General features: G+C 73.0%; 43 protein-coding genes and 1 pseudogene. 16 read left to right on the top strand and 28 right to left on the bottom strand.

The genetic code is table 11. The features are described from left to right. From B2P18_RS11400 to B2P18_RS11420, 5 genes and pseudogenes are all read right to left on the bottom strand, one after another. Window positions 1-821: pseudogene (locus B2P18_RS11400) on the bottom strand (RNA polymerase sigma factor); the annotation flags it as partial. A 276-nt stretch (window positions 822-1097) separates the two neighbouring features. After that, a complete protein-coding gene (locus B2P18_RS11405; RefSeq protein ID WP_029211455.1) occupies window positions 1098-1493 on the bottom strand; it encodes a universal stress protein in 396 nt (131 codons plus the stop codon). Window positions 1494-1538: 45 nt separating this feature from the next. After that, window positions 1539-2879, bottom strand: coding sequence for a DUF4192 domain-containing protein (locus tag B2P18_RS11410; protein ID WP_286959549.1), 1341 nt, complete (start codon window positions 2877-2879; stop codon window positions 1539-1541). A 107-nt stretch (window positions 2880-2986) separates the two neighbouring features. Continuing rightward, the gene (locus B2P18_RS11415) at window positions 2987-3394 is read right to left on the bottom strand and encodes a YkvA family protein (protein ID WP_029211457.1); all 408 of its coding nucleotides are present in this window, start codon (window positions 3392-3394) and stop codon (window positions 2987-2989) included. A 95-nt stretch (window positions 3395-3489) separates the two neighbouring features. Next, entirely contained in the window at window positions 3490-4197 is a 708-nt protein-coding gene (locus B2P18_RS11420; RefSeq protein WP_286959552.1) for an EcsC family protein, read from the bottom strand. A 72-nt stretch (window positions 4198-4269) separates the two neighbouring features. Between B2P18_RS11420 and B2P18_RS11425 the strand changes: the two genes are divergently transcribed. Beyond that, window positions 4270-4722 (top strand): SufE family protein, encoded by a 453-nt coding sequence (locus B2P18_RS11425; protein WP_286959554.1) that lies wholly within the window; start codon window positions 4270-4272, stop codon window positions 4720-4722. Between the two features lie 2 nt (window positions 4723-4724). Further along, window positions 4725-6449 carry a DNA polymerase gene (locus tag B2P18_RS11430; RefSeq protein WP_029211460.1) on the top strand — a complete coding sequence of 575 codons (1725 nt, stop codon included), beginning with the start codon at window positions 4725-4727 and terminating at the stop codon, window positions 6447-6449. Between the two features lie 15 nt (window positions 6450-6464). Here B2P18_RS11430 and B2P18_RS11435 read toward each other — a convergent pair whose 3' ends face one another. Next, window positions 6465-7379: a PAC2 family protein gene (locus B2P18_RS11435; RefSeq protein ID WP_029211461.1), complete on the bottom strand. Its 915-nt coding sequence runs from the start codon at window positions 7377-7379 to the stop codon at window positions 6465-6467. 133 nt (window positions 7380-7512) lie between these two features. Next, window positions 7513-8781: a S1C family serine protease gene (locus tag B2P18_RS11440; RefSeq protein ID WP_286959565.1), complete on the bottom strand. Its 1269-nt coding sequence runs from the start codon at window positions 8779-8781 to the stop codon at window positions 7513-7515. A 184-nt stretch (window positions 8782-8965) separates the two neighbouring features. On the opposite strand from B2P18_RS11440, the gene B2P18_RS11445 reads away from it, so the two are divergent. Both B2P18_RS11445 and B2P18_RS11450 read left to right on the top strand, forming a co-directional pair. Further along, entirely contained in the window at window positions 8966-10069 is a 1104-nt protein-coding gene (locus tag B2P18_RS11445) for a hypothetical protein (protein WP_286959571.1), read from the top strand. Next, entirely contained in the window at window positions 10066-12819 is a 2754-nt protein-coding gene (locus tag B2P18_RS11450) for a multicopper oxidase domain-containing protein (RefSeq protein ID WP_286959576.1), read from the top strand. Before B2P18_RS11445 ends, B2P18_RS11450 begins: the two co-directional genes overlap by 4 nt. 36 nt (window positions 12820-12855) lie before the next feature. Here the strand turns inward: B2P18_RS11450 and B2P18_RS11455 are convergent, their stop codons facing one another. Continuing rightward, window positions 12856-15249: a glycoside hydrolase family 3 N-terminal domain-containing protein gene (locus B2P18_RS11455; RefSeq protein WP_286959578.1), complete on the bottom strand. Its 2394-nt coding sequence runs from the start codon at window positions 15247-15249 to the stop codon at window positions 12856-12858. Between the two features lie 531 nt (window positions 15250-15780). Between B2P18_RS11455 and B2P18_RS11460 the strand changes: the two genes are divergently transcribed. After that, complete coding sequence (locus tag B2P18_RS11460; RefSeq protein ID WP_286959583.1) at window positions 15781-16851, top strand: DUF222 domain-containing protein; 1071 nt, start codon at window positions 15781-15783, stop codon at window positions 16849-16851. Beyond that, a complete protein-coding gene (locus B2P18_RS11465; protein WP_286959587.1) occupies window positions 16851-17081 on the top strand; it encodes an HNH endonuclease signature motif containing protein in 231 nt (76 codons plus the stop codon). Before B2P18_RS11460 ends, B2P18_RS11465 begins: the two co-directional genes overlap by 1 nt. A gap of 81 nt (window positions 17082-17162) precedes the next feature. Here the strand turns inward: B2P18_RS11465 and hrpA are convergent, their stop codons facing one another. From hrpA to B2P18_RS11485, 4 genes are all read right to left on the bottom strand, one after another. Then, entirely contained in the window at window positions 17163-21128 is a 3966-nt protein-coding gene (gene hrpA / locus B2P18_RS11470) for an ATP-dependent RNA helicase HrpA (RefSeq protein ID WP_286959589.1), read from the bottom strand. Window positions 21129-21196: 68 nt separating this feature from the next. Then, a complete protein-coding gene (locus tag B2P18_RS11475; protein ID WP_029212269.1) occupies window positions 21197-21544 on the bottom strand; it encodes a DUF2249 domain-containing protein in 348 nt (115 codons plus the stop codon). A 49-nt stretch (window positions 21545-21593) separates the two neighbouring features. Beyond that, complete coding sequence (locus B2P18_RS11480) at window positions 21594-23597, bottom strand: DUF6541 family protein (RefSeq protein WP_286959593.1); 2004 nt, start codon at window positions 23595-23597, stop codon at window positions 21594-21596. A gap of 5 nt (window positions 23598-23602) precedes the next feature. Then, window positions 23603-24280, bottom strand: coding sequence for a hemerythrin domain-containing protein (locus B2P18_RS11485; protein WP_239264662.1), 678 nt, complete (start codon window positions 24278-24280; stop codon window positions 23603-23605). Between the two features lie 109 nt (window positions 24281-24389). Here B2P18_RS11485 and B2P18_RS11490 point away from each other — a divergent pair, with 109 nt between their 5' ends. The 4 genes from B2P18_RS11490 (at window position 24390) to B2P18_RS11505 (ending at window position 29839) form a co-directional block, all read left to right on the top strand. Beyond that, window positions 24390-25106 (top strand): helix-turn-helix transcriptional regulator, encoded by a 717-nt coding sequence (locus tag B2P18_RS11490; RefSeq protein WP_286959601.1) that lies wholly within the window; start codon window positions 24390-24392, stop codon window positions 25104-25106. 58 nt (window positions 25107-25164) lie between these two features. After that, window positions 25165-26031: an alpha/beta fold hydrolase gene (locus B2P18_RS11495; RefSeq protein ID WP_286959604.1), complete on the top strand. Its 867-nt coding sequence runs from the start codon at window positions 25165-25167 to the stop codon at window positions 26029-26031. Window positions 26032-26084: 53 nt separating this feature from the next. Next, window positions 26085-27962, top strand: coding sequence for an AMP-dependent synthetase/ligase (locus tag B2P18_RS11500; RefSeq protein WP_286959606.1), 1878 nt, complete (start codon window positions 26085-26087; stop codon window positions 27960-27962). An 80-nt stretch (window positions 27963-28042) separates the two neighbouring features. Beyond that, window positions 28043-29839 (top strand): AMP-dependent synthetase/ligase, encoded by a 1797-nt coding sequence (locus tag B2P18_RS11505; protein ID WP_286959612.1) that lies wholly within the window; start codon window positions 28043-28045, stop codon window positions 29837-29839. Here B2P18_RS11505 and B2P18_RS11510 read toward each other — a convergent pair. From B2P18_RS11510 to B2P18_RS11560, 11 genes are all read right to left on the bottom strand, one after another. Continuing rightward, window positions 29825-30538 (bottom strand): peptidyl-tRNA hydrolase, encoded by a 714-nt coding sequence (locus B2P18_RS11510; protein WP_286959617.1) that lies wholly within the window; start codon window positions 30536-30538, stop codon window positions 29825-29827. The genes B2P18_RS11505 and B2P18_RS11510 overlap by 15 nt on opposite strands. Before the next feature lie 31 nt (window positions 30539-30569). Beyond that, window positions 30570-31403, bottom strand: a complete 834-nt coding sequence (locus B2P18_RS11515; protein ID WP_286959621.1) for a hypothetical protein — start codon at window positions 31401-31403, stop codon at window positions 30570-30572. A gap of 189 nt (window positions 31404-31592) precedes the next feature. Then, window positions 31593-32072, bottom strand: coding sequence for a hypothetical protein (locus B2P18_RS11520; protein WP_286959626.1), 480 nt, complete (start codon window positions 32070-32072; stop codon window positions 31593-31595). 101 nt (window positions 32073-32173) lie between these two features. Then, window positions 32174-33664: a glutamine synthetase family protein gene (locus B2P18_RS11525; RefSeq protein ID WP_286959628.1), complete on the bottom strand. Its 1491-nt coding sequence runs from the start codon at window positions 33662-33664 to the stop codon at window positions 32174-32176. Window positions 33665-33833: 169 nt separating this feature from the next. Beyond that, window positions 33834-34676 carry an ATP-binding cassette domain-containing protein gene (locus B2P18_RS11530; protein WP_239264680.1) on the bottom strand — a complete coding sequence of 281 codons (843 nt, stop codon included), beginning with the start codon at window positions 34674-34676 and terminating at the stop codon, window positions 33834-33836. Continuing rightward, entirely contained in the window at window positions 34673-35659 is a 987-nt protein-coding gene (locus tag B2P18_RS11535) for an ABC transporter ATP-binding protein (protein ID WP_239264682.1), read from the bottom strand. Before B2P18_RS11535 ends, B2P18_RS11530 begins: the two co-directional genes overlap by 4 nt. After that, window positions 35656-36513: an ABC transporter permease gene (locus B2P18_RS11540; RefSeq protein ID WP_019287148.1), complete on the bottom strand. Its 858-nt coding sequence runs from the start codon at window positions 36511-36513 to the stop codon at window positions 35656-35658. The genes B2P18_RS11535 and B2P18_RS11540 overlap by 4 nt, the downstream gene beginning before the upstream one ends. Then, window positions 36510-37460: an ABC transporter permease gene (locus tag B2P18_RS11545; protein WP_286958533.1), complete on the bottom strand. Its 951-nt coding sequence runs from the start codon at window positions 37458-37460 to the stop codon at window positions 36510-36512. The genes B2P18_RS11540 and B2P18_RS11545 overlap by 4 nt, the downstream gene beginning before the upstream one ends. Before the next feature lie 23 nt (window positions 37461-37483). Then, window positions 37484-39016 (bottom strand): ABC transporter substrate-binding protein, encoded by a 1533-nt coding sequence (locus B2P18_RS11550; RefSeq protein ID WP_029212284.1) that lies wholly within the window; start codon window positions 39014-39016, stop codon window positions 37484-37486. 95 nt (window positions 39017-39111) lie between these two features. After that, a complete protein-coding gene (serA, locus tag B2P18_RS11555) occupies window positions 39112-40308 on the bottom strand; it encodes a phosphoglycerate dehydrogenase (protein WP_239264685.1) in 1197 nt (398 codons plus the stop codon). 79 nt (window positions 40309-40387) lie between these two features. Then, window positions 40388-41527 carry an ROK family transcriptional regulator gene (locus B2P18_RS11560; protein WP_286959646.1) on the bottom strand — a complete coding sequence of 380 codons (1140 nt, stop codon included), beginning with the start codon at window positions 41525-41527 and terminating at the stop codon, window positions 40388-40390. Between the two features lie 120 nt (window positions 41528-41647). Between B2P18_RS11560 and B2P18_RS11565 the strand changes: the two genes are divergently transcribed. Next, the gene (locus B2P18_RS11565) at window positions 41648-42931 is read left to right on the top strand and encodes a DUF1479 domain-containing protein (RefSeq protein WP_286958531.1); all 1284 of its coding nucleotides are present in this window, start codon (window positions 41648-41650) and stop codon (window positions 42929-42931) included. A gap of 45 nt (window positions 42932-42976) precedes the next feature. Here the strand turns inward: B2P18_RS11565 and B2P18_RS11570 are convergent, their stop codons facing one another. The 3 genes from B2P18_RS11570 to B2P18_RS11580 form a co-directional block, all read right to left on the bottom strand. Continuing rightward, complete coding sequence (locus B2P18_RS11570) at window positions 42977-44113, bottom strand: GNAT family N-acetyltransferase (protein WP_019287142.1); 1137 nt, start codon at window positions 44111-44113, stop codon at window positions 42977-42979. 117 nt (window positions 44114-44230) lie between these two features. Further along, window positions 44231-45904, bottom strand: coding sequence for a S8 family peptidase (locus tag B2P18_RS11575; protein WP_286959656.1), 1674 nt, complete (start codon window positions 45902-45904; stop codon window positions 44231-44233). 38 nt (window positions 45905-45942) lie between these two features. Then, window positions 45943-46968 (bottom strand): oxygenase MpaB family protein, encoded by a 1026-nt coding sequence (locus B2P18_RS11580; protein ID WP_029212286.1) that lies wholly within the window; start codon window positions 46966-46968, stop codon window positions 45943-45945. Window positions 46969-47144: 176 nt separating this feature from the next. On the opposite strand from B2P18_RS11580, the gene B2P18_RS11585 reads away from it, so the two are divergent. The 3 genes from B2P18_RS11585 to B2P18_RS11595 are packed head-to-tail and all read left to right on the top strand — an operon-like array spanning window position 47145 to window position 50360. After that, on the top strand, window positions 47145-48530 hold the full coding sequence (locus tag B2P18_RS11585) for an ABC transporter substrate-binding protein (protein ID WP_286958526.1): 1386 nt from the start codon (window positions 47145-47147) through the stop codon (window positions 48528-48530). Then, window positions 48530-49492 (top strand): carbohydrate ABC transporter permease, encoded by a 963-nt coding sequence (locus B2P18_RS11590; RefSeq protein WP_286959659.1) that lies wholly within the window; start codon window positions 48530-48532, stop codon window positions 49490-49492. The genes B2P18_RS11585 and B2P18_RS11590 overlap by 1 nt, the downstream gene beginning before the upstream one ends. 1 nt (window position 49493) lies before the next feature. After that, the gene (locus tag B2P18_RS11595; RefSeq protein ID WP_286959665.1) at window positions 49494-50360 is read left to right on the top strand and encodes a carbohydrate ABC transporter permease; all 867 of its coding nucleotides are present in this window, start codon (window positions 49494-49496) and stop codon (window positions 50358-50360) included. A gap of 49 nt (window positions 50361-50409) precedes the next feature. Here the strand turns inward: B2P18_RS11595 and B2P18_RS11600 are convergent, their stop codons facing one another. After that, entirely contained in the window at window positions 50410-50574 is a 165-nt protein-coding gene (locus B2P18_RS11600; RefSeq protein WP_286958525.1) for a hypothetical protein, read from the bottom strand. A gap of 196 nt (window positions 50575-50770) precedes the next feature. Between B2P18_RS11600 and B2P18_RS11605 the strand changes: the two genes are divergently transcribed. Then, entirely contained in the window at window positions 50771-51325 is a 555-nt protein-coding gene (locus tag B2P18_RS11605) for a quercetin 2,3-dioxygenase (RefSeq protein WP_286959669.1), read from the top strand. 5 nt (window positions 51326-51330) lie between these two features. Further along, window positions 51331-52353 (top strand): alpha/beta hydrolase, encoded by a 1023-nt coding sequence (locus B2P18_RS11610; RefSeq protein ID WP_286959670.1) that lies wholly within the window; start codon window positions 51331-51333, stop codon window positions 52351-52353. Here the strand turns inward: B2P18_RS11610 and metA are convergent. Next, window positions 52346-53296, bottom strand: coding sequence for a homoserine O-acetyltransferase MetA (gene metA, locus B2P18_RS11615; RefSeq protein ID WP_286959671.1), 951 nt, complete (start codon window positions 53294-53296; stop codon window positions 52346-52348). The two genes, B2P18_RS11610 and metA, sit on opposite strands and share 8 nt — an antisense overlap. Window positions 53297-53509: the final 213 nt, after the last annotated feature.

Consider the following 53509-nt stretch of genomic DNA (forward strand, 5'->3'; position numbering starts at 1 on the left):
ACCTTGCCGATCTGCTTGAGGTAGTCCTTGACCGGGTCGGCGGTGGCTCCCGCCGTCACGACCTGCTGCGGCGGGGCGTCGTCCTCGTCGTCCTCGCGGTAGACGAAACCGCCGTCAGTCTCCTCCTCGTCGTCCTTCTTCGCGCCCTTGGCGCGGGCCGCTGCGGCAGCGCCCTGCGGCGCCTTGGGGTCGACGGCGCCCTCGTCGTCGGCGTCGGGGGCGTCTTCGGTCGGCGCGCCGGCGGTCACTACGTCGTCCACGGCGACGTCCTCCACGACGACGTCCTCGACGTCGTCCAGGGAGGCCGGGCCCTCGTCCGCGACGCCCGTCGGCTCCTCGACCTTGGCGGCGGCGGTCTTGGCGGCGCCCGCCGCGGTGGCCTTGGCAGCCTTCTTGGCGGGCGTCGCCTTGGCTGACTTGGCGGCCTGTGCGGACTGTGCGGCCTTGGCGGTGCCGGTGGTCTTGGTCGCAGTCTTGGTGGCCGGTGCGTCGGCGGACGCGTCGGTGGAGGGCGTCGGGGCGGCGGCCTTCTTGGCCGGGGCCTTCTTGGCGGCGGCCTTGCGGGTGGAGCTGGTCCGACCCCCCGCGGACGCGGCGACGGCCCGGGCGTGGTCGGGGTCCAGGGTGACCGTGATGCCGGCGGCGTCGATGGCCCGCAGGACGGCCTTCATCCGGCGGGGCTCCAGGGCGACCTCGCTCAGGGCGGCGCCCAGCTGCTGGGAGTCGATCGAGCCGTGGGTGGCACCGAGCTGGAGCAGGGCCTGCAGGGAGGGGTGTGCGAACTCCGGGGGCAGGGAGGCGGCATTGGGTAGGGTGGTCACAACAACCTTTCGTCGCATGACGTGGGCGCGTGGAACCATCGGTCGTCGGAGGACGAGTGCGTGGGAGCCACGGGACGGCGGTTGCGCTCTGGGCTGGTGCAGCCTGTCGTGGCAGGATCTGCGGGGGGCTGACCATGGCCTCCGGTGCGCTTCACCACCATTATAAGTCGACCGGCGACCTTGCCGCGACGAAAGCCCGTCGAACGGGCCGTCCTCACCGACCGTGACCTGCCCGACGCCGGCGGATCGGTCATCAGCGGTCAGCGTCTCGTGCGGTCAGCGGGTCAGCGGCTTGACGGTGAGCACGGGGCAGGTGGCGTCGAGCAGGATCCGCTGGGCGCTCGACCCGAGGATGAGCTTGCCGACCGGCGAGCGACGCCGCAGGCCGATCACCAGGCAGCTGGCGTCGACCTCGTCCGCCACGCCCACCAGCTGCTCGGCGAGGTCTTTGCCACCCGGGGTCCGACGCTCCAGACCCAGCCCGGCCGCGGACACCTCGGCCGTGAGCTCGGCCACCACCGTCTCCATCGCCGCCGCGCTCTCGGCGTCCGGCGCGGGCCGCCCGGTCTCGACGAGCACCAGGGGCACGGAGCGGATGACGGCCTCCTGGGCGGCGCGGGCGAGAGCGGCCCGCCCCTCGGGCGTGGCGACCAGGCCGACGACGATGGTCATGACAATCCTCCGGGCAGGTGGGGCCGAGCGACGATGGCCCCGAACCTATCCCATGGGCCCGGCGCCGTGCGCACCCCTGTGATCGGCGTCGTGACGGTGCTGGGCGTCGTGAGGGCGCTGGGCGTCGTGACGGTGCTGGACGTCGTGGCGGTGCTGGACGTCGTGGGCGTTGCGGCCGGCCTGACCACCGCGGGCGTCACGGTCGTCCCTGCCGTGGCCGATCACCTCGGAGTAGACCGCCAGGCGCTCGACCGCGGGCAGGACGAGCCTCGCCATCGTGTGCCCGGGCTCCACCGCGAGCGCCCGTCGCAGCGCCGCGGCGGCGATCATGTGGTCGCCCAGGGACCACGCGACGACGCCGGCGATCGTCAGCACCCCCGCGGCGTGCTCGGGCGGGACGACCCTCGCGACCAGCAGGAGGCGCTCCTGCAGCACCTCACGGCGCTCACGGTCGGCCGACCCCCACCGCACCGGACGCCCCAGGGCACGCAGGCACCGGTCACGCAGCTCGTGCGGCAGGAGCGCAGCCGGGATCATGCCGGGGGCGGACCAGGCCAGGACGGCGTCCCTCACCGCCTTGTCCTGGATCACCGTCACGGCCGCGGCCAGGTCCTGGGCGGACCACTCGTCCTGCGACGCCATCGCCGGCGCGTGCTCGGACGCCTGAGCCCACCCGAGCAGGCGGGCCCACGCGTCCAGCCCCGGCCCCACATGGGCCCAGCCAGACTGCTCACCGGCGGCGGCTCGCGGGGGGCGCCCCCCGCCGGCCAGGGCGTCCCGCACGTCGCGGCACCGGTCGTCCTCGGGCGCGGCCCGGACCCGGGCGAGCGCCGCGTCGCGGTCGGCGAAGGGAGCCGAGCCGGCCAGCACGAGGTCCGCGACGGCCTCCACCTGGCTCGGGTCCGGCAGGGGCTGCAGCCGCGAGGGACGGCACGCCGAGTCCGGGGCCAGCAGCGACCACCATCCCGTCGCGCCGACGACGACCGCGTCGACCACCTCCACGTCGGCCCGCCCGGCCAGCACCAGGATCTCGTCGAGCAGCTCGCAGCCCCACGCCGAGGCCGGGTCGTCCCGGTCACCGCTGCCGGGCACGTAGCCGACGACCACGAGATGGCGGCTGTGCCGCGCCATACGGCCGTGGACGGCGTCCCAGAGGGTCGCGGCCGGGGTGCCCACCGGCGGGAGGTCGATCCGCGCGCACGGTCCGACGCAGAGCCGCCCGGTCGAGGACGGGACGAGGCCGAGCACCACGAGGCTCTCGGTGGGGTGGAAGCCGAGGAGATAGGGCAGCGTCGCCACCAGCTGGCTGCTGTCGCGCACGGACGTGACGGGGGCGTCGGCGGGGCTGCTGGGGAACGGGGCGGAGGTCTGGGGGAAGGACGTCATGGTCCGACCCTGGACGCCGCGAGGCGCCCCGACCAGGAGTGGTCGGGGCGCCTGTGGACAGAGCGCGGATTGACGCGTCCAAGGACGAGGCCTGTGGACAGTCGTCGTCAGCGCACGACGCGCCCGTCGACGGTCACCGGGGCGGGATCGCCCGGACGCGGACCGCGACGCCCGCCACGCTCCCAGTGCAGGAAGTCCTCGGTGGAGCTGACGAGCTGGGCGGCGGCCCAGGCCAGGACGAACGCGTCGTCACCGAGGCCGAGGACGGAGAACAGGCCCTCGGGGACGAGATCCAGCGGGCTCACGACGTAGACCAGGGCCGCGGCGAGCGCCAGCAGCTGCCCGCGCGAGGTGCCGGTGTAGGAACCCGACGTGACCGCTCGCACCAGGCGCGGGAGGGACTGGATCCGGGTGGCCATGCTGGGCGACCCCGGGCGGCTCGCCGTGCGGACGGCCTGGCCAAGGGACCACACGGACGCCCAGCGGGACGTGGGACGGGATGCTCGGAAGCTCATGCGACCTCCTGGGTCGGACGGGGGCGTGCTACCCCTGCCAACGAACGGGCCCGCGCGGGGATTCCCCCACGCGGGCCGCCGTCGGTGCTGGTGGGTCAGGCCGCGGTGGCCGGGAACTGCTGCTTGGCGTTGGAGGCGATCTTGCCGAGGAGGTAGTAGTCCATGCCGCCACCCACGACGCCGCCCACGAGCGGCAGGCCCTTGCCGACCACCTTGGCGAAGCCCTTCTGCCCCAGCGTCGAGATGAGGCGGAAGCCGACGCCCTTGTTGATCATCATCACGGCCGAGGCCGGGAGGTGCTGGGTCGCGAGGCTCGAGAGCCGGCCGGAGGTGAGCACGCCGGCGCGACGCAGCAGGTCGTCGTCGGCGTCGGCCCCGACGAGCGTCATCAGGATGGCCGAGCGGACCTCGGGCTTGGCGATGTCGTAGCCCCGCACGCGTGCGATCGACGCGACCATGCGGGTGGCGGTGAGGTAGAACTCGACGACGTTGGCGGGCAGGGCGACGGGCATCGTGATGAAGCCGCCGAGACCGGTGACGAAACCGCCTGTGGCCGCGATCCGCTTGTGGTCCTTGACGATCTCCCCGACGGCCTGCTCCGGGCTGCGTCCGCGCAGGGCCTTGTCCGCGACCTTGGCCGCGCCGTCCACCGGCCCGGCGCCGTCCACGCCCACGTCGAGGAGCTTCTGCACGAACTCCTCGACCGGTCCGTTGAGCCGCGAGTCGCCGGTGGCGGGGTCGGTGGTGTGCTGACCGATGGCCTTGTTGATGACGGAGCCGGTGATCCTGTCGAAGATGCCCACGGGCAGTCCTTCCTGTCTGTGGCGATGGCGGGCCGCGCTCCCGGGAGGAGCGCGGTGACGCACACTGGGTCGGTGAGCGACATACCCGACACCACCCCGTCCGACACCTCCGGACTGCCCGACGCCGTGGCGGAGCTCGTCGAGGACCTCGCGGCGCTGACGCCGAGCGAGCGCATGGACCTGCTCCAGGAGCTCGCCGACGACCTCCCGGCCCCGCCCGATCGGCTCCAGGGCGACCCGGGGTTCGAGCGGGTCGAGGAGTGCCAGTCTCCCGTCCACGTCCTGGCCCGGGTCGAGGAGGGGGTCGTCCGGCTGTATGTCGACGCGCCGCCCTCAGCCGCGGCCACCCGCGCCCTCGCGGCGATCCTGCACGAGGCCGTCGACGGCGCCCCGCTCGAGCGGGTGCTCGGGCTGCCCGCCGACCTGCCCCTGCGCCTGGGCCTCGGCGGCACGGTGTCCCCGCTCCGGCTGGGCGGCATGGCCGGCATGCTCGGCCGGGTGCAGCGCCAGCTCGCCGCGGCCTGATCGTGCCGGTCGAGGCGCTGGGCCTCCTCGGCCTCGCCGTCGCCGGTGGCCACGGCGTGGTCGTCGACCGCTCCGGCGCGATCGTCGTGCCGGCCTGCCCCGTGGACCGGCTCGTGCCGCAGCTGCGACGCCTCGAGGAGGACCGCCGGCCCCGGTGGGTCTGGTGGCAGGCCGGTCACGACGCGCGGCCGCTCGTCGCCGCGGGGCTGCACCTGGCGCGCTGCTGGGACGTCGCGGAGGTGCACCGCGTGCTGGCGGGCGGCTTCGCGGCCGACCCCGGCACCGTCTGGGCCCACCTCCGCGGGCTGGACCCCCACGGCCTGCCGCAGGTCGCCGAGCCGGACCTGTTCGCGCTCGTCTCCCCCGCCGCCCAGCTCGACCCGGAGTCACTGACGACGGCCGAGGGCTACCTGCGCGCGGACGCGGTGCAGGGCACCTGGACGTCGACCCCCGACCGCCTCGCGGCGTGGGCACGAGCCGCGCTGACCGCTGCCGAGCAGCAGCACGACCTGGTCGAGCAGGCGCCCCGGGTGCCGGACGCGGGGGGCAGCCCGCGCGACGCCCGGCGCCTGCTCGGCACCGCCCTGTCGGAGTCGGCGGCGGCGCTGCTCTGCGTCGAGCTCGAGGTCCACGGCCTGCCCATGGACCGCGAGGCGGCGACCTCGCTCATCACGGCGGCCGCCGGACCACGCCCTCGCGACGAGCCGCAGGCGAGCGCCATACGAGCCGAGCGGGACCGCGCCGTCCTCGTGCACGTGCCCGGCCGGGAGCGCACCGACCTGCGAAATCCCGTGCAGGTCAAGGAGATGCTCGCCTCGGTGGGGGTCCACGTCGACAACACCCGGAAGTGGACGCTGGACGCCCACCGGGCCTCGCACCCCGTCGTCGAGGCCCTCCTGACCTGGCGCAAGGCCGAGCGGATCGCCACGACCTACGGCTGGCACTGGCTCGCCACCCACGTCGGCGAGGACGACCGGCTCCGGGGCGGGTGGACGGCCTGCGACGGCGGAGCCGGCCGGATGACCGCCGCCAACGGCCTGCACAACCTGCCCGCCGAGCTGAGACCCGCCGTCGCGGCGCACCCGGGGCACGTGCTGGTGCGCGCCGACCTCGGCCAGATCGAGCCGCGGGTGCTGGCGGCGGTGGCGCGGGATCCGTCCTTCGCCGACGCCAGCCAGGCGGCCGACCTCTACTCCCCCGTCGGCGCCGAGCTGGGCGTCGAGCGACCGATCGCCAAGATCGCCGTCCTGGCCGCGATGTACGGCCAGACGTCGGGCTCGGCGGGCGAGGCGCTCAAGCGGCTGGACCGCGCCTACCCGACGGCCATGACCTACCTGCACCGGGCCTACGACGCGGGTGTGCGGGGCGACCCCGTGGTGACCTGGGGCGGGCGCAGGGTGCCCATGTGGCAGGGACCGCTGTCGGAGGCGCAGCTCGCGGGCCGCGGCAGGTTCGCCCGCAACGCGGTGATCCAGGGGGCGGCGGCCGAGCTGTTCAAGGCGTGGGCCGCGACGGTGCGCGCCGGTGGACGGGCCCTCGGCGCCGAGATCGTGCTGTGCCTGCACGACGAGCTGCTCGTGCACGTCGCGGCCGAGCACGCGGACGAGACGGTGGCGCTCGTCCACCGCAGCCTCGACGAGGCGGCGCGGCGGTGGACGGGCACCGACCGGGTCCGCTTCGTGGCGGACGTCAGCGTCGTGCGTCGGTGGTCCGAGGCCAAGGCCTGAGGGTCAGGTCGAGCCTCAGGCCTCGCCGTCGCTGTGGGTGCGCAGGAACTGCTCGAACTCCGCACCGATCTCGTCGGCCGTCGGCAGCTCGCCGATGCTCGGGGCCAGGAGGGTGGGCTTGTCGAGGCCGCGGGTCCACTGGTCGTACTGCCCCTCGAGGGCACGCACCACCTGGACGACCTCCTCGTTGTCGCCGATCTCGGAGTCGATGGCCTCGCGGTTGGCGCCGGCCACGGCGGCCAGCTCGGCCGTCGGCAGGGCCAGCCCCGTCGCGCCCGACACGGCCCGCAGGCCGGTCAGCGCCGCGTCCGCGAAGTCGGTCTGGGCGAGGTAGTGCGGGACATGCACGCTGAACCCGACGGAGTCGTAGCCGGACTCACCCAGCCGCAGCTCCAGCAGCGAGGCGAACGACGCCGGCACCTGCACCTCGCCGAAGACGGGGTTGTTGTCGGGGATGAGCGCCCCGTCGGAGGCGTGGGCGGTCAGGCCGATGGGGCGGGTGTGCGGCACCCCCATGGGGATCCCGTGGACGCTCACGGTCAAGGAGACGCCGAAGGTCCGCACCAGCCCGCGCACCGCCTCGGTCATGCGCTCCCACTGGTAGTCCGGCTCGGGACCCGTCAGCAGCAGGAAGGGCGTGCCGTCGACGTCCAGGACGCGGTAGAGCACGATCGCCGGGTCGTCGTAGGTCGTGTAGCGGTCCCGGTCGAAGGTCATCAGCGGCCGGCGCCCGCGGTAGTCGAGCATCTGGTCGACGTCGAAGGACGCCACGACGGAGTGGTCGAGCGCGCCCAGCAGGTGGTCGGAGATGAGCTTGCCGGTGTGACCGGCGTCGATGAACGCGCCCATCGCGACGACCAGCGACGACGCACGCATGTGCGTGGGGTCGCAGTCGGTCTCGAAGCGGTAGAGACCCGTGGGGTCCTGCACGGTGTGCCTCCTGCTGGTCTGGCTGATCTGGCTGATCGGCCGGTCTGGCTCGGTGCTCCGCTCCCCGTCATCGCGTCGGGAGCGGCCTTCTCCCCCAGGGCAACGCCCGTCACGCCGAGCACATTCCGAGGCGTCAGGCGACCGTGCTGGTGCCGAGGGTGACGCTCGTCGAGCGGGTCGTGCCCGAGGGGTCGGTCCACGTCACGGTGACGCGGGTGCCCGGGTACTCGTCGGACAGGTCCTCGCTCAGGTCGGTGCCGCTGGTGACGGTGTCCCCGTCGACGGCGGTGATGGTCGACCCCGCGGTGATGCCGGCCGCGGCGGCGGCCCCTCCGGCGACCACGTCGGCCACGGCGGCGCCGGACGGCATACCGGTCGCCCCCCGAGAGCCGCCGTAGCCCCCGGCCGTCACGTCGGTCACCTGCACGCCCAGGGCCGCCCGCGCCCCCACGTGCACGTCCTCGGACCGGACGCCCGCCGTGATCTGGTCGGCGATGGCGAGCGCCTGGGAGATCGGCACGGCATACCCGTCGATGTCCCCGCTGGAGGTCGCCGCCGTGTCGATGCCGATCACGCGGCCGGACGTGTCCATCAGCGGACCGCCCGAGTAGCCGGGCACGACGTCCGCCGTCGTCCGGATGAGCCCGGTGAGCTGCTCCCCGGAGCCCACGGAGGTCTCGTCCTGCGCGGTGATGGACTGGTCCAGAGCCGTGACGGAGCCGGTGACCCGGTAGATGGAACCCTGGCCGCCGCCCTGCCCGACCGCGACCACGCTCTGGCCGACCTGCGCCGGCGACCGGTCGACCGTGACCGTGGACAGCCCGCTCGCGCCCGAGAGCCGCAGCACCGCGACGTCGTGCGCCGCGTCGTGACCCACGACCGACGCGGAGTACTTCCGGCCGGTCGTGGTATCGGTGACGGTGATCGAGGTGGACCCCTCGACGACGTGATAGTTGGTGAGCACCTCACCGTCGGCGGTGAGGATCATCCCCGTGCCGGCGCCTCTGCCGTCAGGCAGCACGGTGTCCACCATGACGACCCCCTTCATCGAGGCGACCTCGGTCCCCGAGATCGTCGAGCCGTCCGCGGCCTGGCTCAGGTCGGACGAGCCGGTCCCCTGGCCGGAGGACTGGCCGTAGCCGTCGCTCCCGTACGCGTAGCCGCCGTAGCCGTAGCCGTGCCCGTAGCCGTACCCGTGGTGCCTGGCCCAGGTCGGCTGGCCGGTCTGGTCGGTCTGGTCGGTCTGGCCCTCGGTCGACGAGGCTATGGTCGAGCTGTCGACGACGGTGGTGCCGTCGGAGGTCCGGGCGGCGGCGAGGCCGGTCGCGACCATCCCCGGGGAGGCGGCGAGGGCGACGGCGGCCACGGCGGTCGCAGCGATCTTGGCGGTGGCGGTGGTCATGGTTGGCTCCTGGTGGACGACGGGCCGGCGAGCGTGGCGTCGGGGGGCGTGTGCGTGGACCCCACGTTGGTCCCGGCGGCTCGCAGAGCGGTGTGCCCTGCCTATGTCTCCCCTGTGAGCCCAGTCGCCGCCACCGCCGACCCCCGGTCCGGGCGGGCCCGATCGATTTACTACACTTCGACCTGTGATAAATCCGCAGGAGGCAGCCGCGCTACGCGTCCCCCGGCTGCCGCTCCTGCTCCCCGCCGGGCTGGCGCTGCTCGCGGGCCTCGACGCGGCCCTGATCCTCCTGCGGGTCCCGGCTCCCGTCGGCTCCGAGCGGCTGCCGTCCGTGCACGGTCACCTCATGGTCCTGGGGTTCGTCGGTACGGTCATCGCCCTCGAGCGGGCGGTGGCCCTGCGACGCACCTGGGGACTCGCCGCTCCGGTCCTGCTCGGCCTCGGGGCGCTCGCCCTGCTCACCCCCGTCCCTCGGGACGTCGGGACGGCGCTGCTGCTCGCCGGCACCCTCGCGCTGAGCGCGGTCTACGTCCCCCTCCACGCGCGGTCCCACGACCCGTCGGTGGCCGTCCAGGCGCTCGGGGCGGTCCTCGCCGCCGGGGCCGCGATGCTGCTCCTCGCGGGAGCCCCCGTCTCCCTGTCCCTCACCTGGCTCGTCGGCTTCGTCGTCCTGACCATCGCCGGCGAGCGCCTCGAGCTGGCCCGCCTCGCCATGCTGCAGCCCCGCGTGCCGGCCCAGCTCGTGACCATCTCCCTGCTGTATGCCGTCAGCGCCGCCACCGCGCTCCTCGCCCCCGGACCCGGCCACCGCCTCGTCGGGGTGACCGTCCTGGCGCTGGGCGTCTGGCTCGTCCGCCACGACGTCGCCCGACGCACGGTCCGCGGCTCCGGCCTCCCCCGCTACGTCGCGGTGTGCCTGCTGGCGGGTTACGCCTGGCTCGCGGTGACCGGCGCGCTGTGGGTCGTCCACGGCGCGATCACCGAGGGCCCGGCCTACGACGCCGTCGTCCACGCGGCCTTCCTTGGCTTCACGATGTCGATGATCATGGCCCACGCCCCGGTCATCCTCCCCGCCGTCCTGCGGCGCCCCCTGCCCTACAACCCCCTGCTCTACGTCGGAGCCGGGCTGCTGCACCTCACCCTGCTCGTCCGCGTCGTCCGCGGCGACCTGCTCGGTCACCAGGCGCTACGCGCCGGCGGGGGCGTGGGCAACGTCGCCGCCGTCCTGCTCTTTCTCGCCGGCGCGGTCGCGCTGGTCGTCACCGCTCCACGGAGGACCTCGTCATGAGCCTGCTCACGCCCGGCGGCCGCCGCCCGGAGACCCCGCAGACCCCGGACACCCCGGACACCCCGGGCACCCCGACGAACGGCCCCGGCCCCCAGGGCTTCTCGGACCGCGCCCGCTGGCACGTCCGGTCCTTCCTGCCGGTCCTGGCCTGGCTCGTGGCGGCGGCCGTCATCTCCGTGGTGCACCGCTTCGTGCCCGGCTCGCGGTGGATGCTGGTCCACTTCCTGCTGCTCGGTGCCGTCAGCAACGCCATCGTCACGTGGACCTGGCACTTCACCGGTGCGCTCGTGCGACGGCCCGCGACCGCCACCGAGACCCAGCACCAGGTGGTGCGCCAGATCCTGCTCAACGTGGGCGTCGTCGGGGTGAGCGCGGGCGTGGTCGGCGGCCAGCTGCGGACGACCGTCGCCGGGGCCGTCGTCGTGGGTGGCGTCCTCGCCTGGCACGGCGTCGCGCTCGGCGTCCGAGCCCGTCGCTCCCTGTCCAACCGCTTCCGCCGCACGATCACCTACTACACCGCCGCGTGCCTGCTCCTCCCGGTCGGGGCGGCCCTCGGGGCGTTCATGGCGGCGGGTCGCTCGGACGAGTGGCAGTCCCGGCTGGTCCTTGCGCACCTGGCCCTCAACCTGCTGGGGTTCGTCGGTCTGACCATCCTCGGCACGCTGGTCACGCTGTGGCCCACCATGCTGCGGACCCGCCTCGAGGAGGGCTCGGAGCGCACCTTCGCGGCCGTGCTGCCGATCCTGCTGGGCGCGATCGTCGTGACGGTCGCCGGGTCGGTCCTCGGGCTCACCTGGGTGGTCGCGGCCGGACTCGTCCTGTATGCCGCCGGCACCGTCACCCTGCTGATCCCCCTGGTGCGGACGGCCGTCCGCAAGCCGCCGTGGCAGTTCTCGGCCTGGTCGGTGGGCGCGGGGATGGTGTGGCTCCTCGTCGCCCTCGGCCAGCTGGTGTGGCTCGTGGTCCGCACGCCGCGGGTGGCGCGGGTGCACGACGACCTCGGGCTGGTGGTGTCCTCGTTCGCCGTCGGGTTCGTGGCGCAGGTGCTGTTCGGCGCCCTGTCCTATCTCCTGCCGGTCATGCTCGGCGGGGGCCCGGCCGCGGTGCGGCACACCACCTCCATCACCCAGCGCTTCGGCGCCTGGCGGGTGACGGTGACCTCGCTCGGCCTGCTGGTCTGCCTGCTGCCCGTCCCGAGCCTGGTGCGGGTCACCGCCTCGGTGCTCGTGCTCGTGGCGCTCTGCTTCACGCCCCCGCTGCTCGTCCGGGCCGCCGTCGTGGCCCACCGCCTGCGCACCCACCCCGAGCTCACCCGCGCCCTGCCGCTCCCCGAGCGGCGCGCCGACGGGGCGCCGACGCCGAGCCACGAGCGCGAGCGCGGTCGCCCCCTCGGTGGCCTCGTCGCCGGGCTCGCGGCGGTGCTGCTGGCCGTGGCCGGCGGTGTCGCCATGGACCCCGCCGCGGTGTTCCGCAGCGACGCCGCGGGTGGCGTGACCCCCACCGGCCGGACCGTCGACGCCACCGTCACGGCCCAGGGGATGCGCTTCACCCCCGACACCGTGACGGTGAACCCCGGCGACCGGCTCGTCATCACCGTCACCAACACCGACGCCGACGTGCACGACCTCACCCTCGAGACCGGCGAGCAGTCCGGGCGCCTCGCGCGCGGACAGAGCGCCAGGATGGACGTGGGCGTCGTGGGCCGGTCCGTCGAGGGCTGGTGCTCCATCGTCGGGCACCGGCAGATGGGCATGGTCTTTCACGTCCGCACGACCGGCGGCGACGAAGTGGCCGCCGCGCCCGGCGTGGCCGGGGCTCTCGCCGGGGGTGGCCACGGCGGTCACGCGGCCGGAGGCGCGGTCAGCCCGGAGGTCGACCTCCACGGCACCTTCCCCGCCGGCTTCACGGCCCGGGACGCGACCCTCCCGCCCGCGCCCGCGGCCACGCTCCACCGGATCACCCTGCGGGCCCAGGACGTCGACCTGCCGGTCGGGCCTGGCGTCACCCGGCGCATGTGGACGTTCAACGGCCAGGCGCCCGGCCCCGCCATACGAGGCAAGGTCGGCGACCGGTTCGAGATCACCCTGGTCAACCAGGGCACGATCGGCCACTCCATCGACTTCCACGCCGGGGCCCTGGCCCCGGACGGGCCGATGCGCACGATCCAGCCCGGGGAGAGCCTCGTCTACCGCTTCACGGCGACGCGCTCCGGCATCTGGATGTACCACTGCTCCACGATGCCCATGTCCGTGCACATCGCCGCCGGCATGGCGGGCGCGGTGATCATCGACCCGCCCGGCCTGCCCAGGGTCGACAAGGAGTACCTCGTCGTCCAGTCCGAGCTCTACCTGGGGGCGGGCAGCGAGCCCGCGGACCCCGCCAAGATCGCCGCCCACCAGCCCGACGCCGTCGTCTTCAACGGCACCAGCGGGCAGTATGACGCCCGCCCCCTCACGGCGAAGGTCGGTGAGCGGGTGCGGTTCTGGGTGCTCGACGTGGGTCCGGACGAGCCGACGACCTTCCACGTCGTGGGCGCGCAGTTCGACCGGGCGTTCAAGGAGGGCGCGTGGTTGCTGCGCGCCGCGCCCGGCGAGCCCGACGCGCCCGGCGGGTCCCAGGCGCTCGACCTCGGCGCCGCACAGGGCGGGTTCGTCGAGATGACCTTCCCCGAGGCCGGCCACTACCCCTTCGTCAACCACATGATGAGCCGCGCCGAGAGCGGCGCGCACGGGATCGTCGAGGTCCGCTGACGATCCCGTGCGCGTGGGCTCTTGGTCGGCGCCTGCTCAGCGACGGCGGTCGATCACGCCCTTCCACCCGAGGCCGAAGCCGAAGGAGTAGGTGTTGCCCATCGAGTCGCGGTAGGGGGTCATGTCCTCGCCGACGTCCTCCAGCTGGGCCTCGACCGCGTCCATGTCCTTGGGGCTGGTCATGGGAAGGCGGCCCCGCGGCTCGTGCTGGCCGAGCGCCGTCTCGATCAGAGCCTGGTCGCTGACGGAGTAGCCCACGAGGATGGCGTCGACCCGGCGCTCGAACTCCGCGGGGATGAAGCTCGTCTTGGCCTTGACGCTCGCGATGATCGGGATGTGACGGCCCGTCCGGCGCTCGACCGCCCGGACGGCGTCCGCGGCCCGCAGCACGGCGGTGAGGTCGCGCTCGTTGCCGATCTTGGACGTGGCGCCGTAGTACGAGCGGTTCTCCTGCGTGCCGTCCTCGCGCAGGTCACCGGCGATGGAGGTGCGGCGCACGTGCGGGCCCGTCGCGGTGTAGGGACGCCACTGCAGGGACAGCGGGTAGAAGCTGCCGTTTTTGTTCATGCCGGCACCGGTGAAGTTGTCGCCGTTGTCCGGTCCGCGCAGGCCGGCGAGGACCAGGTCCACGGACGACAGGTCGGGCAGCGTGTAGTCCACGACCTTGCCGGATGCGTCCAGCACCGGGGTGTCGGTCAGGACCTTCTTGAAGTAGCGCTTGGCGGTGTCGACGTCCATGGTCGGCCCGACCACGTCGGTCGTGGCCTGCGAGAACACGCTCGGGAAGCCGTGGGCGATGGTGCTGGGGATGTAGACGGTCTTGTTCTTGAAGGACGCCAGCGACGACTTCTTGACCGTGCGGCGGGCGTTCTTGAGCATCACGACGGAGTCGAGCTGGGCCGCGATGCCGCGCATCTGCTTGTCCTTGCTCGCGACCGTGGCCTGCGACCTCGACAGGTCGAGGTAGGGGTTCTCGAACAGGCCGGGGGCGAAGAGCATCCGCAGGATCCGCTCCCCCGACTGCCGGAACCGCACGTCCGCGCTGACCGGGACCTTGCCGGCCTCGAAGTCCTTCTGCCACATGGCGTGCGCAGCGAGGACGGGGACCGTGTCGTTGTTGCCGCCGAACATGTCCAGCCCCGCGCGCAGCACGGCGTAGTGCCGCTCGTTGACCGAGGCCTTCTCCATGCCCCAGGCCATGCCGAACGGCGAGTTCGGGTCGGTGTAGCCGCGCGTGACGCCCCAGTCGGTGCAGATGACGCCGTCGTAGCCGGCGTTGCGGGCCAGGTCGATCTTGACCTTGTCGTAGGCCGAGCCCACCCGGTTGCCCGTCAGGGGCGAGCCGTCCTTGGCGATGGCGATCGAGTAGCTGCTCATCACGGCCGTCGCGTCGCTCGCCGCCTGGAAGGGCTTGAGGTGCTCGGCCCAGTTGTTGCCGGGGTAGACGGCATACTTGCCGGCGTTGAGGTGCGACTCACGACCCGCCTCGCCGGCCCCGTCCCCCGGCCAGTGCTTGATCATCGTGTTGATCGAGTCCTCGCCCCAGCCTGTCGGGTGGCCGTAGAGGTCGTAGGTGTTCTGCGAGCCCTCGACGTAGGCCTTGGCCATGGTCGACGCGAGCGCGGCGTTCTCGCCGAAGGTGCCGTCGACGCGCAGCCAGCGGGGCTCGGTCGCGAGGTCGATCTGCGGCCCGAGGGCGGTCGTGATGCCCATGGCGCGGTACTCCTCGGAGGAGGTGCTCGCGAAGTCCAGCATCGTCTTGGGGGAGAAGGTCGCCGCCAGGCCGAGGTTGGACGGCCAGCGGGAGATGTCGCTGCCCGCGGCGTTGTATGCCGAGTCGTTGGCCGCCGTGGAGCGGGGATCCGAGGAGAAGTTGACCGGCACGTAGGGCAGGCCGCTCCTGGCCCGGGTCTCGGCGTAGGCCTGCACCTGGTTGACCCAGGTGACGGTCGCCTTGACGTCGTTGGAGCTGGCGTTGAGGACGTTGCGCAGGTGGTCCACGCCGAGGTACGTGCGCTGGGGGTCGGTCAGCCCGGCGGCGGCGTCGCGCTCGTGGGAGCTGAAGAGCATGAGCCCGGCGACCTGCGGGATGGTGAGCTCCTGGGCGAGGGCCTTGGCTCGCTCGTTCGTGGAGCGGCGCCAGTCCTCCCACACGTCCAGCCTGCCGTTGGCGTTCATGTCCTTGAACGCCAGGACGGCCTCGTCCGTCGTGACCCGCAGCAGCTTCACGCTGCCGCCCGGGACATAGCTGAGGACGGCGCCGCCGGCGGGGTTGGTCACCTGGGTGAACGTCGTCCGGCCGTCGGTGACGGTGCGCTCGGTGGGGGTGGGCAGGGCCGGGTCCGCGTGAGCGGTGCCGGCCGTGGCGGCGGCGCCGCCGAGCGCCAGGGCACCCGCGAGCGTCGTGGCCAGGAGGGGGGTGGTGCGCATCGGTGCTCCTTCGTGCCGCGGCCCGGTGCTGGTCGCTCCGGTGCGACCCGGCTCCCGGCCTGGATGCGGTGAGTAGCAGAGATCCTGGCATCGGCCATCTCACCCGGCAACGGGACGGAAACGGTTAGGCCGTTCAGGGCGCCATACGGCCATGCAAAGGACTGTTTGCAAAACAATCTTTGCGGTCTTGGCTGGCGTCATGATCGATCCCCGCCAACGTCGTCACCCCGGACGTGACCCAGCTACCACAAGAACGATTCACCTGGCATCTTAGAAATACCTCTAGGCCATCGTTCAGAACCTTGCTGCCAAATCGGCGCCGAGACCCGCATCCCTTGACCCGTGCGTCTTTGAAGGACGCGGTCAGAGCAGGTCGCCGGAGGTTCCAGCGCTGACACCCACCAAAGACCAACAGCTCCAGGAAATGCGTCACGGCGCCACCATCCGTCATTCTTCTAGACCCTCGGTGAGATTTTCTGCATCCAGGTGACTTCCCCTTTTTGGCGGGCGCCCTCTCGATAGAATAGAGCGATGAACTTCACCGATGTCGTCACCGCGAGAGGGGTCCTCACCGAGGCCCTCACCGCGCTGCGCACGCTCGGTGAGGGCCTGGCCTTCGTCCAGGAGGCGGACCTCGGGGACCTGGCCCGCGAGGCCTCGCAGGTGACGGCTCTCGCGCGTGGGCTGCTCACCGCCACAACGATGGAGGCCGAGGCTCGCGGGCTCCTGGTCACGTCGGGGTCGGGCAACATCGCGCAGTGGCTCCTCGACCACGAGGCGGCCACCCCCGAGGTCGAGCGCAACACGATCGCGCGCGCCGTGCGCGAGGCGCGCCAGCGCGAGCTGGCTCCGCTCCGCGACGCGATGGCGTTGGGCGAGGTCAGCCCAGGCGACGCGATCACGGCCGCGAGGACCTTCGACGACCTGCGCCTCGCCACCGACCCGGCCATGCACCCCGACATCGTCGACGCCGTCATCGAGCTCGCCCAGGTGGGGTTCAACCGCAGCAGCCTCCGGCGGTTCCGCACCGAGATGCTCGCGCGCTTCGGCACGGCCCGCGACGAGGACCACGAGCTCGACAAGGCCACCCGCCGGGGCGTCACCGGCTGGCACGAGCTGCCCGACGGCACCTGGCGGTTCGAGGCGACCTACGACACGCCCGACAAGGTCGTGCTCGACGCCCTCTTCAACGCGCTCGGTGCTCCCCTCCCCCAGTCCGACGGCATGCCGGACCTGCGCACCCCCGGGCAGCGCCGCGCCGACGCCCTCGTCCAGGCCGCGCAGCTGGTCGCCCGGATGGGCACGACGGGTCCCACGGGCACGGACGCCCGCGTCCACCTCATCCTGCCGATCGAGTCGCTGACCCACGCCACCGGCGAGGGCGCCACCGCCGGCTCCGACGAGCGCGGCACCCCCCTGATGCCCGCCACCGCGCGTCTGCTCTCGTGCTGCGCGACCGTCACGTTGCCACCCAGCTGCCATCGGCGACGGACCAGCTCCGGCAGCTCGGTGCAGTCGTGTCGGGTCGTGGCGGGCCTGGCGGGAGCGGCGAGGGACGAGCCGCGGATGGTAGGCCCGACGCGGCTGCACCGAGCGGCCTGATGAACCTCCACCACCGCATCGTCCACTGGGCCGACGGCGGGGAGACCAACCTCGACAACCTGGCCTCGCTGTGCGGCCCGCACCACCGGTTCATCCACCAGCACCACATCACCGGTCACGTCGACAGCACCGCCCCGAGGGGAGGGCGCAGGGTGAGGTGGCACGTCATGCGCGTCGGGTTCGGATGGAGACCGGCGCCACCGCCCGATCCCGACGAGGCCGTCGCCTGAGCCCTGCCTCGTTCCCCGCGGTCCGACACCAGCCCGCCAGCACCCGGCTCTCGCCTGCCCGAGGGCCGGGCACAGGCGCGCTCAGCGGGCCTCGGCCGCGTCCATCGCCTTGTAGATCCGCTGCTCGCTCACCGGGTGGGCCGTCCCCAGCGACTGGGCGAAGAGCGACACCCGCAGCTCCTCGATCATCCACCGGATCTCGACGACGTCCGGGGCGTCGACGCGCGCAGGCTTGAGGCTCTTGAGGAAGTCGGCGTGCTCCCGCTCCACGGTCGCCACCACGGCCTGCCGCTCGTCGTCCCGGCGCAGGTCGTCCGGCCCCTTCTGCGCCCGTATGACGATCGCGCGGACGTAGCGCTGCAGGTGCCGCAGGCGCGCCCGACCCGTCTCGGCGACGAACCCAGGATGGATCAGCGCCTCGAGCTGGCGGGTCATGTCGTCCTTCATGGCGCGCGCGGCCGGCGAGAGGCGGTCCAGCGCGAGGCGGGCCTCACGGGCCGCGACGAGGATGGGTTCCACCTGCTCGATGATCTCGATGACGCGGGCGGACACGAGCTGGCGGACCCGGCGCAGCACCTCGGCATACTGCTCCTGGTCCCGCACGATCCCCGCGGCACCGGTCGTCAGAGAGGGTGTCTCGGCGACGATCGAGTCGATGGTCGCCGCGAGGCAGTCGTCGAGCAGGGCGGGGACGGATCCGTGCGGGTTGTGGCCGAGGGCGATCTTCTGCTGGTTGGTGAGGACGGCGAGGACCCGCTTCCACGGCGGCGTGATGTCGAGCAGCAGGAGCCGCCGCAGGCCGAGTCGTGACGCGACCTCCGCCTCGTGCTCGGTGGCGAGCACCTGCACCGACACCGAGGTGCCGCGGTCGACGAGGGCGGGATAGCCGTGCAGCGTCCGACCGCCCTTGACGCGCTGCTCGAAGGTCGCCGGCAGCGCCTCGAAGTCCCACGTGGTCAGGCCAGTTCGCTCGATCGACGACGCGGCGGACGCCATGGTCTGGCGGACCGTGGGGGCGAGCTGGCGCCGCAACGACTCCAGCTCCTTGGACTCGCCGAGCGCCTTGCCCCGGGCGTCCTCGACGCGGAAGGTCATGCGCAGGTGGTCCGGGACCTTGCTCCAGTCCCACTCGTCGGGCCGTATGCCGAACCCCGTGCGGCTGCGCAGGGCGGCGGCGAGCTCGTCGACCAGGTCCTGCCCCGACGCCGGATCGGCCTGGGCCAGAGCGGTTCTCGCGTGGTCCGGCGCGGGCACGAAGTGCTTGCGGGTGGCCTTGGGCAAGGACTTGATCAGGGCGGTCGCCAGCTCCTCGCGCATCCCGGGCACGAGCCAGTCGAAGCCCTCGTCGCGCACCTGGTTGAGGACCTCGACGGGGATGTGGCAGGTGACACCGTCGGCGTCCGCGCCCGGCTCGAACTGGTAGGTCAGCCGCAGCTCCAGCTCGCCCTGACGCCAGGTCTGCGGGTAGTCGGCGCTGACGGACGTGTCGGCGCCCTCGGCGACGACCACGTCCTCGGTGAAGGTCAGCAGGTCCGGCGTCTCGTGCCGCGCGGACTTCCACCACGCGTCGAAGTGCCGCCCGGACACGACGGACTCGGGGATGCGGGCGTCGTAGAACGCGAACAGCTCGTCGTCGTCGACCAGGATGTCGCGGCGCCGGGCGCGCTCCTCCAGCTCGGCGACCTCCTTGAGCAGGCGCCGGTTGTCGTGGAAGAAGTGGTGGCGGGTGTCCCAGTCCCCCTCCACGAGCGCGTGCCGGATGAACAGCTCGCGCGCCAGCACCGGGTCGACGCGGCCGAGACTGGCCTTGCGCCCCGCGACGAGCGGTATGCCGTAGAGCGTGACGCGCTCCAGGGCGACCGCTCCGGATCGCTTTCGCTCCCAGTGGGGTTCGGCATACGTCCGCTTGACCAGGTGCGAGCCGAGGCGCTCGGCCCAGGCCGGGTCGATGCGCGCGTTGGTGCGCGCCCACAGCCGGGTGGTCTCGACGAGCTCGGCCGACATGACCCAGTCCGGCTGCTGCCGCTGGAGCACCGATCCGGGCTGGATGGCGAAACGGGCACCTCGGGCACCGGCGTACTCGCGACGCTCGGGATCGCGAAGTCCGATGTGGGACAGCAGCCCTGACAGCATCGCCTGGTGGATCGCGTCGGGCGTCCCGGGGCTCTTGTTGGGCTCGAGGTGGAGTGCCTTGCACGCCTGCTTGAGCTGCAGGTGCAGGTCCTGCCACTCGCGGATGCGCAGGTAGTGCAGGTACTCCTGCTTGCACATCCGACGAAAGGCGCTGCCGCTCAAGGCCTTCTGCTGCTCGCGGAGGTAGTTCCACAGGTTGAGCCAGGTGATGAAGTCGCTGTGCTCGTCCTTGAACCTCGCGTGCTGCTGGTCGGCCTGGGCCTGCTTGTCGACGGGCCGCTCGCGCGGGTCCTGGATCGACAGGGCTGCCGTGATGACGAGCACCTCTGCGAGGCAGCCGTTCTCGTTGGCCTCGAGGATCATGCGGGCCAGGCGCGGGTCGACGGGCAGGGCCGCGATGGACCGGCCGTATGCCGTCAGCCCCCTGCCTCGCCCGGCGTCGCGTCCCGCGGAGGCAGCGTCGATCGCGCCGATCTCGAGGAGCAGGTTGAGCCCGTCCGTCACCTGCCGCGAGTCCGGCGGGTCGACGAACGGGAACCGCGCGACGTCGCCGAGCCCCAGGGAGATCATCTGCAGGATGACCGACGCGAGGTTGGTGCGCAGGATCTCGGGATCGGTGAACTCCGCTCTGGCGTCGAAGTCCTCCTCGGAGTAGAGCCGGATGCAGATGCCGTCGGAGACGCGTCCGCAGCGGCCGGCGCGCTGCGCCGCCGAGGCCTGCGAGATGGGCTCGATCGGCAGGCGCTGGACCTTGGTGCGCTGGCTGTAGCGCGAGACGCGGGCGACGCCGGTGTCGACGACGTAGCGGATCCCCGGGACCGTCAGCGAGGTCTCGGCCACGTTGGTCGCGAGCACGACGCGACGTCCGGTGTGCCGCGAGAAGACGCGGTGCTGCTCGGCGCTCGACAGCCGGGCGTAGAGCGGGAGGATCTCCGTCCCCGGAAGGCCCAGCCCCTCGAGCGCGTCGGCGGCGTCACGGATCTCGCGCTCCCCGGAGCAGAAGACGAGGACGTCCTGGTCCGAGCCGTCGCCGGACCCGGCCTCGGTCCACAGCTCCTCGACGGCGTCCACGATCCCGGTGACCTGGTCGACCGTCTCGAGCAGATCCCCTGCGAGAGAGAGTCGCTCGAGGGGGCGGTAGCGGACCTCGACCGGGTAGGTGCGACCGGACACCTCGATGATCGGCGCGGGTTCGCCTGCGGCGGAGGCGAAGTGCTCCGCGAACCGCTCGGGGTCGATGGTCGCCGAGGTGATGATCACCTTGAGGTCCGGGCGTCGCGGCAGCAGCTGCTTGAGGTAGCCGAGGATGAAGTCGATGTTGAGCGACCGCTCGTGCGCCTCGTCGATGATGATCGTGTCGTAGCGGCGCAGGTCCCGGTCGCGCTGCAGCTCCGCGAGGAGGATGCCGTCGGTCATGACCTTGACGAGCGTGTCGCGGGTCGAGTGGTCGCCGAAGCGCACCTGGTAGCCCACGGGCCGCTCCTCGTCGGCCGTCCGCTCCCCCGTGATCGGGTGCCCCAGCTCCTCGGCGATGCGCTCGGCCACGGACCGGGCGGCGATGCGCCGCGGCTGGGTGTGGCCGATCAGGCCGTGGATGCCGCGGCCCAGCTCCAGGCAGATCTTGGGGATCTGGGTGGTCTTGCCGGACCCCGTCTCGCCCGCGATGACGACCACCTGGTGGTCGCGGATCGCGGCGGCGATGTCGTCCTTGCGGGCGACGACGGGCAGCTGCTCGGGATAGGTGATCTCGGGGACGAGCGCTCGACGCCGGGCCTCGCGCTCCTGACCCCGCGCCCGGGCGGCCTCGCGCTCCTCGGGCGTGCGGGCGTCGGCGTCCCGTCGGCCCCGCGGTCGGCGCCCCGGCGGACGCCCGCGGCGTCGCTGGTCGCTGCGGCGGGAGGACTCGTCAGGCACGCTCTCCAGGATAGGTGGGCGGTGCAAACCGGTTGCCCGCCGCCGCATCCCCCACCCAGCGAGGGGGATCAGGCGGCGACGCGGACGAACCGCAGCCGCCACACCTGCGGCCCGCGCTGCACGTAGTCCACGGAGAAGCGCTCGGGCCAACGCTGCTCGACCTGGGCCAGCAGCGGCAGCGGGTCGTGCGGGGCCACGAGGATCAGGCCGTTGCCGGGGGCCAGCGACTCGAGCCCGCCGAAGATCACGCCGTGCCGGATGGCGTGCGGCACCACGGTCGCGTCGAGCTCCGGGAGCCCCTCGACCGGGACCACGGGCAGCGAGCGCGCTGGCGCCGCGGTGGCCGTCGCAGCACCAGAGGCGCCGGTGGTGGGCTCGTCGTGGCCGCAGCCGCAGCCGCACGATGACTCGGACATAGGGGTCTCCTCAGCACAATGGGATGATTAAACCCACCATATACCGTGATTAAAAGGAGGCTGCACCGCACCCCGTGATCCGATAGACCGTCACCGTCCCGTCCTGACCGATCGGCTCGAGCCCGCCGATCCCCGCGAGGCCGCGCAGCCCGGCATACAGCGGATAGCGGGGGTCGTTGTCCCACACCCGGTCCGTGTCCTCGACGACATAGCCCACGTGCAGGTCACGCACCGCCTGGCACACCTGCGGCGTCATCTCACGAAGGTGCCGGCGCAGCAGGTCGTAGTCGCCGCCGAGGACCCCGCCGAAGTGGGTGAAGACGCTCGGGTGCCCGCTGAGCACGCCCGCCCACTGCCCACCGCCGAAGGGGTCGCCGGCCACCGCCAGGCCGTCCGGCCGCACCCCCAGAACTTGCTCGTAGAGCGCCGCCTCACGCTCGGACACCACGGTCCGCCACCACTGCTGGTCACCGTAGTTGTGGCTCACCAGGCGCTCGGACGAGGCTGCCCCCGAGGGGATCCCGGCCGTGATCGCCAGACCGACGACGACGGCGAGGGCAGCGCGGCCGACGAGCGGGCGGGCGGGCACGAGCCGCTCCCCCAGGCCGACGAGGCACGAGGCGCCGAGCCCGGCCAGCACCAGCGCGGGCACGGCGAGGGGTGCGACCACGCGGTACGGCTCGCGGTCCCACAGCGCCGTGACCAGGGTCCCCCAGCCGGAGGATGCCGAGGCCGCGAAGACGTACATCGTGGCGGTGAGCAGGTAGCCCACCACGAGCCAGGCCCGCCGCGTGCGTACGGCCTGGACCGCGCCGACCGCGACCAGCAGAGCCAGCACCAGCCAGCCGGGCGTCAGGTGGGTGCCGAGGGTGAGCACCTCGCGGACGGCGTCGCCGGGGTCCGTGACCGTGCGGGCCCGGCTGACCAGCAGCGACCGCACGTTGGGCGTGCGGGCCACGACCACCACGCCCACGACGCCGACGAGCACCACCAGGGTGAGCCACCACGTGGCTGCACGGCGCGCCTGCGGGTGGCGTCGCGTGAGCTCTCGCGTCTGACGCCATACGGCCGGCACGAGCATCGGGGCACCGAGGACGAGGAGGCTCAGCGCCGCCGAGGGGTGGACGAGCGCCAGTCCCAGACCGGCCCCCGCGGCGACGAGGAACCAGCCTGCCCTGCGCGTGAGCCGTGCACTGCTGCCGCAGGCCGCCACCATCAGGGCCAGCAGCCCGGGCGAGAGGGCCACGCCTGCGGCGTTGGACCACAGCACCCCGAAGTGCAGCAGCAGCGTCGGAAAGACCAGCGTCACCGGGAGCGCGAGGGCCACGGCCCACCGGGCCACGGGGTCGGGCCCTGCCACCTCGCGGACCAGGAGCATCATGCCGACCGGCCACACCACGGCCGCGAGGACGAGGACGACGACGTTGAGCGCCACCACGGGGTGCGCGCCGCCCAGCTGCGCCACCAGGGCGGCGTGGGCGTGCAGCCCCGGCGGGTAGAACGTGGTGGTCGACAGCGGAGACGAGGTGGCCCCGACGGAGTACCACCCCGCGTCGCCGGTCGAGAGCACCCTGGCCAGGGCGTTGACGTGGTAGCCGGCGTCGTGGGACTGCTGCAGCGAGCTCGGTGAGGGGATGCCGCGCACGAGGACCCACCAGGACCCGACGATCGCCACCACGGCCGGGGCGAGGGATGTCATGGCCCACCGGAACGATCGCTGGCCGGGCGGCGAGACAGGTGCCGACGGGGTCGCGCCGTCGGCCGCGGGGACCGGGCCCCAGCGGGCGAGGGCACGCACCACCAGGAGCGTCAGCCCGCCGGCCACGACCGTGGTCAGCAGGAGCGGAATGACGCCCCAGCGCACCCCCGTCCACGCGGTCCAGGCCACGGCCGCCCCCACGACGCCGGCGGACACCACCGGCGCCGCACCCACGACCATCCGTGGGGTGGCGCGAGCCGCGACGAGCAGCAGGGCACCGGGCAGGAGGTGGAGGAGCAGGGAGACCGCCACGAGGGGCGTCGCACCCCACCAGGTCGTCCCGGTCGGGAGCACGACCCTCAGTCGACCCGGGTGACGGTCACGGCGGCCTTGTCGGCGGCCCGCTCCTCGTCGGTGCGCGCGTCGTCCGCGGAGCCGCAGCCCCCGCCGCCGCCGCAGCCGCCGCACCCACCGCCGCTTCCGCACCCACCCGTGGGCTCGGCGTGCGACGCCTCGACGTCGGCGGCGACGTTGGCGGCGTACTGCTGGGCGAGGGCGTCGGCGGCGCGGCGGGTCTCGGCATACGCCTCGGCGGAGCCGTCCTGGGCCTCGAGGAGGCCGGCGAGGAGCTGGTCCTCCTTGGCGAGGTGGGCACGGAGCAGGACGCGCAGCGCCTGCGCGTCGCCGGCGAGCTGGGCGGCGTCCTGGGCGGCGTTGACGGCGTCGACCAGACCGGCGATGACGCGGTGGTCGGCGACGAGCCCCTGCACCAGCAGGGATGCCTCGGGCACCCGCGCGGCGCGGGGATAGAGGACCTGCTCCTTGGCCACGGCGGAGGGCACGAGCTCGAACTGGCACCAGGTCGCGAGGTCGGCGTGCGCCTGCCCGAACGCGGTGGCATCGGCAGCGCCGATCGCCCCGATCAGGGCGTCCACCGTCTGGTCGACGGTCTGCGCGAGGGCGAGGTTGTCGGCCCGCAGGCCCTCGCCGGTGGTCGTGGTCGGTGCCGTCTCGGCGACGTCGGCGACGCTCGTCATCGCGTCAGCTCCTCACCGGGCCCTGAGGCCCGTCGTGCCCGGGCGGCGCTGGGGCTCGCCCCGGGGTCCTGGTGGTTCGGTCGGGGTCTCTAGACTAGTCGTCGTGGCCATGACATCTCCGCAGCGGCCAGGCCCTGGCCCGCTGCCCGGCCCTGAGGGCACCGAGCCCCAGGTGCTGACGTCAGCACGGCAGGCGGTCCTGCGGGTGCTGCGCGAGCACGCCGCGCCCATGACGGTCGACGAGGCTGCCCACGCGTGCGGGCTGCACAACAACACCGTCCGGGCCCACCTCGACGCGCTGGTCGAGGCCGGGTTCGCCCGCCGGTTCCGCGCCCCGATCACCGGCCGCGGTCGCCCGGCCTGGCGCTACGAGGCGACGCTGGCCGGCTCGGAGGCCGGTGCGGAGTATGCCGCCCTCGCGGTCGCCCTCGCCGACCAGGTGGCCGAGCTGCCGGGCGCCACCGACATCGCCCACGCCGCCGGCGTCGCCTGGGGCGAGTCCCTGGCCGACGACCGGTCCGTGCCCTCGCAGGCCACGCCCCGCGAGCAGCTGCGGGTGGACTTCGACCGGATGGGGTTCGCCCCGGACGACACCCCGTCCGGTCGCGGACCGAGCGGGGGCGAGGAGCTCGTCCTGCGCCAGTGCCCGATGCTCGACGCCGCCCGCCGCGTGCCGCACGTGGTGTGCACCGTGCACCAGGGCCTCGCCGCCGCCCTCGTCGAGGCGGCCGGCGGTGATCCCGCCTCGGTGCGGGTCGAGCCCTTCTCGGTCCCGGGCGGGTGCCTGGTGCGGCTCGAGGACCCCGGGCCGGGGACGGGCCCTTGACGCCGCCCACCGTGGGCAGGTGCACCGGCCGCCCGAACCGGCGGTATCGTTCGACCACGTGAACGACGCCTATCGCTCCCCCGCCGCACGGGACACCGTGCACGAGTGGTGCACCGCAGCGCTCGCCGGCTGGGGCGTGGCGCACGAGTCCCGCACCCTGGAGGTGCCGGTCCACGACACCACGGTCTCGACGCACGTCGTCGCCGTCGGCGAGGGTCCCCCGCGGCTGGTCTGGCTCCCCGGGACGGCCATGAGCGCGGCGTCCAGCCTGGACGAGATCGGTACGCTTGCCGAGCACGGCACCGTGTGGGCGCTGGACCTGCCGGGCCAGCCCGGCCTGTCCGACCCGACGCGGCCCCGACGCGACACCACGGCGTGGTACTCCACCTGGCTGGAGGCAGCCCTGCACGCCATCACCCTCGAGTGGTCCTCGGCCCGCGAGCTGACGCTGGTGGGCAGCGGCCTCGGGGCAGCCGTCTGCCTGAGCGCGGACTCCCCCGTCGTCACCGGACGATTCCTCGTCGGACCGGGCGGGCTCGTGCCCCCGCGCACCTCCGCGAGCCAGGTGCGCGACCGCACCCGCTGGTCGCTGCGCTCGACGCCCGTGACCGCCCGCGCCGTGCTCGGGCACCTCGTGGAGCCCGGCGGCGCCATCCCGGACACCCTCGTCGAGTGGCTGGCCCTGGTGGGGCGGACCTGCAAGACGATCAACCACCCCCGGCCCCTCCCCCAGCACTACCTCGACCGGATCGACGGCGCGCCCCTCACGGTGGTGGTCGGCGAGGACGACACCCTCGTCCCGCCGCCCGCGCTGTCGGCCACCGTCGCCCGTCGCACGAGCGCGACCGTGGTCGTCGTGGACGGCTGCGGCCACCTGCTCCCCCCGGAGCGGTGGGAGCAGGTCCTGCGAGTCCTGCCCGCGTGACCTCGGCGGCCCCTACGCTAGGAGCCGATGCGTCGAGGACCAGGGAGCGAGCCGTGACCGAGCACCTCGCTGCCCTGGTCCTCGCCCGCGCCGACGCTCACCCGGACGCCGTCGCCCTGCGGGGGCGGACCGACGACGGCTGGGCGCAGATGACCTACGCCGACCTCGCGGCCCAGGTGCGCCACGTCTCGCACGGCCTCATCGCCACCGGCCTGCACCCGGGCGACGCCGTGGCGATCATCGCCGACAACCGCCCGGAGTGGCTGGTGACCGAGCTGGCGGTCGTCGCCTCCGCCGGCGTCGTCGTCCGGCTCGGCCCCGCGACCCCGGTCGAGGAGCTCGCGGCCGTCCTGCGCGAGACCGAGACGCGGGTGGCCTTCGTGGGGGGCGACGTGCTGGTGGACAGCATGCGCCGGCTGGCCGGGCGGCTGCCCTCGCTGCGGGTCGTCGTGTGCTTCGACGAGAACCCCGACGTGGTCCCGTACCTCGACGACTTCGTCGGCCTGTCCTTCGGCAACGCGGTGGACGACCTCGGGGCCGAGGTGGGCACCCACGGCACCTTCTCCTGGGACCGCGTGATGGCGGCGCCCTTCGACATCGCGACCGCGGCCGAGGCCGCCCGTCGTCGCGACGCCTGGTCCCCCGACGACGTTGCGTTCATCGACTACACCGTGGGCGGCGCCGGCGAGCTGCGCGGCGTGGTCCACACCCACCGCTCGGCCCTGACGACGGTCAAGGCCATCGCCGAGGCGTTCCGGGTCACCGCGCCCCTGCACGAGGTCACCACCCTCCCCCTGCACCACTCGATCCAGCACGGCAGCAGCCTGATCGCCCTGCTGTCCGGCGGATCGGTGTCCTGCGTGGGCGAGCCCGACGAGATCCGGGATGCCGTCCGCGAGCTCCGCCCCACCCTGCTCATGACCTCCTTCCCGGTGCTGCGCCGGCTCGTCGGCGACGCCCTCGAGCGCGCCACCGACGAGCTGCCTCTCGGCTCGGTCCTGGTGCCCTGGTGCCGTCGCGTGTCGGTCGCGGACGCGGCCCGGCGCTCGGAGCAGCGGGGCCCCGGCGGCCCGGCGGACGAGCTGCGCTCCCGCGCGGCACGGCTCCTCGTGGGCACCCGGGTCGCGCGGGAGCTGGGCGGGCCCAAGGCCGTGCTCCTGGTCGCCGGCGTGGGGGCACCGCCGGAGATCATGAGCCTGCTCGAGACGGCGGGGCTCCCGGCATACCGCTGCTGGGGACCGCTGGAGTCCGGGGTCCTGGCGACCGTCAACGCCCCGCACGCCGCCAAGGACGGGTCGGTGGGCCGGCCGCTGTCCTGCCTGTCCCTGCGCATCGACGAGGACGGTCAGGTGCTGCTGAGCGGGCCCGGCCTGATGCGGGGCTACTTCGGGCTGCCGTCCGAGACCACCCGGGTGCTGCACGACGGGTGGCTCCACACCGGCCAGATCGGCCGGGTCGACGACGACGGCTACCTGCACCTCACCAGCCGCCTCGACGACCGCATCGTCACCGAGTCGCTGCGCTACGTGTCGCCCCAGGTCGTGGAGGAGCGGCTGCGGTCGATGCCGATCATCTCCGACGTCGTCGTCGTCGGGGACGGGCGCCCCTGCCTCACGGCGATCGTGGAGGCGGACGTCGAGCTGGCCCGGCAGGCGCGGCTCGCCGCCGGTGATCCCTCCCCAGCGGACGCCGAGGCGCTGGCCGCCGACCCGCTGGTCGTGCGCGCCGTCGGCGACGCCATCCGGCTGGCCAACGCCTCCCTGTCGCCGGACCAGTGCATCCAGGGATTCCGGCTCGCCGCGTCCCCGCTCGGCCTGCTCGGCAGCCCCGCCGCCGCGGGGTTCGTGCGACGCCAGCGGGTGGAGCGCGAGTGCGCCGAGGCCATCGACGAGATGTACTCCTCGCTCGCGATGGAGCCCTCGCGGCGCTGACGATCGCCTGCCTCCGGCCTCGGACGGGCGACCGTGGGCTACCGTGAACCTGACCCACCCTCGACGGAGCTGGAGCCCCGATGCCCGTGCCTCGAAGCGACACCGCGGGAGCCGCTGCACCCGTGGTCCCGTCCCCACGATTCTCCGAGGACCACCTGGCCCGGCTCTATGCCCGGGTCGTGCGCGAGCACGGTGACCGGCCCGCGATGCGCGTGCTGGGCGAGCGGGGCTTCACCTGGTCGTATGCCGAGGTGGGTCGCCGCGTCGAGGCGGTCGCCCGGGCCCTGGTGTCCCACGGCGTGCATCCCGGCGACCGGGTCGCGATCCTGGCTCCCAACTGCCCAGAGTGGTCGGTGGTCGACCTCGGTGCCCTGGCCGCGGGGGCGGTCCCGGTGCCGGTCTACCCGACCTCCACCGCCGACCAGGTGGGCTACGTCCTCGAGCACAGCGGCGCGGCCGCCGCGTTCGTGGGCGACGCGGACCTGCTGGACCGGGTCACGTCCACCACCGCCGGCGCCGGCCTGCGGCTGATCGTGGCCTTCGACGACGCCCCCGGGGCGGAGCCGTGGACACGCGTGCTCAGGCACGGGGACGACGACGACGACGACGCGCTGGCCGCCGAGGTGGCCCGGCGCACCGAGGCCGGGCGTGGCGAGGACCTCGCCACCATCATCTACACCTCCGGCACCACCGGCCGCCCCAAGGGCGTGGCCCTCTCGCACGCGACGATGCTGCACCAGCTGCACGCGGTGGACGCGTTCTTCGACTTCGGCCCGGACGACTCGAGCCTGGCCTTCCTGCCCCTGTCGCACGCGCTCGAGCGGGCCTGGACCTACTTCGTGCTGTCCCACGGCGCCCTCAACACCTATGTGCGCGACCCCAAGACCGTCGCCGACCAGCTGCGCGAGGCACGCCCGTCCGCGCTCGTGGCGGTGCCCAAGCTCTACGAGACCGTCTACTCCGTCGCGCACGCCATGGCCGACAAGAGCCCGGTGCGGCGGCGCATCTTCGACTGGGCCTTCCGGGTGGGCCACCGCGTGGGCGAGCTGCGCCTCGCGGGCCGACCGGTCCCGGCCCACCTGCGGGCCGGGATCCGGGTCGCGGACCGGCTCGTGCTGCACAACGTGCGCGACGCCATCGGTGGGGAGAAGTCCGTCCTCGCGGTGGGCGGCGCTCCGCTGCGGGCGGAGGTCGAGGAGTTCTTCTGGGCCGCAGGGGTTCTCGTGTGCGAGGGCTACGGGATGACCGAGACCGGTCCGCTCATGACCTTCAACTGCCCCGCCGCCGTCCGGTTCGGCACGGTCGGCCGGGTCATCCTCGGCGGGGAGCTCCGGCGCGGTGACGAGGGTGAGCTCTTCTACCGCGGGCCCAACCTGATGGCGGGCTACTGGCGTGACGAGGAGGCCACGCGCCAGGTCCTCGTCGACGGCTGGCTGCGGACCGGTGACGTCGGCGAGATCGACGACGACGGCTTCGTCCGCATCACCGACCGGCTCAAGGACCTCATCGTCACGCAGCAGGGCAAGAACATCGCCCCCGCCCCCATCGAGGCCCGCATCGCCGAGCATCCCGGCGTCGAGCACGCCGTGGTCATCGGGGACCGCCGCGTCTGCCTCGTCGCCCTCGTCCAGCCCACGGCCGACGCGGGGGACGACGTCCTCGAGGACGTGCGCCGGCACCTCGAGACCGTCAACGCCGACCTGCCCCACCAGGAGCAGGTCCGTGGCGTCGAGCTGCTGGACGAGCCGCTGACCATGGACACCGGGCTGCTGACCCCGACCCTCAAGGTGCGTCGACGGGCCGTCGAGGAGAGGTTCGCCGACCAGCTCGACCGGATGTATGACGAGATCCGGCGAGCCCGCTCAGCGGGCCGCTGACCACCACGCCCGCACCGTCTCGGTGGGTCCGTCGAGCTCGGTGAAGCCGGCGTCGACCACGCTCACCGGCGCACCGGCGCACGCCCGCCAGCCGGCCTCGTCGGGACGGGCCACGCGCACGCGGTAGCCGTCCTCGGCCCACGCCTGCAGCGCCGGGTCGTCCTCGGCGAGCATGGCCTCCCAGGCGAGCTGGGCGCCGTGCCCGCACTGGGCGGCCGTCTTGCCGCTCGTCATCTCGACGTGCGGCGACAGTGCCACCGTCACGACGGCCGCCGTCCGCCCCTCCCGCTGCTCGGGCGTCGTGGCCGGATAGGTCGTCCCGCTGACCTGGAGGGCATCCAGCTCCGGAGGCAGGGGGCGGGTCGGCATCGGCACGTAGGCGCGGACCGCCGCAGGTCCGTCCGTCACCGTCACGCCCGGCACCGCCTGCGCATGCTCCCACCGCACCCCGCGGGCGCGCCGGACGAGCTTGCGGATGCGACCGTCCCGCCAGCGCCGGACGGCCTCGGACCAGTCGCCGTCACGGGCCCGGTGGTCGGCCAGCAGGGTGACGACGGCGCGCGCGGCCGTGGCGGCGACGAGGTCCTCGTCGGGCAGGTCGGCCTTGTCGTAGCGCAGCGCCACCTGCATCGCCCACGGCACGTCGGGGTCGTCGATGGGCTGGGAGCCGTCGATCGGCTCGCTGTCGTGCTGGGACATCGGGTCCTCTCCGCAGGATGGAACCCTCAGGCTAGTGCGCTCGAGGACCCCGTCCGGGCCGCACGGGGCCGTGCCCCACCCTCCGGCCGGGCTTGACCGGGCTCGCCTTCGGCGTTGACCTGGCCGCCTGCGGCGAGGACCTGCGCACCGGCGCCGTGGTGGCCCCGTCGCGACGCCCCTGGGCGGCGCGACCAGCTCCGCGCGGAGGGGTGCTGTGACCCCTATGGCCCTTCTGCGCGTCCACCCGGGCGGGGTTCTTGGCAGCCGATGAGCGCCCGTGGCCGCCGAACGACGTCGACGCGGCGGGCATCGTGCGCCGGCTCGCCGGACGCAGCGGGTCCTCGGCCGACCCGGCGCTCGGCGCGCTCGCTGCGGCAGGACCGGCGGGTCGGTTCGTCGCCGCGGGGGCGACGCCGGCACCAGGCGCTCGCCGCACCGCCTGCGCACCCGGCTCGGCAGACTCCGCAGCGCTCGGGGCGGAGGTGACCGGGGCAGAGGTGGTCGGCGCCTCACCGCCGGCGGGCGGCAGGGGCTGTGGGGCCACGGCGGTGGCGCCGGGGGCCGGCTGCGTGGCGCGGACGTGCAGGTGGCTGGACAGGTCGGGACGGCTGGCCGGCACGAGGCCCTGCAGGTCGACGCCGGGGCGGGAGGCGATGCCCGCGAGCGCCGCGGTCAGGACGACGGCGGTCAGGAGCACCACGCCTCCGACGATGACGGACCGGGCCGTGCTGCCCTGCTCGGGATCGATCTCGGCCTCGGAGTACACCGCACCGAGGCGCAGCGGTACCTCCGTGTCGGAGACGGTGCCGCCGGACCGAGGCTCGTGGTCTGCGGGGCCCTCGGCCCACCACGGCTGCTCGATCATGACTTCCTCTCGAAGGAGGTGCGACGCGGGGCTGGCGTCCAGTGACATCACTGCACCCATCCTCTACCGAGCGTGCGCACTCGTGGCCGAGTGGATGATCGTTCACCCGGATGACCCCCGCCAAGGTGGGACATTACCGGACAGTACGGACGGCCGCCAGAGATTGTTGAAAAGAAAACGAGAGACTTCTCAGGCGACGCGGCGACGTGGCCGCAGCACGGCCCGCACGGCAGCACCCACGACCCGGTCGTCGTCCTCGAGGCCGCCCGGCAGGTGGTCGGGCACGGCGTCGTCCGCCTCGGCGAGATAGGCCATGGCGGTCGCGAGCACGACCCGCTCCTCATGGCCGAGGTGCTGCCACCCGGCCATCAGCGCCATCAGGTCGTTGGCCAGCTCGCGCAGGCGGTCCGCGCTGTCGGGCATGGCGCAGACGTGCCGCTCCAGACGGTGCGAAAGGTCGATCATCGCGGCGTCGTCCACCGCGGCGACGAGTCGCTCCAGGTCGCCCCACAGGTCGGTCAGCTCGTCGCGGAAGCTCTCGGGGGCCGAGGTCGTGAGGGTCGTTCCCGACTCCCCCCTCGCTCCAGCACGGCCGTCCCCCGCCGTGGTGCTCTCGGTGGTGTGGCGGGTCGTCGTGCCCGCGCCGTGGGTGCCCTCGGTGGTCCTCACGCCATCGATCCTAGGCCGGGTCCCTGGAGGTCTGCTGGAGATTCACCAAGAACGGGAGGGGCCGGACGGTCTCCCGACCCTCCCCCCGAGGGCGTGATCGATCAACCGCAGTGGAGGTGCTTCTGCACCAGCGCAGCGAGAGCGTCGGCGTCGCCGAAGAGTCGCTCCGAGAGGTCGTCATCCTGGTGCTCCCTCAGCATCGTCGCCTGCGCGTCGATCAGCCCGGGTGGGAAGACACCCCCGTCCTCGTAGATCTCCCGGTCTGCCAGGAGCGCCTCCGCCGATCCCGCGCATGACGACGGCAGCTGGGCGAGCCCCTCGACGCGAGAAGCGTCCTCGCGCACGTAGCACCGCTGCGCGAGCTCGAGCGAGTCCTCCCCCACGAGCCCGGTCCGCGCCGCGACCGCCAGCCCCGCCAGCAGGAGGTGGACGTGCGCCGACCCGTCCGGCGACCGAACCTCGACCGTCTGGCCGGCCGTGCCGTCCACCTGCTGCGCGGGCTCGAGGGGGTTCGAGTCACGCAGCATCCGGTCACCGACGCCAGACCATCCGAGCGGCACCCGGACGAGCACCGACCGGTTGCGGTCGCCCCAGCAGATCGACGTCGGCGCCTCCTGGTGCGGGACCAGCCGGAGGTATGACGTGGGCACCGTGTTGCCGAACGCCGTCAACGACGCCGCCAGCCGCAGGTAGCCCGCGATGACGCGGCGAGCGTCGTCGGTCAGGCCCTCCGCGTCGGCGAAGACGGCCCGGCCGCCACGGGTCAGGCGGGTGTGGACGTGCATGCCGGAACCGGCCTGCCCCACGATGATCTTGGGCGCGAAGCTGACCTGCAGGCCGTGGCGGTAGGCCACCTCGCGCAGCACCCACTTGGCGAGGACGAGCTGGTCGGCAGCCTCCTCGATCGGCACGGGCAGCAGCTCGATCTCGTGCTGCACCATCTCCTGCCCGTCGTGGACGATGTTGCCGACCTCGGCGTGGCCGTACTTGACCTGCACCCCCATGCGCACGAGGTGCGCCATCGTCTCGCGTCGGACGTGACCCCACTTGGAGTAGGGGTGCGCCTCGTGGTAGCCGCGCTGCTCGACGATGGGGTAGATCGAGTCCACCTCGCTGAACAGGTAGTACTCCAGCTCGCCGAGGGCCTCGAGACGGCACCCGGTGGTGGCCTCGAGGTGGGCCTGTGCCTTGCGCAGGACCTGCTCGGGGGCCGACGCCAGGGGCTCGCCGTCGGCGTCGTAGAAGGAGCACATGAGGTCCAGCGTCGGCTCCTCGGCGAAGGGGTTGACGAACGCCGTGCGGTACCGCGGGACGACATACAGGTCGCTGGCGGCGGCGCCCACGAACGGGAACAGGCTGGACCCGTCCACCCGCTCCCCGAGGGTGAGGATCCGGTCGAGGTGCTCGAGCGAGCCGATCGCGAAGTTGAGCTTCTTGAGACGCCCGTCGCCCGCGACGTAGCGCAGGTCGAGCATCGTGATGCCCTGCTCCTGCACGAAGCGGACGATGTCGGCCTTGGTGAAGCTCGCGGCGGGCTTGCCGAGGGCGCGGACCAGGGTGTGCGGCGTCAGGGAACGGTCGATGTCGTGCATGTCGGCTCCTGGGGGCGGTCGCCGGGGTGTGGCGACCCGAGGTGGTGTGGCACGTCGTCGTGCGACACCACCATCGTGCCCACCGCACACCGGCGCCCGTCGTCCGGGGTGGACCTACCCGAGGTAGTCACGTCGGCCGGGGTTGGCACGCCAGGTCGATGTCACTACCTCAGGCAGGTCTGCCGGCGGCGAGGTCCGCGGCGGTCACGCCGGCGAGGGCGCGGCGCACCGACGGCACGGCCGCGACGAGGCGCTGGGTGTAGGCGTGCTGCGGGTCGTCGTAGACCTGCGCCGTCGGCCCGCTCTCGACGACCTGCCCCTCGTGCATCACCGCGACCCGGTCGCACACGTGCCGCACCACGGACAGGTCGTGCGACACGAACACCAGGGTCAGCGACAGCTCGCGGACCAGGTCGTCGATGACCCCCAGCACCTGCGCGCGCACCGAGACGTCGAGGGCAGAGACCGGTTCGTCGGCCAGCAGGATCCCCGGCGACGGCGCCAGCGCCCGCGCGATCGCGATGCGTTGCCGCTGCCCTCCCGAGAACTGGTGGGGATAGCGCCGCGCGGCGTCGGGCGAGAGCCCCACCGACGACAGCAGCTCGCCGACCCGCGCGTCGACGTCGACCGTCCGCGCGAGCCCCAGCGCGTGCAGCGGCTCGGCGACGATGGTCCCGACCCGGTGGCGCGGGTCGAGCGAGCTCATCGGGTCCTGGAAGACCACCTGCAGGCGGTGCCGCAGCCACGCCAGCTCACGGTCGGACGCCCGCGTGACGTCCCGCCCGTCGACGGCCACGGTGCCGCTCGTGGCCCGGTCGAGCCCGGCGACGATGCGGAGCAGCGTGGACTTGCCCGATCCGGACTCCCCCACGACGCCCAGCTTCTCGCCCGGCGCGACCTCCAGGCTCACGCCGCGCAGCGCCCGGACGACGGGGGCGGGCTCGAGCAGCCGGCGACGCGGCCGGGGGTAGTCCCGCGTGACGTCGTGCACCGCGATGGCCGGGGTCGTCATACGAACATCTCCGTCTGCGCGGGGTGGTGGCAGGCGAAGCCCCGCTCCCCCAGCGGGCCGGGCTCGGTCGTCCACGGCGGCGTGACCCGGCACGCGTCCGTGGCCTTCCAGCAGCGGGTGCGGAACACGCAGCCCTCGGGGAGCTCTCCGGCGGGCGGCACGGACCCGGCGATGGTCCGCAGCCGCCCGGTGGCGGGATCGACCGCGAGGTCGGACGCCGCGAGCAGACCCTGGGTGTAGCGGTGACGCGGGTGCCGGAACACCTGCTCGACGGGGCCGGCCTCGACGATGCGACCGCCGTACATCACGGCGACGGACTCGCACACGGTCGCGACGACGGCCAGGTCGTGGGTGATGAACAGCAGCGCCGCGTCACGGGACTCGACGCCGCGCACGACGAGGTCGAGCACCTCCGCCTGCACCGTCACGTCGAGCGCGGTCGTGGGCTCGTCGCAGATGAGCAGGGCGGGGTCGTTGGCCAGGGCGATGGCGAGGACCACCCGCTGGCGCTGGCCGCCGGACAGCTGGTGGGGATAGGCCCGGGCGAGGTCCGCGGGATCAGGCAGCCGGACGGCCTCGAGCAGCTCGGCGGCCCGGGCCCGGGCCGCCGCCCGCGACGGCTGGGTCCCGTGGATGGTCATGGCCTCGGCCACCTGGTCACCGACGCGCATCGTGGGGTTGAGGGCGGTGAGCGGCTCCTGGAAGACCATGGCGACGTCCCGGCCCCGGACCGCCGACAGCTCCTCCTCGGACGCGCCCACGACGTCATGCCGCACGCCCGCGAGCCGGATCGACCCGCTCGCCCGCAGGGTGCGGGGCAGCAGGCCCATGATGGCCAGCGAGGTGATCGACTTGCCAGAGCCCGACTCGCCGATCAGCCCCACCCGCTCCCCCGGTGCGATCGTCAGCGACACGTCCTCGAGCAGGCGGGTGTCCCCCGCGTCGATGGCGAGCCCGCTGATCTCGAGCACGTTGCCGCTCATCGGCGGTCCTCCAGCGTGGGGTCGAGCAGGTCGCGCAGGCCGTCGCCCAGCAGGTTGAAGCCGAGGACCGCGAGGGCGATGGCGAGCCCGGGGATCCAGGCGAGGCGGGGCGTCTGCCACAAGGTGGCCTGGCTGTCGTAGAGCATGCGCCCCCAGCTCGGCACGTCGGGCGGCGTCCCGACCCCGAGGTAGGACAGGCCGGCCTCGGCGAGGATCGCCATGCCGAAGGCCACGGACGACTGCACGATGACGAGGTTGGCGACGCCGGGCAGCACGTGGTGCACCGCGATCCCGAGGGGGGTGCGGCCGGCGGACCGGGCGGCCATGACGTACTCGCGCTGCATGATCGACAGCACACCCGAGCGCGTCACCCGCGCGAAGGTGGGGATCGACGCGATGCCGATCGCGACCATCGCCACCGTGGTCGAGCCGCCGCGCACGGCCGCCAGCATGATCGCCAGCAGGAGCGCGGGGAACGCCAGCAGCAGGTCGTTGGCCCGCATCACCAGCCGGCCCACCAGGCCGCCGCGCATGCCCGCGAGCACGCCGAGCGGCACCCCCACGACGGCGGCCAGCCCGACCGCGACGATGCCCACCAGCAAGGTGGTGCGTGCGCCCACCATCAGCCGCGACAGCTCGTCCTGGCCCAGCCGGTCGGTGCCGAGCGGATAGCCGGCCATCGGGCCGCGCAGCGCCACGGACCCGTCGGTGAGGCCGGGCGGGTGCGGGGTCCAGACGAAGCTGACCAGCGCCGTCACGACGACCAGCCCGACCAGGACGGTGCCGACGACCAGCGACGCGTCGACCCGACGACGACCACGGGCGGCGGAGGATGCGGGGGTCCGGCTGCTCATCGCGCCCCCGTCCGCAGGCGGGGGTCGAGCACCAGGTAGAGCACGTCGACCAGCAGGTTGATCAGCAGGACCGCCACGACCAGCACCATGACGACGTCCTGGACCACGACGAGGTCGCGGTTGCCGACGCTGTCCAGCAGCAGCGACCCGAGCCCAGGTATGACGAACACCCGCTCCACGACGACCGCCCCGATGAGCGTCGTCGCCAGCTGCAGGCCGAGGACGGTCATCACGGGGACCGAAGCGTTGCGCAGGCCGTGCCGCACGAGCGCGGGCCCGGGACGCAGCCCCTTGGCGCGGGCCGTGCGCAGGTAGTCCTCGTGCAGCACGTCGAGGATGGCGGACCGCACGTAGCGCGCCAGCACCGCGGCCTGCACGATGCCCAGAGAGAGGGCGGGCAGGATCAGCTGCTTGACGAACATCGCGGGGTCCTGCGCGGGCGGCGTCCACCCGTTGGCGGGCAGCCAGCGCAGCTGCACGGAGAAATGGCTGATGAGCAGCACGCCCACGAGGAACGCCGGCACGGCCACCCCCACCTGGGACAGCGCCGCCAGCACGACCCCGGCGGGTCGTCGGTGGTGCAGCGCGGTCAACGTGCCGAGCGGTATGGCGACCAGCACGGCCACCACCATCGCGGCGAGGACGAGCAGCAGGGACACCTGGAGGCGGTCGGCGACCTGCGGGGCGATGTCGGCGCGGGACACGTAGGACTGGCCCAGGTCGCCGGTCACGAGGCCCCGCAACCACTCGGCATACTGCACGACCAGCGGCCGGTCGAGCCCGAACTCGTGCCGAAGCGCGGTCACGGCCTCCTCGGTCGCGTTGGTGCCGAGGGCCACCCGTGCGGGGTCACCCGGCAGCAGCACCATGAAGCCGAAGACGAGGACGCTGCTGACCAGCAGCGACACCAGGAAGGTCCCGACGCGGCGCAGCAGTCCGAGGAGCATGGGCTGGGGGTCGGGGTCGGAGGTCAGGACCGCGACAGGTGCGCGAGGTCGAGGGTCTCGCCGACCGCGTTGGTCGGCAGGCCGGTGATGTCCTTGTCGGCGACGACGAGGTTGGGCATGAGGAAGAGCACGTCCGACGCGGCGTCCTCGGCGGTGAGGCGCGCGACCTTCTTCATGTGCTCGACCTGCTGGGCCTCGGTGCCGGCGTCGGCCGCGGCGAGCTCGGCCTGGACCGCCTTGTTGTCGTACTTCGTGTAGTAGTCCGGGTTGCCGAACATGCGCCCGATGTCGCGCGGCTCGACGTGGGCGACGATCGTCAGGTCGTAGTCCGCGCCCTTGAACACGTCGCTGAGCCAGGTCGGGAAGTCCACCTGGTCGATCGAGACCTTGAGCCCGGCCTGCTCGAGGTCGGACTTGACCACCTGGCCGCAGGTCGTGGCGTAGGGCGCGGCGGGCAGCCGCAGCCGCAGCGTCTTGCCGGCCGCGCCGGTGTCCTTGAGGGCCTGGGTCGCCTTGGCGCGGTCGAACGGCGCGACGCCCGTGAGGTCTTCGTACCACGGGTCGGTCGGCGGGACCATGGCCCCGAGGAGCGTGCCGTGACCGGCCCAGCAGGTCTGCAGGAGGGACTTGTGGTCGATGGCCTGGCGGATGGCCTGACGGACGGCCTTGTCCTTGAGCAGGGGGCGTGAGCTGTTCATCGTGAGCATGACCTCGCCGTTGGTCGTGCCCTCGATCACCTTGTACTTGTCGTTGGACGTGAACTGCTGCAGGGACTCCGGCGACTGGACCGTGCCGATGACGTCGATGGTCCCCGACAGCAGCGCGTTGCTCAGCGCCGCCGCGTCCTTGATGTAGCGCAGGGTCACCCGCTCGAAGTAGGGCTTGGCGCCGTGGTAGGAGTCGTTGCGGCGCAGCACGATCGAGTCGCCGCGCCGCCACTCGCCCAGGGTGTAGGGGCCGGTGCCGACAGGCTTGGTCGCGAGGTCCGCGACCCCGGTGCGGCTGAAGACCGCGCCGATGCGGGTGGTCATCGCGTAGAGCCAGGAGTTGCTGGGGCGGGCGAGCGTGACCTGCACCTTGGTCGGCGACACGGCCTTGGCCTCGCTCACGACGTCCATGGACTTCTTGACCGAGACGGCCCAGTCGGACTTGACCCGGTTGATCGAGAACACCACGTCGTCGGCGGTGAGCGGGGCGCCGTTGCTGAACTTCGCCCCCTCCACGAGGTCGAAGGTGTACGTCTTGCGGTCGGGGCTGATGGTCCAGCTCTTGGCGAGCGCCGGCTGGACAGCGCCCTTCTCGTCGACCTTGACCAGGCCCTCGTAGACGTTGCCGAGCAGCGCCTGCGCGATGGCCGCCCCGTCCGACTTCGTGAAGTCCATGCTCGTGGGCTCGAGCACCAGACCGATGGCGACGTCCTTGCTGCCCGCGCCGGCCTGGCCGGAGGCGCTGCCGCTCGAGCCCGTCGTGGAGGAGCCGGCGTTGCACGCCGACAGGGCGAGGACGCTCGCGGTGGCGACGGCGACGATCGCGCGTCGGCGGAACAGCTGGGTCATGCACGTCTCCTGCTCACGGTGGTGCTGCCGGCCCGCCTGCGTCGGTGCCGCGGGTGCGCCAAGTCTGACACGGCGCGCCGCGACGTCTGACGAGGTCAGTCGACGACGCGCAGCCGGATGGTCTCCGGCAGGTCGTGCAGCTCGGCGAGGGCGCCCTCGTTGAGGGGCGAGTCCACGTCGGTGACGACATAGCCCACGTGGCCCTGCGTGCCGAGGAGCTGGCCGCCGATGTTGACGCCGTGCGAGGCCAGGATCTGGTTGACCTTGGCCAGGACGCCGGGGGTGTTGGTGTGGAAGTGCGTGAGGCGGTGGTCCCCGGGGACGTGCTGCAGGGTGAGCGCCGGCAGGTTGACCGACAGGGTGGTCGTGCCGTAGGCCACGAAGTCCCGCAGCTTGCCCGCCACGAACCGGCCGATGTCCTCCTGCGCCTCCTCGGTGGACCCGCCGACGTGGGGCGTGAGCACCGTGTTGGGCATGCCCTGCAGGGGCGAGCTGAACGGATCGCCGGACTTCTTGGGCTCGACGGGGAACACGTCGACGGAGGCGCCGGCGATGTGCCCCGACTGCAGGCTGTCCCGCAGCGCCTCGTAGTCCACGAGGAAGCCGCGCGAGAGGTTGAGGAAGAGCGACCGGGGACGCATGCGCTCGAACTGCTCGCGGCCGAAGAAGCCCGCGTTGCCGTCGCGCCCGTCGACGTGCAGGGTCACGGCCTCCGCGATGTCGAGCAGCTCCTCCAGGCTGCTGCACCGGCGGGCGTTGCCCAGCGCGAGGCGGTCCTGGATGTCGTAGAAGTAGACCTCCATGCCGAGCATCTCGGCGACCACGGACAGCTGCGAGCCGATGTTGCCGTAGCCGACGATGCCGAGGCGTCGCCCGCGGATCTCGTGCGAGCCCTTGGCGTCCTTGCGCCACACGCCCTCGTGCAGCGCCTTGTCCTTCTCGGTGAGCCGGCGCGCCATGACGATGATCTCGGCGAGCGCGAGCTCGACCACCGACCGGGTGTTGGAGTACGGCGCGTTGAACGCCGGGATGCCGCGCTCGGCGGCCGGGGCCAGCGCGATCTGGTTGGTGCCGATGCAGAAGGCGCCGATGGCCAGCAGGTCGTCCGCGGCCTCGACGACCGCGGGGGTCACCTCGGTCTTGGACCGTATGCCGAGCAGCTGCACCCCGCGCAGCGCCTCGACGAGCTCGGCCTCGTCCAGGGCTCCGGGACGGTGGTCGACCTCGATGCCCGCCTCGGTCAGGATGGTCGTGGCGAGGGGGTGGACGTTCTCGAGCAGCAGGGCCTTCATGGCGCCATCGTGTCAGTGCTCACGGCTGGGGTGCGGGAGGCGTCCGGCATACGACTGTCCACGACGCCCGCACGACGCCTCAGGACACGCGCGAGAGCAGACCCGCGCGCGCCAGCTCCACGGCCCGCTGCCGGGCGCCGTCGAGCGGCGCCTCCGGCCCGGTGGCGCTCACCACGAGCTCGACGGGGACGACCGCCTCCCGTCGCAGGTGCGCGTCGAGCGCGTCGGCAAGGGCCGGTTCCCGACCCCACGGACCGCTCAGGACGACGCGGCCAGGGTCGAGGAGCGCGATCGCGGAGCAGAGCACACCGCCGACAGCCTCGACGACGCGAGCTCCTTTGCCCCGCAGGGGCGCTCGCCGCAGGAGCGACCCCATGGCCGCCACGTCGACCACCGTGCCCCCGTCCACGGTGAGGCCCTCGTCGACCAGCACGTCGAGCAGCCTGGCAGCGGGCCGGGCAGACCCCCTCCCTCCCACCCGCGTCGTCACGTAGGCCGCCTCCCCGGCCAGCCCCCGCGCCCCCCGGACGAGGCGGCCGTCCGCCACGAGGGCCCCGCCGATCCCCGACCCGAGGTGGAGCTGCAGGAAGGTGTCCACGAGGTCACCGCGGCGCCGACCGTGAGCCAGCTCGGCGACGGCGGCCCAGTGCACGTCGTTGTCGATCTCGGCGGCCTCGCCGACGACATCACGCACGCACGCCTCGCCCAGCACGAACGGCGACCCCTGCAGGTGGACGAGCCGCCCGGTGCGGTGCTCCACCGGGTCGGCCACCGAGACGGCGATGGACGCCTCGGCAGGCGAGCCGCCGTCGACCAGGTCGCCCAGCACGGCGGCCAGCTCGGCCAGGAGCTCGTCGGCGGTGACGGTCAGCCCCACCGGCCGCTCGACCCGCCTCACGAGATCGCCTCGCACGTCGAGGGACTCGCCGACCACGAGGTGCGGTCCGGCGTGCAGGGCCACGGCCAGCCCGGCCCCCGCGGAGAGCTCGTAGTAGGTGCCCGCCCTCCCCCGCGAGCCCTCCTGCCGCCCGGCCTCGCAGAGCACGCCGAGCTCGCCCAGCCGGCGGACCGACTCCGAGACGGTGGGCTTGGACACGCCTGTGGCCTGCGCGATCTCGGCGCGGGTCCGGCGCCCGAGGTCGATGACGGACTCGAGCACGAGCCGGTCGGTGGCCCCGCGCACGAGGCCCAGGCCCGTCGGGGCGTCGGTCGTCGTCATACGGCCCTCGTCTCTCGCGCGGACCGTTGCCCGACGCGGTTAGTTAGGAACCCTTGCAAAATAGCAGATGCCGTGCCACTCTTTTGGTAAGGAGCCCAAACGAAGTCGATGGAGATGCTCATGACGGTCACCGACCTGCCCGCCCTCCCCCACTGGGAGACCACCCCCGAGGACCTGCCCGCGGCCATCCGCGAGGTCAAGGCCGCGCTCCGCGCCCGGATCGCCGCCAGCGGCCGCACGGTCGAGGAGGTCTTCGCCGTCGTCGAGGCCAAGGTCCGCGAGGAGGTCGAGGCGATCCGCGCCGACCGGGAGGCGGGTCGACCGGTCTGGCCCGAGATCGCCTACGCGGACATCGAGGCCGGCACGGTCCCGGACGACCAGCTCGCGCTCCTGCGGCGCCGCGGCTGCGCGATCGTCCGCGGCCACTTCCCCCGCGAGCAGGCCGAGGCATGGGACCGCGAGGTCGTGGACTACGTCGACCGCAACCGGTTCTTCGAGGACTACCGCGGCCCCGGCGACGACTTCTTCGGGACGGTGGGGTCCAAGCCCGAGATCTACCCCGTCTACTGGTCGCACCCCCAGATGGAGGCCCGGCAGCACCCGCGGATGGCCCGCGTGCAGGCCTTCCTCAACGGGCTGTGGCGGCACGAGTCCGAGGGCCGCAGCTGGTTCGACCCGGGTCGCGACTCGCTCTATCCCGACCGCATCCGGCGCCGCCCGCCGGGCGCCTCAAGCCAGGGCCTGGGCGCGCACCTCGACCCCGGCACCCTGGACCTGTGGATGAGCGAGGGCTACCAGCGCCACTTCCGCCACCTGTTCGACGGCTGGCCCGAGGCCTACGACCCCTGGGACGCGGCCTACCGCACCGAGGCGGCGCAGTACCCGGGATCGACCATGTGCTCGGCCTTCCGGACCTTCCAGGGCTGGACGGCGCTGTCCGAGATGCGCCACGACCAGGGCGTGCTCTACACCGTCCCGATCCCGCACGCGATGGCCTATCTCATGCTGCGCCCGCTGCTGCCGGACGTGCCCGACGACTCGATGTGCGACGTCACGGTCAACCAGGTCTTCCCCGCCAACGAGCGGTGGCACCCGCTCCTCCTGGAGGCCACCGCCGGCATCCCCGACGTGGCGCCCGGGGACTCCGTGTGGTGGCACTGCGACATGATCCACGGGGTCGAGCCGGTCGAGGACCAGCAGGGTTGGGGCAATGTGATGTACATCCCGGCCGCGCCGTGGTGCGCCAAGAACGAGGCCTACGCCGACCACGTCCGCAAGGCCTTCCGCGCCGGCGAGTCGCCCTACGACTTCCCGGAGGAGCACTACGAGTCGAGCTGGCCGGACCGCTTCCGCGAGGACGAGCTCTCCGAGGTCGGACGACGCGGGATGGGCCTCACCGACTGAACAGATCGGCTGACCGACCGGCACACCGCTGAGCCGCCCGCTGGCTCAGCGGTGCTCGCCCGCGTCGACGTCGCGGTGCCAGGAGCAGGTGCGATAGGCGGTCTCCCAGCCCAGTGAGCGATAGAGCGCGTCCGCGCCGGTGGGCGAGTCGTCGTCGACCTCGAGCCCGACCCGGTTGCGGCCCTGCAGCGCCGCGTCGCCGATCACCGTGCGCAGCAACGCCTTGGCCACGCCGCGGCCGCGAGCCCGGCGGTGCACGCCGATGTAGTCGACGTAGCTGCCCTGCACGCCGTCCCGGTCCGGGGCGACCACCGTGCCGACGAGGGCGCCGCCTGGCAGCCAGCCTGCCCCGCCCTCCCTGTCGTCGCGCACCTCGGCCAGCCACCACGAGTCCCAGCGGTGACCGGGGTCCTCCTGCAGGCGCTGCACGAACTCGGGGAAGCTCTCGCGATAGCTGTTGAAGTGGTCCGCGAAGGACTCCTCCAGCATCTCGTGGATGATCTGGATGTCCTCGGCGACGGGAAGTCCGTTGGTGTGCAGCCGGACTCGCCTCACCCTGACCCCGTCCCGGGGGACGGGGAGGGTGGCCGGGTGGTCGGCCTCGGGGTCGACCGGCCGGGTCATCTGCAGCCAGGTGCGCGTATGCCGGAAGCCGGCGCCTCGCAGCCACCCCGCCTGGCGCTCGTCACCGGCATACGAGCCCATGTCGATCTGGGTGGAGCCCAGGCGTCGCAGGTGGGCGATCGCGCGGGCCGCCTCCTCGACGCGGTCGAGCAGGGCGCGGGCCACCGCACCCTCGATGTCCTTGGCGTCCTGGGGCTCGACGCCCTCGTTGCCCTCGGCGCCCGCGCCGAATTGCTCGTCCAGGCCCGGCTCGACCGTGACGTGCGCGAGGACGCGACCGGCGGCTCGGTCGTGGGCCGCTGCCCAGCCTCGGACCACGCCTGCTGGGTCGACGGCCACCGCCTGCCGCCGCGTCCAGGAGGCGACGCCGGTGATCTCGTGCAGCACGGTGCGGACGTCCGCCGTCGCGCCGGGGACCGCCCGGTCCGTGACGGCGGCGCGCAGCCAGGCGAGCCGTTGGACGTCGCGCTCGTCGGGGACCCGCAGCGTCCAGCCGGGAGGCAGTCCCTCGACGGGCAGGGTGGCGGGGCGGAGGGACGGCGGTGTCGTCTCGGGCATGCCTCCCATCATCCCAGCCACGCCACCTGGCCGCCCATCACGGCGTGGGCGCCCGCCCCCCGGGATCCGGGAGACGGGCGCCCACGTCCGTGCAGCTCAGTCGTGCAGCTCAGCGGGTCAGTGCTTCTTGGTGACCGCCTTCAGGGCGTCCACGATGCCGTCGCCGTAGAAGCTGTTGAACTCGGTGGTGCCCGTGCAGGTCGCCGTGTAGGCGGCGGAGACGCCGGGGTAGACCATGGTGGCCGGGTTCGGGCAGGCGTGGTCGGTGGCGGTGCGCATCAGGATCTTCTCGGTCTGGTTGGGGGTCAGCGCCTTGCCGCCCTGGCGCGGGTCACGGTGTCCCCAACGGTCGACGATGAGCGCGGCGACGCCGGTGGCGTGCGGCGCGGCCATCGAGGTGCCCTGCAGGTAGGTGTAGTAGCCGTCGCCCTGCTTGATGACGAAGTCGTTGGTGGGCTCGCCCGTCACCGGGTCGATGTCGCCCTCGGCGATGCCGACGGCCTTGGGCATGGCGGCGAGGATGACGTTGCCGGGCTTGCGGTACTGAGGTGTGCCGTAGTAGTCGCGGATGTCGCCGCCGGGAGCCGCGACGTCCACGGACTTGAGGCCATAGCTGGAGTAGTAGGCCTTGCGCGTGGTCGGCCCCACGGACGTGACGGTGAGGACGTGGTCACCCTCGGTCGGCAGGTCGAGGCAGGAGTTGTCGATCTGGCGCGTCTTGGCCGCGCCCTCCGGGTAGTCCGGGGAGGAGTCGTCCACCGTGGGGTTGTCCAGGTCGGTGGCGGAGTTGCCGGCGGCGGCGATCAGCGTGACGCCCTTGCCGCGGGCGTAGCGCAGGGCTCGGTTGGTGGCCTCGATCGTCAGACGCTGCTGGGCCTGCTCCTCGGCGGAGTCGGCCGGGTTGTTGGCGCAGTTGAACGCCCACGGGTCGATGTAGTAGCTCATGTTGACCACGTCGATGCCGTTGTTGCCGGCGTAGGTCAGCGCCTTGACCGTCGGCTCGAGGAAGAAGTAGCCCGAGTCCTGCCCGGCCCGCAGGTTGACGATGCTGGCCTCGGGAGCGACGCCGGCGATGCCCTGGCCGTTGACCGGGGAGGCGATCGTGCTGGCGACGTGGGTGCCGTGGCCGCCCTCGTCGACGGTGGCCGGGTCGTCGCAGGAGCCGTCAGGGTCGGTCGAGCAGGCGCCGTCGATGTCGGGCATGTCGCGGGTGAAGTTGCGCGACAGGGCGAAGTCGAAGTTGGGGCGGATGTCCGGGTGGGACGCGTCGACGCCGGTGTCGATCACGCCGACGCGGACGCCGCGACCGGTGGCGATGCGGTGCGCCTCCGCGGTGTGGATCATCCGCATGTCCCACTGCAGGGGAGCGAGCGGCTCGCCGTTGGTGTTGACGTTGGGTGCCGGGGCCTTCTTGCCGCGACCCTGGGCACGCTCGGCGCGCAGCCGCTCGATGTCCGACGTGGAGGCCTTGGCCGGCTTGCGGCTGAAGCCGACGACGCGGTCGGCGGCCGCGGTGTCCACCGCTGTGGAGTCGCGCACGTCGGCGGTGAAACGGGTCTTGGTGGTGGTGACGGAGTAGAGGCCGATGGCCGAGTCGACGGAGGTCACGGTGCCTCCGGCGCGGGTGATGGCGGCGCGGACGGCACCGTCCTGAGCGCCGTTCTCGGCGAGCACCAGGACCGAGCGAGCGGGTCCGTCCTGGTCGGCGGAGGCGGGGGTGGCTGCGGCGAGTCCGGCCAGGACCGTCGAGGCACCGAGAGCGGCGGCCAGGACACGACGTTGTGTGGTCACGATGGGCTCCTGCGGGGATGGGGGTGGGGACCGCCCGATTAGGGGGGATTGTCCGATCCTGCCCCTGCACCCTGGCTGGGGGTAGCGCCAGACGGGTGTACTTGTCCCGTGGGGGATTTCGCCTCTGGCCGCTGACCCGCGGCGAGGGCAGCACGCGACCGTGACTCGTTGGCGACGGCCGGGTCCGACATCAGCCACCGGGTGGTGGCGGTGGCGGCGCGCCCCAGCGGACGGCCCACGGCCCGGTCGAGCCCCGCCGTCATCTGGTCCGGGAGGACGGAGAGCCCGAGCATCCGTCGCGACCACGGCGGCAGCGTCGAGATCGCCCCCGCGGCGAGGGTCCAGTAGCCCAGCCGGGCCACGCGGTCGATCGGCGGCGTCAGCAGCAGGAAGCGCGCCGCCTCGGTCGCGGCCGGGGTCGTCACCAGCTCCGCACGGTAGGACTCGATGGTCTGCATCAGCTCGTCATACGTCTGGGGCAGGGCCGCCAGGTCGACGCCGAGCCGCGAGGAGACCTGCGCCGTCTGGGCGACGTACTCGTCGAGCTGCTCCCGCGTAAGCGGCCGGGCGCCGAACGCCTGGTGCGTGGCGAGGAAGCTCTCGGCCTCCGCGGCGTGCACCCACCGCAGCAGGTGGGGGTCGTTCGCGGCATACGGCCGGCCGTCGGGGGCCGTCCCGACGACGCGTCCGTGCAGGTGGCGGATCGCCCCGATGGTGGCCTCGGCGTGCCGGACCGTGCCATAGGTCGTGATGGCGATGTAGTGACTGGTCCGCTGCAGCCGACCCCACGGGTCGCCCTTGTAGCCGCTGTGCTCGGCCACCCCGGCCATGGCCGAGGGGTGGAGGGACTGCAGCAGCAGGGCGCGCAGCCCGCCGCTGAACATGCTGGTGTCGGCGTGGACCTGCCAGATCGCGTCGTCGGGTCCGAACCACCGCTCCCCCACCTCCCCCCAGATCTGGTCGGCCCGACGGTCCGCGTCCGTGCCGGCGATCCGCTCGCGCAGCCCCAGCGCCGCGCGGGTCCGCAGCCGTGCCCCATGGTCATGCTCCCACCCCTGTCGCATGCCCCCAGCGTCGCAGGCCGACGGCGCCCTGACGAGCCCCACCGCCCCGGCTCGAATGAATCGATCGGGTGACGAACCCGTCGAAGGTTCCTCACCGGTGCTTCAATGACGCAGGTCCCGATCCGACCCCCACCAGCGAGGGAGTGGCGATGACGCCGCACAGGCTCGTCAGGAGGATGACCGCCGCGATCACCGCGAGCGTCACCTGTCTCGCTCTCGCCGCGTGCGGCGACGGGGGCGACCCCAACGCCCCCCTGGGGGTCAAGGACGGTCGCCTCACCGTGTGGACGCTGGACTCCCAGCCGGACCGTATGGGGGCCCAGCGCAAGATCATGGAGGCCTTCACCACCAAGACCGGCATCCAGACCGAGCTGGTGGGCATCGACGAGGCGCAGTTCCCCCAGCTGATCGCGAGCGCCGCGCAGTCCGGCACCCTGCCCGACGTCGTGGCCTCGCTCGGGCTCGGGTCGGTGCGCCAGATCGACCAGTTCGGGCTCGTGGACCGGGACGCGACGACCAAGGTCGTGGACCGGCTGGGCCGCGACACCTTCAGCCCGGCGATGCTGGACCTGGAGACGCAGGACGGCAAGGTCCTCGCGGTCCCCTCGGACTCGTGGTCGCAGATCCTCGTCTACCGCAAGGACCTCTTCAAGGCCAAGGGGCTCAAGCCCCCCACGACGTATGCCGACCTGACGGCCGCCGCCAAGGCCCTGACCGCCGAGGGCAAGAAGGGCATCACCCTGGCCACCGACCCGGCCGACCCGTTCACCTCACAGAGCTTCGAGACGCTGGCGCTCGGCAACTCCTGCCAGCTGGTCGACGACGCCGGCGCGGTGACCCTGGGCGACCAGCGCTGCCAGCGCACGTGGGACCTCTACGCCGACCTGGTCCGCAACTACTCCCCGCAGACCAAGCAGGACGTCGACACGACCCGGGCGTCCTACTTCGCCGGCGAGTCCGCCATGGTCCTGTGGTCGGCCTACCTGCTGGACGAGATGGCGGGCCTGCGCGAGGACGCCCTGCCCACGTGCCCCGAGTGCAAGGACGACCCGACCTTCCTCGCGCGCAACAGCGGCGTCGTGACGGCGGTCCGCGGCCCGGACGGCACCGGCAAGGGCTCGTTCGGCGAGGTGGCGGGCTGGGCGCTCATGCGCGGCTCGGACGTCGACCAGGGCGGCCGGCTGATCGAGCACGTCATGACCGACGGCTACCAGGCCTGGCTGGGCGTGGCGCCCGAGGGCAAGTTCCCGACCCGACCCGGCCCCACCAAGGGCTCCACGGCGTACGTCGACGCCTGGGCGAAGCTCCCCGCCGGGGTCGACACCAAGAAGCCGCTGGCCGAGGTCTATCCCCCCGACGTGCTGGCCTCCATCCGCAGCTCGGCGAGCACCATCGACCGGTGGGGCATCGCCCAGGGCCGGGGCATCCTCCTGGGAGCGGTCACCTCCGAGCTGCCGATCCCCAAGGCCGTGGCCGGCATCGCGTCCGGCAGCCTCGACGCCCGTCAGGCCGCCGAGCAGGCCGCCACCGCGGTGGACGACATCAGGAAGGACCTCAACTGATGAGCACCTCCGCCGCCACGCCGACGCCCACGCCCGCACCCGGTCCCTCCGGACGGGCGGGCCGGCGCTGGTCGGCCGCCCGTCGCGACAACCGCGACGGCTGGCTCCTCGTGTCCCCCACCGTGATCGTGGTCGTGGCGATCGTCGTCATCCCGGTGCTGTGGAACGTCGTCCTCGCCTTCCAGAAGCTGTCCTTCCTGCAGATCCGGCGCGCCGGCATCGACGGGCCCTACACGCTGGAGAACTTCCGACGCGTCCTCACCAGCGCGGGCTTCCTGGAGTCGATGTGGACGACGGTCGTCTACTCCGTCGGATCGACCGCCGGGTCGATCGTCCTGGGGCTGATCGCCGCGCTGGCGCTGCGCAACCGGTTCCCCGGGCGCGGCGTCGTCCGCGCTCTCATGCTCCTGCCGTACGTCGCCCCCGTCGTCGCCGTCGCGTTCGTGTGGCAGATGATGCTGGACACGCAGTACGGCATCGTCAACGTCTACGGGCAGAAGCTGCTCGGGTGGGACGGGCCGCTCGACTTCCTCGGCCGGGAGCCGTTCGCGCTGGTGACGGTGATCGCGTTCGAGATCTGGCGCTACTTCCCGTTCGCGTTCATGTTCATCATGGCGCGGCTCACGGCGGTGCCGCGCGAGATCGACGAGGCGGCGCTCGTGGACGGGGCCACCCCCACGCAGCACTTCTGGCACGTGCTGCTGCCGCAGCTCATGTCGGTCATCGCCCTGCTGTCCGTGCTGCGGGTCATCATGACCTTCAACAAGTTCGACGACGTCTACCTGCTCACGGGCGGCACCGCGGGCACGGACATCGCCGCGGTCCGGGTCTACGACTACCTCACCGGGCGCTTCGACGCCGGCGGGGCGGCCGCCCAGGCCGTCGTGCTGTCCCTGGTGATGGCGGTCTTCCTGATCGTCTACCTGCGCTTCATGGCCCGGCACGAGGGACAGGAGGACTGACATGAACCGCTACGCCGTCGAGACCTCGGTCCTGCGCGTCCTGCGCTGGCTGACCATCGCGTTCCTGCTGGTCATCACCGTGTTCCCCTTCTACTACATGGTGATGCTGAGCTTCACGCCCATCGACTCCCTGCTGCAGAAACCCGGCCGGCTCCTGCCGGAGTGGTCGACGGTCACGACCGAGACCTACACCAACGTCCTCGCGCCCGTCGAGGAGGAGGGCCAGGGCTTCGCGCAGCTCATGCGCAACTCGGCGGTCGTGTCCCTCGTGACCGTGGCCCTCACCCTGGTCGTGGCGATCCCCGGCGCGTATGCCGTCAGCCGCCTCGCCTTCAAGGGTCGCCGCCAGGTGGGCGCGCTGTTCCTGTCGGTCTACCTGTTCCCGTCGATCGTCCTGGCGATCCCGCTGGTCATCGCGTTCGCCAAGCTCGGCCTCTACCAGTCGCTCCCGGGCCTGATGCTCGTCTACGTCGCCCAGACCGTCCCGGTGTCGATCTACATGCTGCGCAACTACTTCGAGACCATCCCGGCGACCATCGAGGAGGCGGCGACCCTGGACGGGGCCAACCGCTTCCAGACCATCACCAAGGTCGTGCTCCCCCTCGCCATGCCGTCGATCATGTCGACCGGGCTCTACATCTTCATGATCGCGTGGAACGAGTTCCTCTTCGCCCTGCTGTTCCTCGCCGCCAAGCGGGACCTGTGGACCGTCTCGCTCGGCCTGTCCCAGCTCTCCAACGGCGTCGAGGTGCCCAAGACGGTGCTCATGGCCGGGTCGGTCCTGCTGACGATCCCCGTGATCGTGCTCTACGGCATCGCGGAGCGCTGGCTCACCGAGGGCCTGACGAGCGGCGCCGACAAGGGCTGACGCCGCCCGTCAGGGTGGCCCAACGGCCGGGTGGAGCGGGTGGAGCGGGTCAGTCGTCTTCCTCCGGCTCGAAGGTCGAGCCCTCCTTGTCGGCGCCGGCACCCGCGCCCGCGTCGTTGAGCTCGTCGAGGCTCGTGGTCCCGTCGCTGCCGCCGGTGGCCTGCTCGGCGTCGTCGCCGGTGAGGCGCTGGTCCTCGGGTCGCTGCTCGGACATGGCGTGCTCCGTTCTCTCGCACTACTTCTCGGTGGGCCGCTCGACGGCCGCCTGATGGCGACCCCGGGTGGCCCCGGGCTCTCGTCATACCCCCGCAGCCCCTCCCGTCAGACCACCCGGCACGACGACGCGGGTCGCACTAGGGTGAGCGCACCCCCGCGCCGCGACGCCGGCGCCGTGACGAGCGGAGCCCCTCATGACCTTCGAGTACCTCGCCGATCCCTCCGGCCGCCCCGCCTGGGAGGGGGTCCTGCCGGGTCGCCCCCACCCATTCTTCCTCGAGGCCGGGCAGGGCGAGCACGCCAAGCTCTTCGTCGACACCTTCTCCGTGCTGCTCAGCGGGGACGAGACGGAGGGGCAGTTCGGGGTCTTCACCTCCACCTGCCCGCCCGGGGAGATCATCCCGACGCACGCGCACGACCAGACCCACGAGACCTTCTACGTCCTGGAGGGCGCGATCCGCCTCTACGTGCAGCTGCCCGACGGCGACCAGGTCTCGCGCGTGCTCGGCACCGGTGACTTCGCGTTCGTGCCGGCCGGGGCCGAGCACGCCTACCGGATCGAGGAGCCCACCCGCCTCATGGGGGTGTCCAGCGGCGGCTTCGAGCGCTTCTTCCAGACCATGGGCACCAAGGTCGACGACCCGACGGCCGACACCCCGCCGTTCGTGCCCGACGGGCCGCGGATGGGCGCGGCGGCGCAGCAGTTCCACATGGACTTCCTGCCCGGGTTCGACTGGTCCCGGGCCTGAGCCGTATGCCGACCGCGCCCTCCCCGATGCCCTCCGGACAGGCAGCGGAAGCAGGCCCGCTGCCCGAGGCCACCCTCACCGCAGCCGGCGTGCGCGTGCTGCGGGGCGTTCCCTATGCGTCGCTCGACGGCGTCCGCCCCCTCGAGCTGGACCTGTATCTCCCTGCGCCGCAGCCCGGCCCACCGCCTGATGCGCGTGCTGGTGCACGTGCTGGTGCGCGTGCTGGTGCGATCGCCGACGTGCGGGGCTGCCCGGCCGTCGTGTTCCTGCACGGCGGCGGCTGGCGCCTCGGCAGCCGCCGATCGGCGGGGCCGGCGTTCTCAGGAGTCGTCAGCCCCTTCGAGCGCGTGGCGGCGGCAGGGGTCGCGGTGGCGAGCGCGGACTACCGGCTCAGCGGCGAGGCGTCCTGGCCCGCGCAGCTGCACGACGCCAAGGCCGCGGTGCGCTGGCTGCGGCACCGCTCCGGCGAGCTCGGGATCGACCCCGACCACATCGGGGCGTGGGGCGAGTCGGCGGGCGGGCACCTGGCGGCGCTGCTCGGCGTGACCGGGACGCTCGGCGTGACCGGGACGCTCGACGCGGACGCGCCGCTCGAGGGCGCCGTCGGGGTCACCGGGGTCTCGTCGGCCGTGGCGACCGTCGTCGCGTGGTACGCCCCCACCGACCTGGTCGGCCTGCCCGGTGACCTCGGCGCCGACCCGGCCGCCACCGACAGCCGCGAGGCCCTGCTCCTGGGTGGCGCCATCAGCGAGCGGCCGGACGCGGCGGCCGAGGCGGGGGCGGTGACCCACGTGCACGCCGGCGCTCCGGCATACCTGCTGGTCCACGGCGAGGCCGACCGGCTGGTCCCCCGCGCCCAGAGCATCCGGCTCGCCGCGGCGCTCGAGGCCGCCGGGGTCGAGGTCGAGCTGGTCCTGGAGCCCGGCGCGGACCACCTGTGGCGCGGCAGCGACGAGGCCGCCGAGGACGCGCTGCGCCGCACCGTGGAGCACCTGACGACGCGCCTGGGGCCGAGCCCGCTCAGATGACGTAGCTGTCGGCGCTGCGCGCTGCCCCGCGCATCGCGGCGAGGTCGTACGGAGTGCGCTGGTAGACGTAGTAGTTGAGCCAGTTGGCGTAGAGCAGGAAGGCGTGGCTGCGCCAGGTGACCCGCGGCGGCTGCGTCGGGTCGTCGTCCGGGAAGTAGCCCACGGGGACGTCGATCGGCACTCCCTTGGACGCGTCGCGGTGGTACTCCAGGGACAGGGTGTCGGCCTCGTACTCCGGATGACCGGTCACGAACAGCTGCCGCCCGTCGCGCGACTGCGCCAGATAGAGCCCCGCGGTCTCGGAGGTGGCCAGCACCTGGAGCTTGGGGTGCGCCTGCACCTCCTCCAGGGGCGTGCCCGTATGCCGGGAGTGCGGCGCGGTGAAGGTCTCGTCGTAGCCGCTGACGATGCGGGCGCGCGGGTCCAGGACGCGGTGCTCGAACACGCCGAACATCTTGTCCGGCAGCTCCATCTTGCCGATGCCGTAGTGCCGGTAGAGCCCCGCCTGGGCGCCCCAGCAGACGTGCATCGTGGAGTAGACGTGGTCGGCGCTCCAGTCCAGGATCTCGCACAGCTCGTCCCAGTAGTCCACGGCCTCGAAGGGCAGCTTCTCGACCGGCGCCCCCGTGATGACGAGGCCGTCGTAGCGCTCGTCGCGGACCTCGTCGAACGTGCGGTAGAAGGTGTCGAGGTGCTCGGTCGAGGTGTTGCGGGACTCGTGGGAGCACATCCGCACGAAGGTGATCTCGACCTGCAGCGGCGAGTTGGCCAGCAGCCGCAGGATCTGGGTCTCCGTGACGATCTTGGTCGGCATGAGGTTGACGATCGCGATACGCAGCGGGCGGATGTCCTGGTGGCCGGCGCGCTCGGTCGACATGACGAAGACGTTCTCGGACTCGAGCGTGCGGCGCGCCGGCAGGGCGCGGGGAACGGTGACCGGCAACGGGATCGACCTCCTCGATCGGGTGGACCTCGATCGAGGCCCGCGTGACCGCGTCGGCGGAGGCCGCGCGGCCGGGTCTGCCCTCGAGCGGCACCGGCGCGGAACCGGGTGCCGAGCGACCTCCTCGAGGTGATCGGTCGCTGCTCTTGACCCACGGCAAGGGTGCCACACGAGCGCGGGCACCGCCGACCCGCTCCCACCCGGCGAGACGGG

It is taken from the genome of Arsenicicoccus sp. UBA2120 (genome assembly GCF_002330965.1).
GTDB lineage: Bacteria > Actinomycetota > Actinomycetes > Actinomycetales > Dermatophilaceae > Arsenicicoccus > Arsenicicoccus bolidensis.

Coding starts and splice junctions, on each gene's coding strand:
- B2P18_RS11485 (WP_239264662.1), bottom strand. CDS start 24,280: ATGACGAGCGTCGCCGACGTCGCCGAGACGGCACCGACCACGACCACC.
- B2P18_RS11455 (WP_286959578.1), bottom strand. CDS start 15,249: ATGCGCACCACCCCCCTCCTGGCCACGACGCTCGCGGGTGCCCTGGCG.
- B2P18_RS11585 (WP_286958526.1), top strand. CDS start 47,145: ATGACCGCCGCGATCACCGCGAGCGTCACCTGTCTCGCTCTCGCCGCG.
- B2P18_RS11600 (WP_286958525.1), bottom strand. CDS start 50,574: ATGTCCGAGCAGCGACCCGAGGACCAGCGCCTCACCGGCGACGACGCC.
- B2P18_RS11545 (WP_286958533.1), bottom strand. CDS start 37,460: ATGCTCCTCGGACTGCTGCGCCGCGTCGGGACCTTCCTGGTGTCGCTG.
- B2P18_RS11465 (WP_286959587.1), top strand. CDS start 16,851: ATGAACCTCCACCACCGCATCGTCCACTGGGCCGACGGCGGGGAGACC.
- B2P18_RS11405 (WP_029211455.1), bottom strand. CDS start 1,493: ATGACCATCGTCGTCGGCCTGGTCGCCACGCCCGAGGGGCGGGCCGCT.
- B2P18_RS11515 (WP_286959621.1), bottom strand. CDS start 31,403: ATGATCGAGCAGCCGTGGTGGGCCGAGGGCCCCGCAGACCACGAGCCT.
- B2P18_RS11440 (WP_286959565.1), bottom strand. CDS start 8,781: ATGACCACCGCCACCGCCAAGATCGCTGCGACCGCCGTGGCCGCCGTC.
- B2P18_RS11590 (WP_286959659.1), top strand. CDS start 48,530: ATGAGCACCTCCGCCGCCACGCCGACGCCCACGCCCGCACCCGGTCCC.
- B2P18_RS11410 (WP_286959549.1), bottom strand. CDS start 2,879: ATGACGTCCTTCCCCCAGACCTCCGCCCCGTTCCCCAGCAGCCCCGCC.
- B2P18_RS11610 (WP_286959670.1), top strand. CDS start 51,331: ATGCCGACCGCGCCCTCCCCGATGCCCTCCGGACAGGCAGCGGAAGCA.
- B2P18_RS11525 (WP_286959628.1), bottom strand. CDS start 33,664: ATGCACGACATCGACCGTTCCCTGACGCCGCACACCCTGGTCCGCGCC.
- B2P18_RS11580 (WP_029212286.1), bottom strand. CDS start 46,968: ATGCGACAGGGGTGGGAGCATGACCATGGGGCACGGCTGCGGACCCGC.
- B2P18_RS11570 (WP_019287142.1), bottom strand. CDS start 44,113: ATGCCCGAGACGACACCGCCGTCCCTCCGCCCCGCCACCCTGCCCGTC.
- B2P18_RS11595 (WP_286959665.1), top strand. CDS start 49,494: ATGAACCGCTACGCCGTCGAGACCTCGGTCCTGCGCGTCCTGCGCTGG.
- B2P18_RS11560 (WP_286959646.1), bottom strand. CDS start 41,527: ATGACGACGACCGACGCCCCGACGGGCCTGGGCCTCGTGCGCGGGGCC.
- B2P18_RS11535 (WP_239264682.1), bottom strand. CDS start 35,659: ATGAGCGGCAACGTGCTCGAGATCAGCGGGCTCGCCATCGACGCGGGG.
- B2P18_RS11415 (WP_029211457.1), bottom strand. CDS start 3,394: ATGAGCTTCCGAGCATCCCGTCCCACGTCCCGCTGGGCGTCCGTGTGG.
- B2P18_RS11510 (WP_286959617.1), bottom strand. CDS start 30,538: ATGTCCCAGCACGACAGCGAGCCGATCGACGGCTCCCAGCCCATCGAC.
- B2P18_RS11450 (WP_286959576.1), top strand. CDS start 10,066: ATGAGCCTGCTCACGCCCGGCGGCCGCCGCCCGGAGACCCCGCAGACC.
- B2P18_RS11475 (WP_029212269.1), bottom strand. CDS start 21,544: ATGTCCGAGTCATCGTGCGGCTGCGGCTGCGGCCACGACGAGCCCACC.
- B2P18_RS11505 (WP_286959612.1), top strand. CDS start 28,043: ATGCCCGTGCCTCGAAGCGACACCGCGGGAGCCGCTGCACCCGTGGTC.
- B2P18_RS11490 (WP_286959601.1), top strand. CDS start 24,390: ATGACATCTCCGCAGCGGCCAGGCCCTGGCCCGCTGCCCGGCCCTGAG.
- B2P18_RS11565 (WP_286958531.1), top strand. CDS start 41,648: ATGACGGTCACCGACCTGCCCGCCCTCCCCCACTGGGAGACCACCCCC.
- serA (WP_239264685.1), bottom strand. CDS start 40,308: ATGAAGGCCCTGCTGCTCGAGAACGTCCACCCCCTCGCCACGACCATC.
- B2P18_RS11530 (WP_239264680.1), bottom strand. CDS start 34,676: ATGACGACCCCGGCCATCGCGGTGCACGACGTCACGCGGGACTACCCC.
- B2P18_RS11550 (WP_029212284.1), bottom strand. CDS start 39,016: ATGACCCAGCTGTTCCGCCGACGCGCGATCGTCGCCGTCGCCACCGCG.
- B2P18_RS11605 (WP_286959669.1), top strand. CDS start 50,771: ATGACCTTCGAGTACCTCGCCGATCCCTCCGGCCGCCCCGCCTGGGAG.
- B2P18_RS11460 (WP_286959583.1), top strand. CDS start 15,781: ATGAACTTCACCGATGTCGTCACCGCGAGAGGGGTCCTCACCGAGGCC.
- B2P18_RS11540 (WP_019287148.1), bottom strand. CDS start 36,513: ATGAGCAGCCGGACCCCCGCATCCTCCGCCGCCCGTGGTCGTCGTCGG.